This is a genomic window from Photobacterium gaetbulicola (assembly GCF_003025515.1).
GTDB classification, from domain to species: Bacteria; Pseudomonadota; Gammaproteobacteria; order Enterobacterales; family Vibrionaceae; genus Photobacterium; species Photobacterium gaetbulicola.
The window spans coordinates 1-43,064 of the sequence record NZ_PYME01000040.1 but is presented as its reverse complement, the minus strand read 5'-3'; the positions used below and the strand labels follow the sequence as shown (position 1 = coordinate 43,064).

The 43,064-nt window shown below is 45.4% G+C and carries 40 protein-coding genes, 2 tRNA genes and 2 pseudogenes; 23 read left to right on the top strand and 21 right to left on the bottom strand.

Annotated features, from left to right (window positions below):
* The first annotated feature begins 510 nt into the window (after positions 1–510).
* The 7 genes and pseudogenes from C9J03_RS24290 (at position 511) to C9J03_RS24260 (ending at position 6,405) form a co-directional block, all read left to right on the top strand.
* Entirely contained in the window at positions 511–945 is a 435-nt protein-coding gene (locus tag C9J03_RS24290; protein ID WP_044623254.1) for a GNAT family N-acetyltransferase, read from the top strand.
* Between the two features lie 55 nt (positions 946–1,000).
* The gene (locus C9J03_RS24285; protein ID WP_044623255.1) at positions 1,001–1,477 is read left to right on the top strand and encodes a pyridoxamine 5'-phosphate oxidase family protein; all 477 of its coding nucleotides are present in this window, start codon (positions 1,001–1,003) and stop codon (positions 1,475–1,477) included.
* 241 nt (positions 1,478–1,718) lie between these two features.
* Positions 1,719–2,186, top strand: coding sequence for a GNAT family N-acetyltransferase (locus C9J03_RS24280; RefSeq protein WP_044623256.1), 468 nt, complete (start codon positions 1,719–1,721; stop codon positions 2,184–2,186).
* A gap of 90 nt (positions 2,187–2,276) precedes the next feature.
* A complete protein-coding gene (locus C9J03_RS24275) occupies positions 2,277–3,086 on the top strand; it encodes a phosphotransferase enzyme family protein (protein ID WP_044623257.1) in 810 nt (269 codons plus the stop codon).
* A 135-nt stretch (positions 3,087–3,221) separates the two neighbouring features.
* Positions 3,222–3,389, top strand: a pseudogene (locus C9J03_RS24270) (PhnA domain-containing protein); the annotation flags it as partial.
* Positions 3,390–3,501: 112 nt separating this feature from the next.
* Positions 3,502–4,542, top strand: coding sequence for an alpha/beta hydrolase fold domain-containing protein (locus C9J03_RS24265; RefSeq protein WP_052829762.1), 1,041 nt, complete (start codon positions 3,502–3,504; stop codon positions 4,540–4,542).
* Between the two features lie 66 nt (positions 4,543–4,608).
* Entirely contained in the window at positions 4,609–6,405 is a 1,797-nt protein-coding gene (locus C9J03_RS24260; RefSeq protein ID WP_082060609.1) for a mechanosensitive ion channel family protein, read from the top strand.
* An 84-nt stretch (positions 6,406–6,489) separates the two neighbouring features.
* Here C9J03_RS24260 and C9J03_RS24255 read toward each other — a convergent pair whose 3' ends face one another.
* The 6 genes from C9J03_RS24255 to C9J03_RS24230 all read right to left on the bottom strand — a co-directional run bounded on the left by C9J03_RS24255 (position 6,490) and on the right by C9J03_RS24230 (position 12,647).
* Positions 6,490–7,434, bottom strand: coding sequence for a LysR family transcriptional regulator (locus C9J03_RS24255; RefSeq protein ID WP_044623258.1), 945 nt, complete (start codon positions 7,432–7,434; stop codon positions 6,490–6,492).
* Positions 7,435–7,698: 264 nt separating this feature from the next.
* Positions 7,699–8,349: a MarC family NAAT transporter gene (locus C9J03_RS24250; protein WP_044623259.1), complete on the bottom strand. Its 651-nt coding sequence runs from the start codon at positions 8,347–8,349 to the stop codon at positions 7,699–7,701.
* Positions 8,350–8,373: 24 nt separating this feature from the next.
* Positions 8,374–9,765, bottom strand: a complete 1,392-nt coding sequence (locus C9J03_RS24245; protein ID WP_044623260.1) for a magnesium transporter — start codon at positions 9,763–9,765, stop codon at positions 8,374–8,376.
* A 3-nt stretch (positions 9,766–9,768) separates the two neighbouring features.
* Positions 9,769–10,443 carry a DedA family protein gene (locus C9J03_RS24240; RefSeq protein ID WP_044623261.1) on the bottom strand — a complete coding sequence of 225 codons (675 nt, stop codon included), beginning with the start codon at positions 10,441–10,443 and terminating at the stop codon, positions 9,769–9,771.
* Positions 10,444–10,480: 37 nt separating this feature from the next.
* The gene (locus C9J03_RS24235) at positions 10,481–11,572 is read right to left on the bottom strand and encodes a calcium:cation antiporter (protein WP_044623262.1); all 1,092 of its coding nucleotides are present in this window, start codon (positions 11,570–11,572) and stop codon (positions 10,481–10,483) included.
* Between the two features lie 118 nt (positions 11,573–11,690).
* On the bottom strand, positions 11,691–12,647 hold the full coding sequence (locus C9J03_RS24230) for a DUF2860 family protein (RefSeq protein ID WP_044623263.1): 957 nt from the start codon (positions 12,645–12,647) through the stop codon (positions 11,691–11,693).
* A gap of 228 nt (positions 12,648–12,875) precedes the next feature.
* On the opposite strand from C9J03_RS24230, the pseudogene C9J03_RS24225 reads away from it, so the two are divergent.
* Together C9J03_RS24225 and C9J03_RS24220 are read left to right on the top strand one after the other, a co-directional pair.
* A pseudogene (locus C9J03_RS24225) lies at positions 12,876–13,289 on the top strand (GNAT family N-acetyltransferase).
* Positions 13,290–13,351: 62 nt separating this feature from the next.
* Positions 13,352–13,981, top strand: coding sequence for a LysE family translocator (locus C9J03_RS24220; protein ID WP_044623264.1), 630 nt, complete (start codon positions 13,352–13,354; stop codon positions 13,979–13,981).
* A gap of 131 nt (positions 13,982–14,112) precedes the next feature.
* On the opposite strand, the gene C9J03_RS24215 is transcribed toward C9J03_RS24220, so the two are convergent.
* The 3 genes from C9J03_RS24215 to C9J03_RS24205 all read right to left on the bottom strand — a co-directional run bounded on the left by C9J03_RS24215 (position 14,113) and on the right by C9J03_RS24205 (position 16,001).
* Entirely contained in the window at positions 14,113–15,630 is a 1,518-nt protein-coding gene (locus C9J03_RS24215) for a DUF2235 domain-containing protein (protein ID WP_044623265.1), read from the bottom strand.
* 178 nt (positions 15,631–15,808) lie between these two features.
* A tRNA-Leu gene (locus tag C9J03_RS24210) sits at positions 15,809–15,895 on the bottom strand.
* A gap of 32 nt (positions 15,896–15,927) precedes the next feature.
* Positions 15,928–16,001, bottom strand: a tRNA-Gly gene (locus C9J03_RS24205).
* Between the two features lie 340 nt (positions 16,002–16,341).
* Here C9J03_RS24205 and C9J03_RS24200 point away from each other — a divergent pair.
* From C9J03_RS24200 to C9J03_RS24185, 4 genes are all read left to right on the top strand, one after another.
* Positions 16,342–16,602, top strand: coding sequence for a hypothetical protein (locus C9J03_RS24200; RefSeq protein ID WP_052829764.1), 261 nt, complete (start codon positions 16,342–16,344; stop codon positions 16,600–16,602).
* 345 nt (positions 16,603–16,947) lie between these two features.
* Positions 16,948–18,363 carry an aminotransferase class V-fold PLP-dependent enzyme gene (locus C9J03_RS24195; protein ID WP_044623266.1) on the top strand — a complete coding sequence of 472 codons (1,416 nt, stop codon included), beginning with the start codon at positions 16,948–16,950 and terminating at the stop codon, positions 18,361–18,363.
* Between the two features lie 115 nt (positions 18,364–18,478).
* Positions 18,479–19,363: a transporter substrate-binding domain-containing protein gene (locus tag C9J03_RS24190; RefSeq protein ID WP_107291760.1), complete on the top strand. Its 885-nt coding sequence runs from the start codon at positions 18,479–18,481 to the stop codon at positions 19,361–19,363.
* Entirely contained in the window at positions 19,360–21,663 is a 2,304-nt protein-coding gene (locus C9J03_RS24185) for a putative bifunctional diguanylate cyclase/phosphodiesterase (RefSeq protein WP_044623268.1), read from the top strand. Before C9J03_RS24190 ends, C9J03_RS24185 begins: the two co-directional genes overlap by 4 nt.
* 85 nt (positions 21,664–21,748) lie before the next feature.
* Here the strand turns inward: C9J03_RS24185 and pdxY are convergent, their stop codons facing one another.
* A complete protein-coding gene (pdxY, locus tag C9J03_RS24180; RefSeq protein WP_044623269.1) occupies positions 21,749–22,603 on the bottom strand; it encodes a pyridoxal kinase PdxY in 855 nt (284 codons plus the stop codon).
* A 212-nt stretch (positions 22,604–22,815) separates the two neighbouring features.
* On the opposite strand from pdxY, the gene C9J03_RS24175 reads away from it, so the two are divergent.
* The 3 genes from C9J03_RS24175 to C9J03_RS24165 all read left to right on the top strand — a co-directional run bounded on the left by C9J03_RS24175 (position 22,816) and on the right by C9J03_RS24165 (position 25,725).
* Positions 22,816–23,325 carry a GNAT family N-acetyltransferase gene (locus tag C9J03_RS24175; RefSeq protein ID WP_044623270.1) on the top strand — a complete coding sequence of 170 codons (510 nt, stop codon included), beginning with the start codon at positions 22,816–22,818 and terminating at the stop codon, positions 23,323–23,325.
* A gap of 355 nt (positions 23,326–23,680) precedes the next feature.
* A complete protein-coding gene (locus C9J03_RS24170; protein ID WP_044623271.1) occupies positions 23,681–25,189 on the top strand; it encodes a peptide MFS transporter in 1,509 nt (502 codons plus the stop codon).
* A 182-nt stretch (positions 25,190–25,371) separates the two neighbouring features.
* Positions 25,372–25,725 (top strand): hypothetical protein, encoded by a 354-nt coding sequence (locus tag C9J03_RS24165; RefSeq protein ID WP_082060610.1) that lies wholly within the window; start codon positions 25,372–25,374, stop codon positions 25,723–25,725.
* Between the two features lie 4 nt (positions 25,726–25,729).
* On the opposite strand, the gene C9J03_RS24160 is transcribed toward C9J03_RS24165, so the two are convergent.
* A complete protein-coding gene (locus tag C9J03_RS24160; RefSeq protein ID WP_044624474.1) occupies positions 25,730–26,125 on the bottom strand; it encodes a nitrous oxide-stimulated promoter family protein in 396 nt (131 codons plus the stop codon).
* A gap of 231 nt (positions 26,126–26,356) precedes the next feature.
* Between C9J03_RS24160 and C9J03_RS24155 the strand changes: the two genes are divergently transcribed.
* Together C9J03_RS24155 and C9J03_RS24150 are read left to right on the top strand one after the other, a co-directional pair.
* On the top strand, positions 26,357–26,650 hold the full coding sequence (locus C9J03_RS24155) for a hypothetical protein (protein ID WP_039461086.1): 294 nt from the start codon (positions 26,357–26,359) through the stop codon (positions 26,648–26,650).
* Between the two features lie 499 nt (positions 26,651–27,149).
* Positions 27,150–27,794, top strand: coding sequence for a thiopurine S-methyltransferase (locus tag C9J03_RS24150; protein WP_044623273.1), 645 nt, complete (start codon positions 27,150–27,152; stop codon positions 27,792–27,794).
* A gap of 73 nt (positions 27,795–27,867) precedes the next feature.
* On the opposite strand, the gene purT is transcribed toward C9J03_RS24150, so the two are convergent.
* A complete protein-coding gene (gene purT, locus C9J03_RS24145; protein ID WP_044623274.1) occupies positions 27,868–29,043 on the bottom strand; it encodes a formate-dependent phosphoribosylglycinamide formyltransferase in 1,176 nt (391 codons plus the stop codon).
* Between the two features lie 324 nt (positions 29,044–29,367).
* On the opposite strand from purT, the gene C9J03_RS24140 reads away from it, so the two are divergent.
* Complete coding sequence (locus C9J03_RS24140) at positions 29,368–29,772, top strand: hypothetical protein (protein WP_044624475.1); 405 nt, start codon at positions 29,368–29,370, stop codon at positions 29,770–29,772.
* 94 nt (positions 29,773–29,866) lie between these two features.
* Here the strand turns inward: C9J03_RS24140 and C9J03_RS24135 are convergent, their stop codons facing one another.
* From C9J03_RS24135 to sbcB, 7 genes are all read right to left on the bottom strand, one after another.
* Positions 29,867–30,841 carry a TAXI family TRAP transporter solute-binding subunit gene (locus tag C9J03_RS24135; protein WP_044623275.1) on the bottom strand — a complete coding sequence of 325 codons (975 nt, stop codon included), beginning with the start codon at positions 30,839–30,841 and terminating at the stop codon, positions 29,867–29,869.
* A gap of 162 nt (positions 30,842–31,003) precedes the next feature.
* Positions 31,004–31,894: a DMT family transporter gene (locus C9J03_RS24130; protein ID WP_044623276.1), complete on the bottom strand. Its 891-nt coding sequence runs from the start codon at positions 31,892–31,894 to the stop codon at positions 31,004–31,006.
* A gap of 133 nt (positions 31,895–32,027) precedes the next feature.
* Entirely contained in the window at positions 32,028–32,915 is an 888-nt protein-coding gene (cdd, locus tag C9J03_RS24125; RefSeq protein WP_044623277.1) for a cytidine deaminase, read from the bottom strand.
* Positions 32,916–33,104: 189 nt separating this feature from the next.
* Positions 33,105–33,785 (bottom strand): CidB/LrgB family autolysis modulator, encoded by a 681-nt coding sequence (locus C9J03_RS24120; protein WP_044623278.1) that lies wholly within the window; start codon positions 33,783–33,785, stop codon positions 33,105–33,107.
* Positions 33,782–34,123: a CidA/LrgA family protein gene (locus C9J03_RS24115; RefSeq protein ID WP_044623279.1), complete on the bottom strand. Its 342-nt coding sequence runs from the start codon at positions 34,121–34,123 to the stop codon at positions 33,782–33,784. Before C9J03_RS24115 ends, C9J03_RS24120 begins: the two co-directional genes overlap by 4 nt.
* 87 nt (positions 34,124–34,210) lie before the next feature.
* The gene (locus C9J03_RS24110) at positions 34,211–34,750 is read right to left on the bottom strand and encodes a winged helix-turn-helix domain-containing protein (RefSeq protein WP_044623280.1); all 540 of its coding nucleotides are present in this window, start codon (positions 34,748–34,750) and stop codon (positions 34,211–34,213) included.
* Positions 34,751–34,963: 213 nt separating this feature from the next.
* Entirely contained in the window at positions 34,964–36,385 is a 1,422-nt protein-coding gene (gene sbcB / locus C9J03_RS24105) for an exodeoxyribonuclease I (RefSeq protein WP_044623281.1), read from the bottom strand.
* A 214-nt stretch (positions 36,386–36,599) separates the two neighbouring features.
* Between sbcB and C9J03_RS27060 the strand changes: the two genes are divergently transcribed.
* The 4 genes from C9J03_RS27060 (at position 36,600) to C9J03_RS24090 (ending at position 41,419) form a co-directional block, all read left to right on the top strand.
* Positions 36,600–37,241 carry an Arm DNA-binding domain-containing protein gene (locus C9J03_RS27060; protein WP_231580660.1) on the top strand — a complete coding sequence of 214 codons (642 nt, stop codon included), beginning with the start codon at positions 36,600–36,602 and terminating at the stop codon, positions 37,239–37,241.
* Positions 37,242–37,246: 5 nt separating this feature from the next.
* Entirely contained in the window at positions 37,247–37,810 is a 564-nt protein-coding gene (locus C9J03_RS27055) for a site-specific integrase (protein WP_338064710.1), read from the top strand.
* A 151-nt stretch (positions 37,811–37,961) separates the two neighbouring features.
* Complete coding sequence (locus tag C9J03_RS24095) at positions 37,962–38,966, top strand: AAA family ATPase (protein ID WP_197078596.1); 1,005 nt, start codon at positions 37,962–37,964, stop codon at positions 38,964–38,966.
* Positions 38,967–38,974: 8 nt separating this feature from the next.
* Positions 38,975–41,419: a S8 family peptidase gene (locus tag C9J03_RS24090; RefSeq protein WP_044623282.1), complete on the top strand. Its 2,445-nt coding sequence runs from the start codon at positions 38,975–38,977 to the stop codon at positions 41,417–41,419.
* 71 nt (positions 41,420–41,490) lie between these two features.
* Here C9J03_RS24090 and C9J03_RS24085 read toward each other — a convergent pair whose 3' ends face one another.
* On the bottom strand, positions 41,491–41,820 hold the full coding sequence (locus C9J03_RS24085) for a helix-turn-helix transcriptional regulator (protein ID WP_044623283.1): 330 nt from the start codon (positions 41,818–41,820) through the stop codon (positions 41,491–41,493).
* Positions 41,804–42,016, bottom strand: a complete 213-nt coding sequence (locus tag C9J03_RS24080; protein ID WP_044623284.1) for a hypothetical protein — start codon at positions 42,014–42,016, stop codon at positions 41,804–41,806. The genes C9J03_RS24085 and C9J03_RS24080 overlap by 17 nt, the downstream gene beginning before the upstream one ends.
* Positions 42,017–43,064: the final 1,048 nt, after the last annotated feature.

Genomic DNA, 43,064 nt, shown 5'->3' with positions numbered 1-43,064 from the left:
CGTGTAGTATCTGAATATCACGCATCTTGTTTTCTTCTTTTTGTTTTTGTGGTGAATTCATTAGATCAGAAGGCAAGGTGCGTGTCTACTTATTGAGCAATAAGGAATTTTTGTGGGGATTCCTGAGGGTATGGCGTTAAGTGCGCTTTACTGGACCGGTGGGCTCACCTGTTGCAGATACAAGGGAAAATAATGGATGAGTTTATTTCTGGGATATTAAGGCAGCTTCTTTCGTTTGTGAGATTTATGTTGGAGCAATGGTAAATTGAAGCATCCTGTTTTCAAACAGGGCGAGTAATCATAGCTGTAGTGACTTTTGGGCATTACCCTCGTTCACCTATTAGCGAAGACACTAGGTTTAAAATCAGCTTTTTGGGGCTTGTTATCATTATTTTTATTTTGCTGGCTATAGTATTTTACAACACAAGTGCATCTTAATCATTGGTATCCTGAAAGATGGCTTCAGGAAATCGGTTTTATTAATAAGATTGGAAAAATTTGGAGAAATGAGTGGTAATAATTCGAGAAATGGACATCTCAGATTATCGAGGTGTCCTCAATCTGTGGACACAATCAGAAGGCATGACTCTCCGTGACGCTGATTCAGAGGAAAATATAACAGCGTACTTAAAACGTAATCAGGGACTGAGCTTTGTTGCTAGCGATAATGATAAAATTGTCGGGGCTGTTCTTGTCGGGACCGATGGTCGAAGAGGCTATTTACAGCACCTTACTGTTTCACCAAGTCATCAATCACAAGGCATAGGACGCCAATTAGTTGAGAGTGTTGTGTCTGCTTTGAGTCGTATCGGAATATCGAAAACCCATCTGTTTGTTCATAGTTGTAATGTAAATGCACAACAATTTTATCTGAATATGGGGTGGTTTCCCCGAGATGAAGTGCGAATGTTTTCGTTCAATTCATCTAAAAATCTAGATGTCTAGTTCGTTCTATGAAAAAGCAATAAAACAATGTGTACTATCAATTAAGGGAATAGTAATGAGTAAATATGAAGATGCAATAAAACTGATGGAAGAGCGTTGCGGTAATGGTAAAGAGGTAATTATGGCGCTCGCGACTATCTCACTAACTGGTAATGCTGTTGGCAGTCCAACGCCTGCTGTGCGAATGGTGTGCGCTTATTATGAAGACGGGGTGTTTTATGTGTCTACAGATGCGACAACAGATAAGATGAGGCAAATTGAGAAGAACAATGAGGTCTCTATAGGAGGGTTAGATTGGTATTCTTTTCAAGGTAAGGCAGAGAATTTAGGCTGGGTCAAAGACGAACACAACGCAGAAATAAGATCAAAGTTTAAGACGGTGTTTGATTGGTTCACTGAGCATGGTGATGAAGAAAACCCCAATTCAATTGTATTGCGCATCACACCGACAAGGGGGACAATTATTGACAACGAGAGAACGTATGGTGAATTGAAGTACGAGATTGATTTCGTAAATAGAGTTGTGCACTAAATTGTTTGAGCATGTCAATTACAGCCAAGCAGTTAACGCATGCTATTTGAAGTTGGATTATGTGTTGCAATAACGCTGGTTTGATTTTGGACTGAGTGTGCGTTATCTGCTGTTTTACTATTACTCTGTTGACTGATTTATAGAAAGATAAATTGTCGTATAAAAAAGCAACCTGTTGGTAAAGTAACAAAGTAATTCGTATCAAGTCATCTATCAGGACTGTTTATTCGAGGAGCAGTAAATGGAGTTATTGAATGCAGAAAAAGAGCATTATCAACAGATCGGACGTTTAGTTAACTCAGCCGAAGAGCTTTACACTATATGTCCAAGTGGTTCGTACCCTTGGGATGAGGAGCAGCTTTCAGAAATAGCAGAGACCAGGCTCAATTTAACCATATGTAGTGTAGAAGGTTGTGTGGCAGCCTTTGGCAACATTTACAATGTCGTACCGGGTGAAAGTGCGTTTATTGGCAATATTATTGTTGGTGATAACTACAAAGGACAAGGTATAGGTAAAAAGCTCATCCAATATTTGTCAGAATTGTGTGAGGAGTCATACGACGCTATACCTCATATATCTGTTTTCGGCTTCAATACCCATGCTCTTTTGCTCTATACCAGATTGGGGTTTGTGCCCTATGCAATTGAAGAGAGGACATCTCTCAACGGTGAAACCGTAGCTTTGATTCACATGCATTTGGACTCCTGAACTGGACAAGCAAATAAAGGTGACGATTTACACACGTCAGCTGCATCGTGAAGGGATCAGAGGACAGTGTCAAAAATGAGAACGTAATAAATGACCGAACAAGGGAATAAAGGCGATGCGTTGCACTCGATGGTACATCGGCTAGAGGATAAGGTCTATCGGCCAAGCGGATTCTGGTCTTATTCTGTTCACCAGCTACTTATTCATTTAAAAAAAGAGAAGTTCGACTCGGCTCCCAGGGCATTGGGGTTTGATACTGAAGGCAATGAGATCCTGTCCTATGTTACGGGTGATGTGTATAACTATCCTTTGGTCGGTGCTATTGCCACCACGGAAGCGCTTTGCACCGCCGCAGAACTGTTACGTGATTATCACGATGCGACAGCATCATTTGTACAAAGTGATCAATTCGGAACTTTGAGATGGCTGTTACCGAACCGTGAGCCCCGTGAAGTTGTCTGCCATGGTGATTATGCACCTTATAATGTGGCACTGAATGGTAGTAAGGTGGTGGGGGTCTTTGATTTCGACACTGCACACCCCGCTCCAAGAGTTTGGGATGTTGCATACGCTGTATACTGCTGGGCACCTTTCAAAACACATTCCGGAGATTCGTTGGGTGACTTAACGGAGCAAACAATGCGCGCAAGATTATTTTGCGATGCTTATGGTTTATCACATGAAGATCGAGTTTGTTTGGTTGAGACCATGATATCTAGGATACAAACATTGGTTGATTTCATGCACGAGCAAGCGGCTGCAGGTCATGAAGGGTTTATTGCCAATCTCAAGGATGGTCATGATGTGACGTACATTGCGGATATTAAGTACTTGAGGTGTCATAAAAAACCAATAACGGATTATTTAATCTTGTCCGCAGACCATTCCACACACAGGTAAACCGCCAGATTAAGGGCGTTAATACCGATCTTAACGGCGAGTTAGTGGGTGGAATATACTCGCTAAGTTATAAGATACCTATGTACCATACACAGCAAACCAATTGAAATAAGTAGTGTTGTATGTCTCTTCCTCCTTGCCCTCAATGTGGATCTGAAGGTGAAAGGTAGTTCTCTGGTACTTAAAATCGGAACAAAAGCCGTTATCCGACGAATAGTCGAAGGAAAAGAACATCAACTGGACTGCAAAGTCGATGGTGCCGGTGAGATGATAGTGACCGCGAAGTTTGTGAAGAAAGCTTAAATACCGTTCACAATTGAATTTCTCTAATTCGTAGATGACTTTAGCAATGTACTAAATAATGACTTCAAAGCGCCAAGGATGGCTTTTATTGCATATAAACTTTGGAGTCTTTATGAAAGCAAAAGCTGTAGGAACATTTATTACTGCATTGGCCCTGAGTATTTCAGCATCTATTGCATCAGCCAATACAGCCCTTCCGGAGCGCTTAATACCGAACCCGGTAGGCGTGTCTGAAGAGTTTGCGAAGTTTGTTGAAAGCAAACAGCCCGCCAAATCGGTTTCATCGCCTCAAACGACGGAGGAGTGGATTGCACTGCAGACGCAATTTGATGCCGCGATGAGCGAGGTTACTCGATTGGGTATGAAGAAACACGGGGTAACGTTTGAAAAGAAAAGCATCGGCGGGGTAGACACTTTTCTTGTAATGCCTAAGAACGTTTCACCCGAGTTTGAAGGAGTGCGCTTTGTTCATATCCATGGTGGAGCCTTTGTTTTCGGTGGTGGCGAAGCTGGTCTAGGCGAAGCTGCATGGATTGCAAATGGTCTTGGTGTTGAAGTGATTTCAATCGATTACCGCCAGCCACCCTTGCATCCGTACCCTGCTGCACTGGAAGATACCGTAGCAGTATGGAAAGAGCTGATCAAAACGCAATCCCCTAATGCAACGGCTCTTTTTGGCTCTTCTGCGGGTGGTAACTTAACGCTTACCACTACGCTGAAACTACAGCAACAAGGTTTGCCAACACCTGGTGTATTGTTTGCCGGCACACCGGCAACGGATCTAAAATATACCTCTGATACTTGGCATACGTTACAAGGGCTTGATCCACTCGGTGCTCGAGAAGGGGTAATTGATGGAACATTTGCTCTCTATTCAAATGGCGCTGATTTGGCACACCCACTGTTGTCGCCAGTTTATGCTGAAATTAAGGATTTTCCGCCAACGATTTTTATTTCAGGCACTCGTGACTTATTGCTCAGTGATACCGTTCGCATGCACAGGGTATTGAGAACCGCTAATATTGAAACCGATCTTCATATATATGATGGGCAGTCGCACGGTGATTACGTGCGGGGCTTAAATTATGATTTTCCAGAATCTGATGATGCTTTGAGGGAAATCCGGATGTTTTTTGACAAGCATTTGAATTAATAACCCTCGCTATTAAAGCGCTCAGATGAGCGCTTTTTTAATGTTTACCTTTATACAGTATTGGATATGAAAATCAGCGCTAAATTAAAGCACCTATTTGTTTTCTATTTGATGACTTTTGGTTTGCACGTTTCCGCGTCTACCGCCTTTACCTTGGCCGATACATCAAGTCCTAAAGCAACACTCGACAGTTTTTTGCTGGCATCAGATATCGTTATTGCTCATTGGCAAGGTGAAACACTTGAGACCCCAGAAGCTCAGCATGCCATTGCTCAGGCAATAAGGACAATGGATATGTCATTGGTCACCAATCGGAATCGTACCGTCGTTGTGATGGAGCGTATTTTGCTGTTGCGCGAAATTTTGGACCGGTTCGAGCTGTCTGTTATAGAGAGTACGCCCGATAACCATCAGATCGGTGACCGTCTATTTTGGCGTTTTGGCCAGTCGGACATAGCCATCACACGGGTAGAAAATGGTGACAAGCAGGGGCAATTTGTATTTGCCGCCACCTCGGTACAGCAACTGCATCGTTGGTATCGAAAGGTGCAGCCTATTCCCTATAGAGATGAGGCTCGAAAAGACTATTACTATGATTTTCTGATAGGTCCTGGCCCATTGTTTTCTAAGAGCCTGGTTTATTCCGGCCCGCCTGAGCTGACCAAGCTTTATGGCTCTCTACCTCTTTGGCAATGGATTGCTCTGCTATTAGTTTTTTTGGTGTGCAAGATACTTATCAAGCTGAGCTTTATTACGGGGCGGTGCTGGAACAACCGCTGGGAGGGGCGGGGGCAGCGTTGGCAGGTTGGTACGCTGCTATCGTTAGTTGTGGCTGGTTTAATTGTCTTGGTTACCCGACGAGTTATTGATGATGGTATTTGGATAACCGGAGGGGTTTATCAATTCCTCTCGACTGCATTCCTTATCTGGCAGTTCATCTTTGTTGCCTGGTTCATCATGGCGCTGTTTAATTATTTTGCTACGGTATACGCTAGCAATAAACATGATGGGAAGCATGTTGACTCATCGTTAATCAGAGTGCTTGCGCGGATTTTTGGCGGCCTTACGATAGCAACATTGGCAATATATGTTGTTGAGTTTATGGGGTTCTCAATTTCTCCTATTTTGGCTGGTCTCGGTGTGGGTGGTTTGGCCGTAGCCCTGGCGATACGGCCTGTATTGGAGAATGTGATTAATGGGTTAACGCTCTACGCTGACGGAGGAATAAAAATTGGCGAGCTGTGCCGTTACGGTGATAAGCTCGGTACGATAGAGAGTATCGGCTTGCGCTCGACCCGGATCAGAACACTGGAGCGCTCATTGATTACTATCCCTAATTCAGAATTTGCGAATATGGAAATTGACAATCTCGAGCGTCGTGATAAGCGTCGAATGGAGCACACTTTTCGGGTAAGAGCCGAGCTAACCGGAGAGCAGTTGAAACTGCTGGTGGTCAATATCCGGAGGGTGTTACTACAACATCCCCAGCTAGAGGAGGAGCCACTTCGAGCTCGGTTCATGGGGGTGGGAGAGTATGCTATTTTGGTTAATGTGCTTGCCTATATTAAGTGTCGTGATCATGACGAATTCATGGCTATCCAAGAAGACGTGCTGTTTATGGTGATGCAGCAGATAGAGAAAGTCGGCGTACAGTTGGCCTTTTCCACCCAGTATCAATTTGCCGGAAAACTGAGCACAGTTGATGACGAGCTTAAAAAGAAAGCGGCCCAAACAGTTCAGAAATGGCATGACACAAATAATTATCCGTTTCCTGATTTTGGCTCTGAATATAAATATGAGATAAAAGATTCGATTATGTATCCCGCAAAAACATCGGCCACACGACTGAATTTTGTGAGTTAACTATGCCGATTACCCGTACGGTAGAGGCGTTAACAATAAACGCAGTTGGAGGAAAGGTCCCTAGCACGTTAGGGACCCATAAAGTTACTTCGTATCAAAGGTGATCTCTGGTTGAGCAACACTGTCGAAAAAGCTTTGCATGGTTTGGTGCAGGAGCTGATAGAGCGGATAACCACGTTTGGTCTGCAAATAACCGCCGTTGATACTTACCGAACGCATTTCTTTGGGGATAGGAGGGAGTGGGTAAGTGCCAATATCGGGATTAAGGGTGGTCATAAGGTTGCTACCGAACATGATTGTGTCGGAGTGCTGAATCTGGCTCAGCAGAACCCTGACGCTGTGGGTGACTAAGGTGCAGTTTGCCTGATACCCCTTGGAGATATAGAGGTCTTCAACTGGAGATCGCTTTGAATTCACCCCATCGATAACCAAACGGGTAATGGGTAAGTGGTGGATTGCCTCCCAATCGCTGGTCTTTGTTAATACCGGGTGATCTTTGCGCGCCACCAAGCATAGTGTGAATTCTTGTAATTTATGCAGATACACTTCTTGCGGTAGCGGAAACGCCCCAAAATGGATCATATAATCGACATTACCGCTGAGCATTTCGGCCAAAGTGTCATCCTGCCAATAAATAAGCTTGAAGTTTGCCTTGGGCAGTACCGTTTTGAGTGCCTGATAAATTCCATCCCCGAGAAGTTCAAGGAAGAAGATATTCATGGCGATGCTGATATTGCCATCAAACTTTTCCGGATCGAAATCTTGATATGACTCCACTACTTTAACCAAGGGGGTGAACATCTCATCGATGGCTTCATCAAGTTTTTCTGCCAACTCCGAAGGTTCAACCCCATGGGCCTTTCTGATAAAAAGCTGCTCGCCGAAAGCCTCTTTTAGTTTTGCCATCCCACGGCTCACACTGGTTTGCGAAATACCAAGCATATCCGCAGCTGCGTGAGTATTGCGCGTTTTCACAACCGCTTGCAGTAGCTTGAGCAAGTTTAAATCTAAGTCACGAAACTCTTTCACTGCACACTCCTGTCTCTGATTGGCATGAGAACGTCCTTCTACTCTTAACTATAAGAATATTTGAAAAAAACGGAGATTCCAATGTTGGCAGAAGGGATGGCTGTAGCGGGAAGAATGGGATGGAGATGAATTTGCCTACCTCGAGGTGCTAGAGACGACTTACCTGTCGCCCCTGCAGTCATGTTGGGGCGACAGGTGTGGATTGATTTTGCAGAAACTATGCTCTACATCGAGAGGTTGCAATTATTGCTAGGTAAGGTAGGCCTATAACAGTTGATGAATTACTTGAACGGTTTCTTCAATGCCAAGAGTAAAGAACTGGACGCCCATACATATCAGCAGGAAGCCCATAATTCGCGTAAAAGCATTGATGCCATTTTGCCCGAGCGCTTTCAGAAGAGGGTATGCCATGCTTAGTGTAAAAGCCGCAATGAGCGAAACAATCATAAAGCCTATCACCACCCCGCTGTAGACGCTCGTCATACTGACATGATTTTCATAGGTGGCGATCTGTGCTGCCAAGCTAATGATCAGTGCCATAGTACCTGGGCCACATAATGACGGAATGGTTAATGGCACCAGTGCGATAGATTCCTGGCCCGGATCATTATTGCTAACTTCAGGGCGGGGGAAGAGCATATTGAAGCCAATTGCAACGATGATGATACCGCCGCCTAAGCGCAGGCTGGGAATTGAGATGTTGAAGAGTTCTAAAACGGATGAACCGATAAAGAAGGTAACACACAGGGCAACGAACAGGTTAATACCGACTGATTTTGCCTGTGTGACGATATATTTCTTGTCTTTGCCTTTGCTTAATCCCAGCAAGACGGTTGCGGCAGCGGGTGGGTTCATCATTGGAAGCAGGCCGATAACGGTCAGAGTCAAATAGGTTAAAAGAGTTTCAAAATGCATGGTTGTCATCCTCAAACGATTAATTTAAAGCAAGAATGTTTGCGCTAGATACAGCACGCTAAAAAAAGAGATGGCATCGGTTAAGGTGGTTAAAACCGGGCTTGAGAGCATTGCAGGGTCGAGATTAATGCGTTTCAGCAGTAATGGTAATGCTCCGCCAATCATAACGGCCAGCATTGATGAAACTGTGTAGGCCGCGCCGATAAGCAAAGGCAGGCCGATGTATTCACTACCGTGATTGAACAAGGTCAGCAATGTGATCACTCCGCCTATAACCAGGCCATTGAGGGCGCCAATAGGGAGCTCTTTTGCAATGACATACAAGCTGTCCTTCGATGAAATGTGGCCGACGGTGAGTTCGCGAATAGATACGGCAACGGCCTGGTTACCTGCGGCTCCGGATAGGTTGGCAACCAAAGGCAAGACAGCCGCCAGCACGGCGATTTGCTCAATGATTGGTTCAAAAGCGGCAATAATCGAAACTGCGGCGTAGCTCAATACTACCGAGGGGAGCAGGAAGGCCAGCCGGCGCAGATTGCGTGAGAGAATTGACATATTGCGAAATTCCTCTCCACCGAATACGCCAGACTGCTCTAGCAGTTGCTGATTGGAGTAATCATATAGCGCCTTGTTTAATTGAGTGGTCCCGATGACCCCGATTTGAAACCCTTGTTCGCTAACAACCGGGATAACGGGGTGCAAGGTGGTATCGAGGATACTTTTCAATGAATGAATATCTTGCTCTGGCAATGCAGCCGGAATAGTTCGGTCAAGATGATTGATGAGTTTTTCATCATAAGTAAGAAGCAGTACATCTCTAATTTTCACGGCGCCAAGGTAGCAGCCCAGGGCATCATGCAAATAGACATAGCGCCACTCCAATAGCTCAGAATCCTGCTCTTCTGTATGGAGCATATTGGCCAAGTCAGCAACACTAGCGTCCTCGCCGAGCTTTAATATTTCGCTTTTACAGATCCCGCCAACAGTGTCGGGTGAATAAAATAATGCGGCATTTTCTTCATTGCGCCAGCTGTCCGGCAAAGCCTGCTTTAATTGAAGCTTTATCTCCGACGGAAGTTCATTGATGAGCCGGCGTCTGTCTGATGAGCGCAAATATCGAAACATGCACACAATGACGTGGGTGGGAAGAAGGCTGACAAGAAGGCGCTGTTCATCTTCCGTAAAAAGATCGAGCAAATTAGCTGCAACTTGGGAGGCGCCTTGGTTAAGTAGAACCCACGTTACGACGCGTTCCTTGTCCGTCAGTTTCCTGAACACAGACGGCAGGACAGTAGGATCCGTGTTTTGAATGCTATCAAGCAGTCTGTCAGTGTCATTTGTCGCAATACAATGAAGAAATTGATCGTATAGCTTCTCGGCCGCCGCTGAATGCAGTGGCGTTGAAATAAGTGCCATAATTTATCCCTTGTGATTAACAGAGTTTGGTGTTCTTCGAGAGTCGTTGAGCGTTATCCTGCGTAACAACAGGGTAATCAATGCCGTAACCAGCAGGAGAAAACTGCTGATTAAGAACCACCGGGTGATTGACTCTTGATAGACAACCAGGTGAGGCTTTTGCATAAACCAACCGCCAATTTTGAGCAGGGTCATGGACCATATTATTGAGCTGGTAACGCTAATTAATACCGTGCGAGTAAAACTCAATTGGGTCGCGCCCATTAACAGCGGGGTTATTACCCGCATGTACGGCATAAAGAGGGAGACGAAAAGAAGGAGAGATCCATATTTATCCAGGAACATTTTTACTCTAGATAGGGAATTCGCTGGCAGGGGCTTTGGGGCCCGGCTTATAAGCTTGCTGTTAAGCAGCCAATATCCTTGAAGATAAGCGAATAAGGTACCTAGAGAGCTGGCAGTTGTTAAAAGGGCCACCGCACTGTAAAAGTCAACCGCTCCTGTGCTAACCAGACCACCAACGAAGAGTCCCAAGCCTACTCCTGGGAGCGGTAAAAGCACAAAACTGGACTCTATAAATAACACCATTCCAAGTAGTAATAACAAGATGTTTATTGGGTTGACTACCTGCAGAGAATCAAAATCTTGTAGCCAGATAGCTGTGATTATTTGTTGCATAATAGAGTCCTGAGCTCGCGCTGGTGAACGAGGTCGCTCAATCAAACATCAAGATGAGATAAGCGAAGAAGAGGATGAGGTGAGTTGCGCCGTTGAGTGAGTTAGTTCTTCCGCTGCTGAAACTGACACTGGTCATCAATAGGGTGGCTACCAGCAGAACCATCTCAGCCGGCTCCAACCCTAGACGTATCGGCTCATTGATTATGGTTGAAATCAATAGTACTGCCGGGACGGTCAGGGCAATGCTTGCCAACACCGAGCCAAAGAATAGGTTCATGGCACGTTGGAGGTGGTTGCTAACTGCGGCCTTAATTGCCCCTACAGCTTCTGGAGCCAAGATGATCAAGGCAACGACCAAGCCGCCCAGTGCAGCTGGCGCACCAAGCTCGGTTATTCCGTCATTAATCGGAATGGCTAAGCTTTTAGCCAGCAAAATAACGACAACCAGGTAGCCTACCAGCATGATGGTATGGTAGGTACCGCTTTGCGGTGGGTACTGGCTATCACGATTATCATTGCGATCGGCATCGATGAAAAAGTGGGTATGGCTTCGCGTTTGAATAAATAGGAATAATGCGTATAAGGCAATTGAGGCAAGAACCAGAGTCCAGGTTAGAATTGCCGACATGTTGCCAAATGCGTCCATGCTGGTGAAATTTGGCAGGACCAAGCTCAGCATTGCCAGTGGAATTATCGCTACCAGGTAAGCTTTTAACCCCTCGAGATTGTATGTTTGGGTATGGTACTTCATCCCACCAATCAGAAGCGTAATACCGACAAAGCCATTTAGAACGGCCATGACAACAGCAAACATGGTATCTCTAGCCAGTACCGGGTTTGATTCGCCAGTAAGCATGACCGAGGAGATCATAATCACTTCAAGCAAGATGACTGACAAGGTTAGTATCAGGGTGCCAAAGGGGTCCCCGAGCTTAATTGCAAGCACATCTGAGTGGCGGACAACGGCAAAGATCGTTGTCATGGCCACATAAAATAAAATACCTGTTGTGAGCATATATGGCGCTGGGGATAACCCATTACTTAGCAGCTCATCACCGATGAGCTGGAAAAAAATAATGGCAAGAATACCAACAGGCATGGTGTATTCCTGCTTGAGAAGCTTGAACATATTGAGACGTTTGAATTATTCCTAATGGCTCGTTATGGTCCTTTAACGAGGATTTGGTCACTGAAATTCTACCTGTTCCTTTGTGGTAGTACTGATGGCAGTGAGCAACTGCTTTTAATTAAAATTGGTAATTGAGGCCCACAGTCATTAGAAAATTATTGTTTTTATAAAAGTCGATATTCGAGCTTGTTACCGTGCTGCCAGCGAGTGAGGTAACGCTCCAGTTGTCCCAGCCTGGAATGTCTTTGTACTCGTAAGCCAAAAACAAACGCATCACATCATCATTACGCAGTGTGTCAAAAAGAGGGTTTACTGCATCAAATTGACGGTAAGCATAACTTCCCGTTAGCGCTAAAGAGTAAGCGGACGAATGAAGGAAGTAAGTCATCTCAACCTTATACTTGTTGTATGAAGCGGCTTTACCCTCTGCGTTATGATCGGTGTAGCTGAACGCTGTGATTAATCCTGAACGCTGATCGAGCATGGAAAGGTGCTGGCCTTTTAGATAGAAAGTTGCACTGTCACGGAATAAGGTGCTTTCCGTAATTTGCTCATCATCAATTGTTGCAGTGGCGTATGCCATATCAAGCGATACGCCGGTATTAAGCAGGTTCGATAACTTCAAACGGAATGCATTGCCGTCGATATCCGTAGTTTGCCTTTCTTCACTGGTTAAGTACGGGTTAGCCCATACCTCGTCTGGCAGTACGGTTGGAAGGTAAGCAATATCTAGCTGTGTGCCGTTGGTGAAGTTATATTGATAGCCAAGCTCGAATGCCAGGGTGCCGACGGCGAGGTCATCGCGAGATGTACCAAGATAAACAGCATGAGTATGGTTGCTATCTAAGGCATAACGAATATTCCCCAGTGGTGCTGCGAAATAGTTATTGGTATGAGATACCCGATCATCTAGGCTGCTTAGCGTTTTATCGCCGTTTGGATTCAAGTTTGAGTTTGAGGTCGCATAACCCGTATTGATTGAGATGTCGCCGTTGATGCGTGAGTTGTCAAGCGCGTAGGCAGATGTCGTAAAGCCAGCAAACAATGCAATGACAAAGATATTTCGGTTTCTCATTTAAATTCCGCTCAGTATATTTACCCAACTGACTTGGAGTCACGTGGGTATAAAGGGCTTCTTTCCTGAATCAGTCGTCCTTTTGATGTCGGTAGAATAGGTTTATGTATGTGCCAAAACCATGGGTTAGAGAAATTCATATTTGTCGCTAGGTTATTTTATGTTAATAGTGGTGGACGTTTTGCGAGAAGCATAAATTGGCTGTGATGGTTAAATAGGCGGTATGGGATGCGAGATAATATTGAAACGGAAAGGTTGATATTAAGACCGTTTCGGATTGGAGACTACAAGCGAGTAGCCGCCCTCGCAGGAAATAAACTGATTGCTGAAATGACCGCCAATATTCCTCATCCTTACGAGTTAGAAATGGCCGTTAGCTGGATTCAGTCTCATGAAACACAATTTATTGAAAAAAAAGGATTGTTTATGCAATCACGGAAAAGGGCAATGACGATATCATTGGCGCTGTCAGTTTTCCTAATTTTGAAGATAGCGTAGGGCCGTTAGGGTACTGGTTAGATGTCGAAGTCTGTGATTATGAAATTGGGCCTGAGCTATATTGAAAATAGGACCATTCATATACAGGGCCGGGAACGAGAAGTCTGTTTTTACGAATCACTATTATGTCAAGAGAACCGGTAGCAACGGGAATTACCCTAAGCCGTCATAGCGGGTAATTGCGACACGGGAAAAGGAGTTTCCATATGGTAGGTGAAGTCTGGGTATATTATGTGCTGGCCGTGTTGGTGCTTACTGCCTCACCAGGACCGAGTTCGTTATTATGCATGACGAGAGGAGTCACAAGTGGCTGGATGGTCGGTGCTTATACCGCGCTAGGCAGCCTTACGGCGATAACTTTAATATTGACCCTGTCGTTTACTGGGTTAGGTGTGATTATCGCGTCTTCAGAAGTTATCTTTAGTCTCATCAAATGGGTAGGCGCGGGCTACTTAGTTTATCTCGGTATAAAGGCGCTAGTATCCAAGCAAGACAGTTACTCAGAGCTGGAGGCGGGCACCGTCTCAAGTTGCAGATTCCCTCATCACTTTGCTAGTGGCTTTATTGTCGGTGCCAGTAATCCCAAAGCGATTTTATTCTTTACCGCTCTTTTTCCTCAGTTCATCAATCCATCAGAAGATCTGTTTTTGCAATATGCCGTCTTTGCTTCGACATTTGTTGTTTTGGAGTTTTCTTGGCTTCTGTTCTATGCCTATTTGGGGGCGAAATCATCTAGTTGGATATTTGCCTCTGGTAGGGCTAGGTTATTTAACCGGTTAACTGGCGGTGTCTTTATCGGGGCCGGTGCCTGGCTATCGACGGCAAGCCGTGCCTAGAAGTTGTAATGTGGCAGATGTGGGGTGAAAGGGCGCAGTTTGCGCCCTCTATAAAAAACAAGCAAACTTAAGATTAAGCGCTGTATATGTTACTTGGTTTTCTGAGAATTATGCCTTTTCCAGTTTAATGATTAATACTCTTCCACTTTCAGTGTTACGTATCCGCGGTTGTTACCGTAGAATCCCCATGCGTCATTTGGGTAGCAATATAGGTAGCCTGACTTTTTCACAGTGATAGTGGTACCTTCCCCTATCGAAAACTCTCTGAGTGGGCTATGTGTACCATCGGTATTTGGGTTACCACCATTGGCAATTGCTCCCATCAAACAGAAGTAGGGGGCATCTTCATTTCGTTTGGTTAACATGAAGTTTGCATCAGGTTTGTCCAGTAACCTTTTGTAGGCTTTTTCTAGTACGCCTAATGCTTCGCTGGCTAGATGGGCCAGTTCGCCAAAGTAAAACTTCCCGTCATTGGTTCCGGCTGGACCGCAAGAGATATTTTTATCCACCCACTGTCCCCGGGCAGTAAAGCGATAGGATTTGCCCTCCTCAAGGTAGATGCCTGTCCATGACCACGGATGTTTGGCGTAGATATCCAGTGTTACCGGGCTGCCGGGCGAAATCGGGCGGGTGGTGCGGTAAGATCCCTGCTTGCGCGGAGGGTTTTCACGCCTTGATAGTGCTGATTCATGGAAGCTGGCTGCTTGTTGATCAAAACACGGAATGTTTCTAGGCGCTGTGACCAGGACCTTCATCATGCCGACATGGGAATTGTGTAGTTCATCGGCGGGATTAGGTATCACTTGCGCGATCATATTGCTGTGCCATTGCAGATCGGTTGCGACTTTTTGCAGCTCATCGATCATCCATATCAGAGCGATATTAGATAGCCCGTCTTCTTTATACCCACCACCAATATCGCTGTGTACGCCAGGGAACCATAGCTGGCTCATGGAAGGGTGAGGATCAGCTACATCATCTTTCCATAACGTTGGGGTGAAGCTACCACGTTGCTCATCGATCGCAACAGCATGGCGGGCGTGTGCAACATTGTGGCTGAGTTTGACATCATGGAATTGATATTTTTTGGGGTTATCAAAAAGATTTGCAATTGCTTTGTCGTCCGGGATCCCCAGTGCGCCAACGGTATCCCAAACGCCCAGGAAGAAGACCTTATCTGAGTGGGGCAGAAATTCAATGTCGTGATGAGCTCTTAAAAAAATCGCGGACTCTTTGTTTCTGTATCCCTCCTTGTATATGGTTTTAATGATTTCATCCCAATCGGACTCGCTGTGGCGGTGCAGGGCTACGATGCCGAGCTGGCAGATTATCCCCGCAAGACTTCGAGCGGTATATGCACCTCGGCTAAACCCGGTTAATACGATTTTATCTCCGGGCTTATATTTGTCAGCAATCCATTGGTAACAGTCACGAATGTCTTCGGAAATACCAAAACCGAAGATTCCGCCGGTAATTTTATCGAGGCCGCCATCGGTGCCCACACCTGCTTGGTAGCGCGTATATTGGGTATCGGGTATCTCCGGGATAAAGTCGAAAAATTGCTTTACGTTAGTTGGAGACAACACGTCACCGTCCCTGTTGTCTGGATCGTTCCAGGTTCCATCACAGCAGACAATTAAATAAGCCATCACACCCTCCTTGTATAGGTTGTTGAGTGTACAAAAAGCTTAGTGGTCAGGATGTGCAACCTGTGTGATATTGCTCCAAGATATTTCCAGCAAGGATTGATAAAAATCAAAAGGCAGCAAAGTAGAGGGTGATGTTAAAGCTGAGAGCAAAAAAGAGGGATTTACCGATAAGTAAGATTGGTGCGGAGGGAGGGACTTGAACCCTCACGTCCTTGCGGACACTAGCACCTGAAGCTAGCGCGTCTACCAATTCCGCCACCACCGCATGTCATCTTACTTCACAGTGTCAAATTGATTTGGAGCGAACAACGGGAATCGAACCCGTGTCATCAGCTTGGGAAGCTGAGGTAATACCATTATACGATGCTCGCCTAGCATTTTACATAGTTACTATAAAAGTCTAGTCAACTAAGTCACTGATTACAAAGCAACGATAAGCCCGCGCAGCTTTTCTCGCAATGCTAAATGAACATTTTTGCTGGCTTTGTCACATTTTAAGTCAGGATGCAGGATTAATTGCTTGTTTAATAAGCAAATATTACGTTCTTCACCGTCTGATTTGTACGGCCTAACTTGTCGGGATTCCTCTCGGTATATACTTATAGCCAAGTTACCTCAAGGTCTAGGATTCAGAGGGCTGACACCCTCCCGAAGGTCTCTGTATCTTGAACTTGCTTGGGGATAATCATAATGATCTCTTGGAGCTTGTGTATGACGTATCGTTTTTTAACTCGTTCGCGAGTGGGGGTAGTGTTGTTGTTTGGCAGTGTCCTATTTGTTGGCTGCAATGATTCTTCCGAGTCGGTTGTGGGGGCTGATGAGGATGAGCATGGTTGTAAGAGCTCTGCAGGATATGTCTGGTGTGCAAAAACCGCTCAGTGCGAAAGACCGTGGGAATTGGCTGAACGCGAAGGGATAGACAGCACAGAAGAGGCCTTTGAAGCTTATTGCGATACTGATGATAAAAACTAGTACTTTACCCTGCTATATAGTTTACATCCTTTAGAAACGCCCAAAAGAATGGGCGTTTTATGTGCAGGGTGCTGACCAGAAAGGCCCGGTACATAGCTCTATACTACATAAATTATGTCTTTCAGGTTTTTATAGTCTAATTATTTATACAGCTGTGCAGAAAATTGAACACAGCCATCATGGTATGGCTTTTTAGTAAAATGACGGATTGTATTTGCACAGGGATAGTTTGATATTGCTCGGTATTTCAGAAAAGAATAATTACAATTGGTAATGTTTTGTGATTTTATTGACAGGATTGTAAATTGTTCTCGACAAAATTGTGCGTGGCACAGGGAGATATTAATGAGTCATTCAGATACTGATCTGACAAATTACAAGCGCAGACAATTTTTGAAAACCACCACCGGGCTTGCCGTTGCAGGGGTTGGCAGTACGCTTTTTAGCGGACAGGCAAGCGCTACTGAAGAAACCACTGACTGGTCTTCGTTTCACTCTGGTGGTAACGAGGCTGATTTTTGGCGGGAAGTGAGGCGTCAGTTCATCCTTGACGATAACTCGACCTACATGAATATAGGGACAACGGGGTCGATGCCTAAGCCGGTGCTGCAGGCCTATGATAAGAATAACAGGACTGTGGCTAAACACCCCTGGGATATGGACGGTAAGTTTGGTGGTTGGCCGTATGTTTCAGAAATGGTGGAAAGTATCGCCGCAGGTTTCGGTGCTGATCCGCACGAGATAATCTTAAGTCGTAACACCACAGACGGCATGTGCTCGATTATCAACGGCCTTCATTTTGAGCCGGGTGATGTGATTCTGACAACCCATCATGAACACGTTGCAGCCACGTCTCCGTTGAATGTTGTCAAGCAGCGTTATGGCGTAGAGGTGGTTGAGGTTGAGTTGCCGGCATACACAGGCACTGAAACCGTTTCAGATCAGGATTATGTTAGGGCGTTCAGAAAAGCACTTAATGCGTACAGCAATGTAAGGCTGATTGTTTTCTCTCACATCACTTACAAGACCGGTACACGCCTTCCGGCCAAGAAAATTTGCAAGCTGGCGAAAAAATATGCGGTGCCGACGCTGGTGGATGGTGCACATACCATTGGGATGCTGGATCTCGACTTCCATGATATTGATTGTGACTTTTATGCGGGCTCAGGCCATAAGTGGCAGTGTGGTCCCGGAGCAACGGGAATTTTGTATGTGAGGGATAATGCGACAAGGCTGGATGAATATTGGCCAAACCGTGACAATCCACTTTGGTATGTTAATTCCTCGCTTTCCCATGCCGGCTACCTCGGTACTCAATTGCAGATGCAGTATATCGGTAATGATAATTATCCGGCCAAACAAGCGTTGGCGGACAGCTGCAAAATGTGGGACGAAATTGGTCGTCGTCGTATTGAGTCTCGCGTGTTGTACTTAAGTAAGATATGCAAAAGCCAACTCTCCGATGCTTTACCCCAGGCTCTCATTTTCTCTCCGGATGTCGAAGGGCTAGACAGTGGCTTAACGACTTTTAATCCGTTTCCGTTAGATGTGAATAACGGTGATCGCTTGACTTTGTTCAGGGACAGGCTGCGCGAAGAGTATGGTTACATTATCAGGACGACCAACTTCAAGCTGTATCTAGATGATGATGAGGCGACCCAGGCGTTGCGGATTTCGACCCACTTATTCCATGACGAGAAAGACGTAAAGGGGCTGGTCAAGGCGATTAAGCACTTATACAAAGATATGATTCAGGCTTAAGCTCAAACGCCCAGTTCGCTGGGCGTTTTTTTGTACTTCACGGGTGAAAGGATGGGGTTTCATGACAAAGGCGAAGCACTATTTACGCTGCTTGCTTGTAGCAACAGCTACAACGATGGGAGCGATGCTGAGCTCATTGGCTTTGGCCGGTGATCTGGCTGAAATCAAAGAGCGGGGCGTAATACGACACATTGGCGTTCCGTATGCAAACTTCGTTTCTTATATTAAAACGGATGATTTTGAATCACTTAGCGGCTTAGATGTCGAGATCGTAAAAGGGTTTGCTGACTTCCTTGGGGTCAAATATGAGTATGTGCCCGCACAATGGAATGATGTGGTCGGAAAGTTGACCGGCCAAGATGCCCTTTATTTGAATAACAGGATAGAGCTTGGCGAAAAGGGATCCATTCAAGGCGATATTATTGCTAACGGGGCGACAGTATTAGACTGGCGCGAAGAGTTGGTGGATTTTTCTGTTGATTACTTTCCTTCAGCGGTTTGGCTGGTGGCTAGGGCGGATTCGTCATTAACGCCCATCAAGCCAACTGGCGATATAAACAAAGATATTAATATCGTTAAGGACTTGATTGACGATAAAGATGTGCTGGCGATGGAACATTCTTGTTTAGACCCGAATTTATATAATTTATACGAGACAGGGGCAAATATCATTCTTCCTGAACCTGGTCGAAAGTTAAATGAAATGGTTCCGGCCATTTTAAATAATGATGCCGAAACGACACTATTGGATGTCGCTGATACTTTAATTGCGCTTGAAAAGTGGCCTGGGGATATCAAAGTTATTGGACCAATATCACAAGATCAAAGAATGGCTGCAGCATTTAGGAAAAATAGTCCTGAATTACGCCATGCATTTAATGAATATTTAACTAAGATTAGAAATGATGGTACTTATCATAAACTTATAGAAAGGCACTATCCATCGGTGTTTTATTATTATGGCGACTACTTTAGAAAAAGCAATGAAGCTGATTTATGAATAAACGGATACAAAAACTGTCAAGTAGTAATCTGATCATTATCGCTGCAGTCTTGCTAGCGGCATATTTGATGTTGATTTTGGCGGTTACCAACCTCGGTCAAACAAGACTCAATGAGTCTCAGCACCGTGAATTGACGCTCAAAGTACAAAGCTATGCCAGCATGCTTGAGTATTTTTTCAGCGTTACCAGCGAGGAAGTGTCTGATTTAACGACAGACCGAGCCATGACGACCTTCTTTGCTAACTTGGCGTCGGGAATGTCGATGGAGTATGGGCTTGGCGCAAGTTTGATGAAACTTGATTATGAATTAAATAAATTGGTCAAAACCAAGTTGGTCAATAAGATACCAGTATATGAGCGCTTTATATTGGCTGGCTACGATGGGGACGTGATTGTCGATACGGCTGAAAATATTCAATTGCAGGTTGATGTTGACAGGCTGCAAAACTCAGCAGAAGGAACGCATGTAATACATAGTCGCAAGGAACAAAATAACCCCCGCATTGAAATATACCAACCTGTGTACTATTCAGGCAGGCCTGTTGCCTACCTGATTGCCGATATTAATATTTTAGTTATTATTGAGCAACTTACTGCGCAAGAATATGAAGGAAGCCAAAGCCGTATGCTTCTTTCTTCTGCGTCTGATGATATTTTGGTGTGGAACTCAATTAGCGAAGAAAATATTGAGCAGTCGAATATTATTTTTTTCGAGTTACCTATCGAAAACACGCCTTACCAACTAAAAGGGTGGTTTTCCCCGGTCAATGATAAAGATATTTTTACGTCTGGATGGTTTGTTGCAGGCATTTCTTTCCTTGCTGTACCTGTTATCGTGGGGTTGTTTTACACGTTTAATATAAATAACGCGAATGTGATTTTAAGAACAAAGTTTGAAGAATCTCATAAACAGCAGCGGGTGCTTGCTGTGAAGAACGAGAGATTAGTAGAAGAAATTGACCTGAGAAAGGCGTCCGAACAGAAATTAGCTTACCAAGCGACTCATGATGCTCTCACGGGGCTTCCCAACCGCAAGTATGGCAATGAGCAATTAGAGCGGATTGTTGCGGATGCAATCGAGAATGACAGCAAGGTGCTCGTCATGTTCATTGACCTCGATAATTTCAAACAAATCAATGATACATTGGGGCACTTGGCCGGTGACTCTATTTTGATAGAGAGCAGCCAGCGTCTGCTGTCGGCGATTGAAGATTCAAGTGTCTTGGCCCGTTTGGGAGGAGATGAGTTCCTACTGATTATTCCTAATCTTAGCGACGAGAACTATGCTCAAGCATTATCATCGATAATTCTGTCGTTGTTTGATCATCCTTTCACCTGGAAGAATCAAGAGTTCTTCATCACCGCCAGTATCGGCATGTCAATTTACCCGCAAGACGGTACCAATACCCACCAATTGCTGGCCGCTGCCGATACGGCAATGTATTGGGTGAAGCAGGATGGCCGTAATGCCTATCGGTTTTACGAAACCAGTATGATGACAGATGCCCTACGGACGTTGGATCTGGACGGACGGCTTCGCCAGGCTATCAATAATGACGATATCGTCATGTATTATCAGCCCATCTTTGATTTGGCAACGAATCGGATCGTTGGGGCGGAAGCCCTCATGCGCTGGCATGACGACAAACTTGGCTTTATCTCACCGGAAGAATTCATTCCATTGGCAGAAAAGAATGGTCTGATCCACCGGCTGGGTGAGATTGCGATCTCCCAGGCTTGTCAACAAGCGGCTCGCTGGCAGAGTATTATGCCAATGAAGATCTCGATTAACTTTTCTAGCGTACAGTTCAGGTACTGCGACAAGCTGTTTTCTCAACTCAAACAAGGGCTAATAGCCTCGGGATTGCCTGCCAATCGATTGGATATTGAAGTGACGGAGAGTCTGCTGTTCAGCCATACCCAAGAGGTTGTCACCTTGCTTAATGCATTACGGGACGAAGGGGTCGAGCTAACGATTGATGACTTTGGTACAGGGTACTCTGCATTAAGCTACTTGCAAAAGTTTCCATTCGACAAGCTCAAGATAGATCGATCTTTTTTGATCGACATTGATCAGAACGAGCCGAACCGCGAACTGGTAAGTGCCATCATTGCAATGGCCAAAGCGTTAAATATTCAAGTGGTTGCGGAAGGGGTTGAAACAAAGTGGCATACCGACTTTTTAATTCAGAACGGGTGTGACTACGGTCAGGGCTATTACTACAGCAAGCCTTTGCCTGCAGACGTATTCGAACGTCTTCTTTATAAGTCTAGGGTTCCGCAGTCAGTGGCCTGAGGCGGGCGCCAAACTGTCGGTTCTAATCACAATCAACGCAGGTCAACTGAGGTTATAACTGCGTTGATTGTTGTTGGATAGGCCGTTATAGCGCTTCTAGAGGGAAGTGCTCACAAGGGGCGACAATCTCGTTCTGAGCGGCAATCGTCTGCAGTTCCCATTCCCCGCGTTGCGAGGTTTCTTTTAGCACGGCATAGCAGGCGTCATTGCAATGGCTGAATGCCGCCTCAGCATTACCTTTTGCCAGGTATTGGCCAGTAAATAGGGCGGAAATAAGATCGCCGACACCAACAGGTTGCTTGTCAAACTCAAGGTGAGGACGTTGGGCAAGCCAGCAGCCTTCCTGGGTGGCTAGCATCATCGAGAAACTCTCACTTGAAATGCTATGCAGGTGTTTGACCAAAACCATCTTAGGGCCTTTTTCAAGTGCTACTTGGCAAGCTTTAATCGCGTCTTCAAGAGAGTTTATCTCCATTTCCGTAAATTGGCTCAGTTCGAACTGGTTAGGCACGATAATGTCAGCCATAGGCATCAAGGTATTGATCAGGTGCTCGGCAATCCCCGGGGCCACGATACAGCCTTTGTCTGGTGCACCCATGACAGGGTCACAAACATACAGTGCTTTAGGGTTGGCCGCTTTAACTTTTTTGACGGTATCAACGATGGCAAGGCACTGTTCTGCACTGCCTTGATAGCCACTGAGCACAGCCTCGCAGTTTTCTAGCTGTCCAATGGCAGCCATGCCAGATACTAGGCTGGTGATATCTTCTGCAGCAAATGCTCGTCCAGTCCAGCCTTCTTTATACTGGGTGTGGTTTGAAAATTGGACGGTATGAATTGGCCAAACTTCAAATCCCATACGTTGAAGGGGAAATACGGCGGAGCTGTTTCCTGCGTGCCCATAAACGACATGTGACTGAACAGAAAGAATACCTTTCATTATTTTTATCCTGTTGGGGTATGTGTACGATGCCGATGATAATGTGACAGACCACGTATCACAATGAATTAATAAGCCGTTGTTATACTCCCTTTGCCGATAAAGCTACAGTGGGAAGTAAGGATTGTGCTTGTCAGTAACGCGATGTCATGTCAGATTGGTTATTATCCATTCTATTGGACAGCTAGTGGATAGCATTGGGAGAAGGTTGCATGGATGTTCAGGAGATATATACAACCACGGAGGTTGAACAGGGGCTCATCGAATTATTAATTGAGTGTGTAAATGATGGTGCCTCAATCGGATTTCTACCCCCATTAAAAAAAGTGGAAGCTATTTCTTATTGGCATAGTGTCGAAGAGGAGATAGCAAAAGGCGAGCGACGCCTATTTATTGCCAAACAGGGCGAGAAAGTTGTTGGTGTGGTCCAACTGGCACTGTGTCAGAAAGCTAATGGCAGCCATCGAGCAGAAATAGAAAAGTTGATGGTTTTACCTCAGCAAAGAGGCAACGGGGTAGGAAGGGCCCTGATGGACTGTGTGGAAAAGATGGCGGTTAAACTTGGCCGAAGTCTATTGGTATTAGATACACGCAAGGGCGATGTCGCCGCGAAGTTGTATACCGCGCTGGGCTTCCAACTCGCTGGCGAAATACCAGCCTTTGCGATGAGTTCGGCAGGTCAATTGGACGCGACGCTTTTGTTTTATAAACAGTTGCCATAGTCTTTTGGGCGCCGAATTAAAATAGCTAGCATATTGCTAGCTTTTTTTCTTTGTAGCCACTCCGCCACATGAAAATACTGTCCTGAGTGCGTTTTGGTCAATAAATGCGCTGTTAGTTAGCTGAAAGTAATATTCATCATACAAAAAGCACTTAGATAGAGAACGAAAAACATACCAATGGTTTATTTATTTCTTTCTTAATCAACATGTTAGTGACCATTCTTATATCAATGTCACAGATATGCAAAAAAGTGCGCACACCATAGGTGATATGTTGAATAAGTTGCTTTTGATCATGAAATTAATAGTTGCAAATTGCTAGTTTGTGCAGTGCATAATATTGAAGGAGTATAATATGCAAGACGCAAATTCTAGATTCCCTTTTATTGCCAGAGTACTTATCTTAAGGCAGTTCCTTTGGGGCGCTGCTTTCTATGGCACCTACGTTCTACTTACCAAGTTCTTCCTTGATGAGCTCAATTACAGTGAGGCGGAAACCATCATGATGATGGGTGCCTTCGGTGCCGTTGGGCCTGTTTTCTCAGCCGTAGGTGGTTTTGTCGCTGACCGGTATATTGGCTCATTCCGCGCGGTATATATTGGTTATACCGTCTATACCATCGGTTTCTTTACACTTGGTACCGGTGCAAGTACTTTGAATGTCCCTTTGAGTATTTTTGCTATCGCGCTTATTGGTTATGCAAGGGGCCTTTCCGCAACCAGCCCAACGGTCTTGTTGGGGAATTCCTATGCTGCAGATAACCGTGACTCATTCCAGCAAGGCCTGACAGTTAATTACTCGATCAATAACTTAGGTTCGTTCGCGTCAAAATACCTTTTCCCCTTCATGGTGGCTTTCCTGGCCTACCAAGGGAACTTTTATATTGCCTCTGGGTTGATGTCGATCACTCTTGTACTTTTCGTGCTATTCCGTCACCGCTTTGTGGCTGTCGGTAATGATATTGACCGTCGTTCCGTATCAATCAAGGTATGGGGTGCTTTTGTACTTGGGTCGGCAGTGATGTTGGGCTTGGTATTCTGGGTATTCTCGAACCTCGATGAAGGTAAATACCTATTGTACGCATTAGGTATTGGTGCCATTGGCTATTTCATTTTCGAAATTACCCGAGCCTCAACAGCCTTCAAATACAAAATGTGTGGAGTGTTGATCCTTATTTTCATCATGATCGTGTTCTATTTCTACTATGGTCAGATGTTAACGTCGATGAACATTTATGCCATCAACTTGATGGGTGATCATCTATTTGGTTTGATCCCAATTCGCCCTGAATCAAATGCAGCATTCAACCCGCTATGGTGTTTTGTATTGGGCGGTCCGGTAATTTTTATTTATGGTTGGCTAGAGAAAAAAGGTATCTCACCATCAATTCCAACTAAGTTCTCTGCGGCATTCATCTTCAGTGCCATTGCTTTCTCGCTGTTAGGGCTATCAACGAATTTTGTAGGTGACAATGGCAAGATTTCGGCTGATTGGATCTTGTGGGTGCACTTCTTCCAGTCATTGGCAGAATTGATTGTCGGTGCGCTGGGTGCTGGCTTTATCTTTGAGATGGTTCCACGTTACCTGTCTGCATTCTCTATCGGCCTGCGCTCTGTTGCGTTGTCACTCAGTGGTATTTTGGCAGCGGTTATCTCTACCCGCATAGCCTTGCCAAAGGATGTGGAGCTCACCCAGGAACTGATTGAGAATGTTTATGCCAGCTACTTCTTTAACCTTGCGGTACTGGCGGTTGTGATGGCGTTTGTCACTTTGGCCCTGTCGAAAGTGATTGCCAAACTGATCAACAAAGGTGAAGAGTTGGAGAAGGAAGAAGAGGCGAAGTCTCTAACACCGCAGCACTAATTCTCTGAACCATCCAAGCTATAGACAGGATAAAAGGCGTCAGTTTTAACTGGCGCTTTTTTTATTGGTGGATAACGGCTTGCGGCTATAAGTTTTGGCAAGTCACGGCTTGCACTTTGGCAATTATTGATGTGATATTCATGGTGTGAAAGGTAAAAGTTAACGGAGGGTGTGTGAAACGAATGATGTTGGCCGCAATGGTTGGTGCGGCAATGCTGGCAGGGTGTGGTGAAGAACTGCTGATCACGGCGCAGCCGATAAAGAACGTAGAAAATGTGCACTACCAAGACGGAAGCTTGGATGTGTATTGCCTGACCGGTATTTGTCAGTTCGAGTTGTCAGCCAACCAAGACGTGGACTTGATCGTTGTCATGCATTACAGCGAGTCACGAACCTTCGATAAGATTGAGGGGGTGAGTGTAACAGGACGTGGTGGTTCATCTGTAGAGATGCATGGCGGGAACAGTTTTCAACTGTCTCTGGCAGCTAATGAACCACCTAGTACTATTCAGGTGGTTGATTACTACCGTAACTAGCAGGCTAGCGGTTTAGTGACTTTCGCTTGTGGCGGTTAGAAGCGTTAGGCGCTGGCTTGGCGGGTACCGGCTTTTTGCCAGCGATAAGATGCCGGATAGCCAGGATAGGGTGGCGGAGTAACATCTTGGGGCCGCTATAGCGCATAATGATGCGGGAGCGTTCCTTGTACTCTGCTTTGTAGCAGTGAATTGGGCATAGCTTGCAGGTGGGTTTTTCCTCGCCATAAGGGCAGCGATCGAGCTTTGTCAGCGCATAGTGCAAAAAGTCGGCGCACTCGTCGCACAGTGCTCTGGTGCCATGATGATCCTTGCAGTAGATCTTCACCATCGCCTCAAGGGTTTTATACTCTGCCCTCAGGCTGCCGATTAAGATCGAGGTGTCTATTTCGTGGTCACTCATGGTCATTTCTCTTGCTTGAAATCAAGGCGCTACAAATAAAGTTATATTTTAAATGTAACTTATTGGCAAGGTGAAAAATATGACATAAATCGTCATTTTCCTTATAAATGGCCTGGATCATGTTAAGAGAACGAAAAAATTACAAATTTCTGCCAAGAATAGGCCCCGGGTGGGTTGATTTCGGCGAGTATGAGCAGTAGTATCCGCACCTCTTTTTTTGTGGTGGTGTATATGAGCAGATTTGAGTGCCTAGAAAGAATCGTCGAAGAATATCGCAAGAAGGTTCGCGACGCGGAGTTTAATAAACAGAATGACAGTGAAGTCGCTAAAGTGTTGGTTCTGCTTGTTGGAAACTCTATGTTCAGCTTGGCAGATGAATTTGCAGATTGGGTAAATCGTGGTGGTGATCGTAGCTACGGCGGTAAGTTTTTCGTTTCAAAGCAACTGATGACGCTGCTTGAGCCGGTAACTTTCCGTGGTGTGACTGTTCGCCGTGACTCGATTAAGCTGTTCCGAATTTCTTAATTCGGTAGCATTTATCGTTTATTCAATGACTCTCATAAAAGAAAATTGAAGAACAGATTTTATACCACGCTACATAACTCGTTGTTCGGTATTACTGTTTAAAATGGTTGCTCGCTAGGCGATGACAAACATTTTTCCTGCGTAGTACAGAAGAACAAGGATTTATACCAGATTGGTATTAGCTGGATTTGCCTTTGAAATCTAGCTAACGAAAAAAGATGCTTCGGCATCTTTTTTTGTATCCGTGCCCTTGTGACCCTAGGGGTGATAATCCAAGTGGACTGGATGTGTGTTTTTTATCCTCTGTGATTGTTTTCTGTGCGTCGTTTTGCCGCGTTAAATCATCAAGCAATACCTTCGCTTGATTGTGACAGGGAACACCTTCCTGAATGCCTTACAGCGCCTTCTACGAGCATGCGTTTAATACGGCTTGATTAGCTATATCATGGCAAGTTTGATATAAAGCCAAGCAGTCGGTCTAAAAAAGAGAAAATGATTAATGGATGCAGAATTTTGGCATAGCCGTTGGGCCGAAAACCGAATCGGTTTTCATCTTGATGATACCAACCCAATGCTGGAAAAATACTGGTCGGAGGTGAAGCCTACCCGTGAGGATGCGGTGCTGGTGCCGATGTGCGGTAAATCCGTCGACCTGACCTGGCTTGCGACTAAGCACAACAAAGTGGTTGGTATCGAGCTGAGTGAAATTGCCGTTCGCGCATACTTTGCCGAGCACTTCTACACGCCGCTTGTTATCCCGATGGGCAATGGCCAGTCTATTTACGAGTTTGATGAAATCACCATCCACTGTGGTGACTTCTTTATGGCTAAAGTCGAGCCGGTCGATATTGTCTACGATCGCGCTGCGCTGATCGCGATGCCGCAGGAAATGCGCCAGAGCTATACCCAGAAGCTGTTGTCCATGGTCAAGCCGGGTGGGCGTATTCTGTTAATTACTCTTGATTACCCGCAGCATGAAATGGACGGTCCTCCATTCTCGGTGGTCAAGGAGGAAATTGAGGCCCTGTTTGCCGGGTGCGATATCCGCCACTTGGCGCGTGACGAAGCTGATGAGTCTCACCCTCGCCGTAAGCGTGGTTTAACCCGTTTTGCCGAAGAGGCATGGGTGATCACTGTGGCATAAAGCCCTGGTGAGCATAGACGACAAAAAGGAGCCGTAGGCTCCTTTTTTGATCGGTCTGCGCTAGCGCAAGATATCAGTAAACGACTTTGATATCAGCGGCAGTGGCGATGGCATCTTCAACGGCACTCTCAATGCTATTACGGCGGGTCAGGGCGACCCCGAGGCGACGGCGGCCATTGATTTCTGGCTTACCAAACAGGCGAGCTTGCGTGTTCGGGCGAGCAAGCGCAGTAGCAAGGTTATCGAAGCGGATGTTGTTGGATACGCCTTCTCCCAGCACGACCGCGGAAGCCGACGGACCGTACTGTTGAATGGTGTTGATTGGCATACCAAGGAAAGCTCTGACGTGCAGGGCAAATTCAGACAGCTCCTGAGAGATCAGCGTGACCATGCCGGTATCGTGTGGGCGAGGGGAGACTTCATTGAAGATCACTTGGTCGCCTTTGACGAACAACTCCACCCCGAAGATACCGTAGCCGCCCAGAGCGTTTACCACTTTCCCGGCGGCGTACTCAGCTGCCTTGATAGCTTCTGCTGACATGACCTGCGGCTGCCATGATTCGCGATAGTCACCATCTTCCTGGCGGTGGCCGATTGGCGCACAGAAGTGGGTTCCGTCGACAGCGCGTACCGTCAGTAGGGTAATTTCATAATCAAAGTCGATAAAACCCTCGACAATAACGCGTCCGGCACCGGTGCGACCACCTTCCTGGGCATAGCTCCAGGCTTTCTCTACGTCTTGCTGCGACTTGATAACACTTTGGCCTTTGCCAGACGAACTCATTACAGGTTTCACGACACAAGGAATACCGACGTGCTCTACCGCGGCTTTGAAATCGTCATAGTTGTCGGCAAAACGGTAAGGGGAAGTCGTCAGGCCAAGCTCTTCTGCGGCCAGGCGACGGATACCCTCACGGTTCATGGTTAGCTTGGTTGCGTTGGCGGTCGGTACGACATTCAGGCCGTCGGCTTCTAGCTCAACCAGGGTATCAGTGGCAATCGCTTCGATTTCAGGAACAACGTAATCGGGTTTCTCATCGGCAATCAACTGCTTCAGGGCCTCACCATCTAACATGTCAATAACATGGCTGCGATGGGCAACTTGCATTGCCGGTGCATCGGCATAACGGTCAACGGCAATAACTTCCAGACCAAGGCGTTGGCATTCAATGGCGACTTCTTTGCCAAGCTCGCCAGAGCCAAGAAGAAGTACACGCGTTGCGTTTAAGCGGGTGGCAGATCCTAACATTGGAATTCCTTTACTGGAGGTGACGTGAAACTAGTGCGGATCATACAGCAATCACCCATCAACGCAAACGTTTGCGCGTGGTTTTTTAGCGATAGCATAAAATCGTTTTCTATTGGCTAACTCGTTATCAAGCATAGTGTTTGTTGTTGATGCGAACTGGTGGCTTTTTGCTCGCCTTGGCCGGGCGGGAGGAGACAACGAAATCTCAGCAATATTCTGTCATGATTGTCAAAGTTATGTCATTAGTCTGCTTTAGGCTCGAATTTGCCCCGTTTTACCGTTAGATTAGCCGCAGTTTTGTTTGGCAACGACATTGATTACATCATGAAAAAATATCTGCTAGCTCTCGGACTGATGATGGCGGTTCCATTTTCAGCTCAGGCGTCACAAGCTGTCGGCATCTTCTTTGGTAGCCCTATGTCTGGTATCCAGTATAAGCACCATGATTTGCGCTTCTCGCTAGGTATCGACGATTTTGGTCTGGCTTTCGATAAAACCTTTAACCTAGGTTCGCTAACCAAAGATCCAGGTATGAATAACCTTTACACCTTTGTTGGTGCTCAGTACGTAGATAATAAATACAACAAGCTTGGTGTACGCGGCGGGATTGGTTTCCAAGTGCCGGTTGACAGCTTTGAGTTCTATGGCGAGGTCGGCCCAACACTTTACGTGGTTGAAGATGTCGATCTTGAGTTGGAAGGCCAGCTAGGCTTCCGTATTCGCTTCTAAGCGAAATCCCAAGATGCAATTAGCGAGGAGCCATATCGGCTCCTCGTTTTGTTTGGTGTTCTGTTGGGAGTTTGGTTGATTACTGGTTGCAGGGTTATTCTTTTTCGATTAAATCGGCCTCTAGGTAATACTTCCTCGCCCCATCATGGAGTGGAGCGGTGAGCCCATCCGACACCATCTCCTCTTTCTCTAGGAGGGAAAAAGCGGGATGGAGCTTTTTGAAGGTATCGAAATTTTCGAAAACCGACTTCACCATCTCGTAGACAATCCTCTCGTCCACTGTCGCTGATGACACAAGGGTGGCACCGACCCCGAAGGTTTGCACGTCGTGGTTGTTACCGCGATACATTCTCCCCGGTATGGTTGTCTTGCGATAGAAACTGTTCTCCTCAACCAATCGGTCCACCACAGGGCCAGAGACATCGACAATCACACTCTCGCAGGCTGTCGTCGCTTCCTTGATTGCACCGCTAGGGTGGCCAACGGTATAAACGATGGCATCGATTTTGTTATCGCACAGGGCGTGTGACTGGTAAGACGCCTTTAATTCGCTAACCTGGGCAAAGTCTTTTTTCGTCCAGCCATAGGCTTTCATCAGCATTTCCATCGTATTGCGTTGACCCGAGCCCGGGTTGCCGATGTTCACCCGTTTGCCCTTGAGATCTTCAAAGCGTTTGATGCCCGATTCGGCACGGGCAACCACGGTAAAGGGTTCGGGATGGATGGAAAATACCGAGCGCAGTGACTTGAACGGGCCTCTGTTTTTAAACTTGCTGGTACCGTTGTAGGCGTGATACTGCCAGTCTGACTGGGCGATGCCCAGATCGAGTTCACCGGTGCGGATGCTGTTAATGTTAAAAATCGATCCTCCGGTAGATTCGACCGAACATCTTATACCGTGTTGACTCCTGCCTTTGTTGACCAATCGGCAAATGGCGCCTCCTGTCGGGTAGTAAACGCCGGTTACACCGCCAGTACCGATCGTGACAAAGGATTGGGCATGAGACATCAAGGAGAGCGATAGCAGAACGCCGCAGAGAAATGAGAAAGTTAAAGCACGCCAAGACATTCCGTAAACCTCATATATGGTTGGTTATATACCCCAGCAACTTCAAAAGGCTTGGTTTAGGGAGAGTGTAGACGGTGGCGATGTGAGACTTGTCGTGGGAATAAGACACCCCAAGCGCATAATGATGTTATGCAGGCTTGGGGGCTTGAGTGCAGAGCAGGGTTAGCTTTCTGCGGGGGCGGCTTTTTTATTTTCCCATTGGGTGATAAAGGCAACGGAGGTAATGATAATCGCAGCGCCAAGCCACAGCCTTCCTGGCGGAACCCAGCCAAATACCAGCCAACCGCCAAGCACGTTCAGGGGTAGCTTCGCGTGATCGAACGGTTGGACAAACGAGGCATCGGCGACAGCATAAGCTTTCGCGATAGCCCATTGGGCCAGTGCCGTTAGCAAGCCAGCTGCGCCAAGCAGCAGCCAGGTGAACCCGGTTTGTGGCAGGGTGAATTCCGGAACGGCCAGGAACAGGTTATACGGAGTAATGAGGATCAGCAGGTATACCACGATGGTGGTTGGTGATTCGCTGGCCGACATTTTCTTTACCATCAATGAGTAGCACGCCCAGAAAAAGGCGGCGGCTACGGGCAGTAATGTCGCCCAGCTGAACCCATCTGACCATGGCTCAAGAATTATCATGGCACCGCTGAAGCCCGCAAGGGTTGCGATCCAGCGTGCAGTGCCGACCTTCTCTTTTAAGAACATGCCTGCGCCAATCGTAGCAAAGAGCGGAGAGGTCATAAGCAGCGCGATCCCTTGCCAGATAGGTACTGGGTAGGCCAGGGCCCAGAGCCAAAGCTGAATACCGACAACCGCTAGCAAGACGCGAAAACAGTGCTGGCCGAAATATTGGGTGCGAAGTGCGTTACGGAGACCGAGGGTTCTTAGCCAGGGAAAAATGGCCACCAAGGCAATGAAATACTGGAATAGGGCAACAGTGGTCGATGGAATGTGGAGAACCATGCTGAGATACTGTGCCAGGCTGTTGACTATCGCAAAAGCCAAGCCGGCAGTAATCATCCAGCTTGCCCCTTGAATCGGGTTGTGTTGATGAGACATGAATTAATGTTTTATTGAGTTTATAACTTGAAAATCATACACCTACCCATAGAAAGAAAAAACTGCTTTCTGCCCGCCAAGGGCTCACAAATACAAAAAAACCACCCGTAGGCGGTTTTTTAATACGATGCGCTTATGCTGCCACATAAGACAACGGAATATCCGGATTCAGCGCTTCTAGTGTCGTCTGCGTATCAGACAGGTGGCTGATAGTACTGTCAGCTTTTTCCACCAGTGCCGCTTCTTCAATGTCAGCCAGTGAATAGCCCGCCATGTTCATGTTAACCAGTGCAACCTGAAGAGGAGGAAGGCTAGGGTTGAATGCTGCGTTTTCAGCATACATACCAATGAACGTTTTACCGTCTTTGGCTTTTAGTGCCACACCACTGAAGTTCTTGGTGTAAGGCGCATGAGCACGGTTTGCAGCCTGGCAAGCTAGTTGAACAAGGGCTTCTGTAGCTTCGGTTGTAACGCCATTATCAACTTTGGCCAGCAGTGCATCGGTAATATTCAGATCGGCCGGGCCGAAAGATTCAGGCAAGTATTCCTGTAGCGACTTAGCAGCGCGCTCAGGCAACTGAACGACGAGCTCTTTGGCCGTAGTCAGTTCGTTCATGAACTGGCGGCAGTGGCCACATGGGCTGTAGTTGATGGTGATATCTGAAATGCCGGTTTCGCCTTTCACCCAAGCATGGCTGATGGCGGATTGTTCTGCGTGAATCGTTTGGGAAAGGCAAGCACCAACAAATTCCATGTTAGCACCGAAATAAAGCGTACCAGATTGACCACGAACAATCGCGCCAACATAGAAATTAGAGATAGGTGCAACAGAATAAGCGGCCGCAAGCGGAAGTAATGCTACACGCAATTCACTGTCAGTCATGTTGGTTTTCGACATTAACTGAGCAAACACCTCAGGGCTTAAGGTGGCATCGAAATTCTCGGCTTCTAGCACAGGTTTGATTGCAGAAGCTAGATCAGTGGGTAGAGCGCCTAAAGCATCCATTACTTTAGTGTGCATGAGTTTTCACTCCGTCTTGTGTATGGAGAAACATTGTAGGCTTGCTAATCCTATAATTGAGTGATCCTGATCACACTTAACAATGAATCGTTTCATTGTTTGCATTAATGCGAGTCGGGTCACACAGGTTATAAAAAAATTATAGATTATTATCAGTCATTTAGTTTTGTATTCGATTACCAGCACAGCTTAGCTAAACACAGCTATGATGAGCGGAAACAATATTGGCGCCAAAATAGAGGTGATCACACCACAGATCACCAGGGCCAACGAACTAAATGCCCCTTCCTGATAATTCTCCTCCGCTGCTTTTGCCGTACCCAAAGCATGGGATACCGTACCCATGGTAAGCCCCTTGGCAATTGGCGCTTTGACGCCGATAAGACGAAATAGGGGGTAACCCAGTACCGCGCCAAATAAGCCAGCGATAATTACCATAATAGCGGCAACCGAAGGGAGTCCGCCAACTTGTTCGGCCACCGCCATCGCAATAGGCGTTGTCACCGATTTAGGTAGGATAGATGCCGTCAGCTGCGCATCTGCGCCGAGCGCAAGGGCAATACCGGCGCCGGTGATCATCGACAGTACGCTGCCGATTAAACAGGTAGAGAAAATCACCTTCCACTTTTGGCGGATCTGGCTAAGTTGCTCATACAGAGGGAACGCCAAAGCAACGACTGCGGGCTCGAGTAGGGCATTGATCCATTTGTTCTGTTCAAAATAGGTTTCATAAGGTACCTCCAGCCACATGAGTAGCGGGATGATCACAACCAGGCAGATCAGAAGCGGGTTAACAATCGGATGCTGGATATGTTTTGAAATATAGCGTGCCGTGTAGAACACGACCAAGGTAGTCAGCAGCCAGATCATTGGTTTTCCTTATAGTGTGTTGCCAAGCCAATAACCACGAATACCACCACGCTACTGCCGATAGTGCTGAGAAGAATGGTAAGGGTGTTGTTGGTGAGAAGATCGAGGTAGTTCATTAGGCCGATGCCAACAGGAACGAACAGCAGTGCCATATGGCGAATAAGCAAATGGCAGCCTTGCATTGCCCAGTGGGCGGGGATAATGCCCATTGAGAGAGCGGTGAACAAAATCAGCATGCCGATAATGCTACCGGGAATGGCTAAACCTGTAAGGTGTTGGATGCCTTTGCCTATCATCAGGCAGATAAATATGATGAAAAAAGATCGTAGATAAGCCATGAGCCCTTCAGGTGTGGTAGAAGAAACTCATTTATCATACAAAATAAATGTGATCTAAGCCACACTTAGTTGCCGGTTTTAAGAGGTTTATAAATAGCCGGTAAATGAAGCGACAATGACGGCAAAAGCCATCAATGCCAACACAGCAACAGAGATTTTGTGCACCACACTGGTTTTGACTATTTCTTCTGTGGCAGATCTGAACTCGTGATTGTCGTGCTCTGGTGAAGGCAGGGCTTCTTTCTTTTCGGCTTTATCAGGTTCATGGACGAGTCGACACATTTTCTCGGGCAGCGGCACCCTGAAGCCGTATTGTGGGACAACCTCAATGGGAATGGCCATTTTACCCTGGCGCTCGAGTTTTGCGGCCAACGGCTTGAGAATGGTGTTGAGATCGTAATGCTGATTGGTGCCATCCTCATAGGGATCAAGCTGGCTGAACGTTTTGTTATGCAACTGCTCATGGCTGATCACTTCGCCGGCACAATAGCACAGTGCCTCGAGTAATCGAGACTCATGCAAAGTGAGCGGTGTTTCCGTTTTGTCGCGCCATACCAGCAGGTGTACATCTGGCTCGAAGTCGACCGCGGGAAAGCGGAAGCAGCGTGTTAAAGATTGTGTTGTCATATCAATCACTACAATTCATCGTTCGAATCCATGAATGACAATTTCAAATCCATCACTATTTAGTGTTGGTGTTCATGCGGTGTTGCGCAATCTCACAACGAAGAATCATTGGCGATAAAAAGCCCCTTGGCGGCGTGCGCGCAAGGGGCTAATTTTTTCTACATTTATTTCAGTCAGCTAGTGACAGAATCAAACAACAGCAAAGTGCCTAATTTACACCAGTGTTTGTACGTAATCGTAGACAGCTTTTAGGATCTTCATATTCTTCTCGCTCGATTGGTGCTCCATGGCAACGGCTTCGAGGTTTTGAATATACCCTGGAAGGTTCTCTTCGAAGAAATCCTGGCAATGGTGCTTCCAGCGCTGCTGCTCTTGGTAATCCAGTGTCATCGGGAAGTTACGGGCGCGGTAGCGGAACAGCAGCGGCTTGATGCGCTTGTCGCTGACGTTTAGTTCCAGTTTGCCCAGTTCATCCTCTGGGGTTTTCTGGATGATATCGATGGTTGAGCGATCGGCGTTGGAGAAAAAGCCGTCGTAAAGCATGGCATCGACGTTGTCATGCTTTTCAAACTCTCGCTCGACACTGTATATCGCCAACAGCTTCTCACGGATTTCCGGATGCGCTTTCAAGGTCGCCAGGTTCTTCAGGCAAGCTTCGCGGTCGATACCGATACGGGCGGCATCTTCGGCGCGTAGTGTTTTTGCCGGCGCAAGAACCGGGCATTTATTCAGGTGAACCAGTTTCAGCGGAACAGGCAGTTCATCCGGGCCGAGATCAATCCGTTTGGTGTAGAGGCGTTCGCGCAGTTCATCGGCAGGGAGCTCGATAAGCGGGGTCGGATCCATGGCCAGGTTAACCGTAATTACCGCATTCTTGTTATCAGGGTGCCATGCCATCGGTACGATCCAACTGGTGTTGCCGCACTCGACACCGAACATGCCAGAGACATGCATCAGCGGGGTCATTTCCACGATATCTACCAGCTCTTGCAGCTTACGCTTATTACGCAGCTTGAAGAAGTAGTCAAACAGCTTTGGCTGGTTCTGCTTAACGATTTTTGCCAATTCAATAGTGGCATACACATCGGCCATCGCATCGTGCGCATTGGCGTGTTCAATACCGTTGGCAACCGAGAGGTGCTCCAGCTTAAAGATCGGCAGGCCGTCCTCATTGGTAGGCCAGTTCATGCCGTCCGGACGAAGCGCATAGCACGTACGCATGATATCCAGCAAATCCCAGCGTGAATTGCCGTTTTGCCAGCTCCAGGCGTATGGGTCGTAGAAATTGCGGTAAAGGGTATAGCGGGTCACTTCATCATCGAAGCGTACGTTGTTGTAGCCGATCACACAGGTATTGGGCTTCGACAGCTCATGGTGAATACGGGCAATGAACTCAGGCTCTGACAAGCCTTTCTCATGGGCTTCCTGCGGTGTGATCCCGGTGATAAGGCAGGCTTCAGGTGAAGGCAGGTAGTCCACCGGTGGCTTGCAGTAGATCACCAGCGGCTCACCGATAATGTTCATGTCCATGTCGGTACGCACCCCGGCAAACTGGCACGGGCGATCTAGCGCCGGATTGGCACCGAAGGTTTCATAATCCAGCCAAAACAGGGTTGGCTGATTTGTATCATTCATAGTAGTTTCCAGAAGCCATCGCATTGGTATTAAGTGTTTGTTCTTACAATGGCTTTTAAATGCTATACTGTACACTTATACAGTAGTTGATTCCGGCGCATTTACGTTTGGGATTTGCATTTACGTCCAAATCTGTGTCCAAACATTTGCGCTGTGCGTCCAAAACTAGTTCTAAAACCAAGCGACCAAATCATCGATTTTACAAGGATTTAGTATGACCATTTTAGACCGGCAACTGAAACTGATCTCAAAACAAGAATCTTACGATGGCCCATCAGAAATCAATGATGGGGAAGGGCTGATAGCCCGTATCTCTCCCACCGCAAAAATTACCTTTCAGTATCGTTGTCGGTTCAATGGAAAAAGCCTCAGAATAAAGATAGGTAAGTATCCCGCAACTAGCCTTAAAGAGGCAAGGCGGAAACATAAAATCATGATGGAATTGAGGGAATCTGGCCGAAATCCTGAAATTGCTAATGGTGTTTCAGGTAGTGGTGAACAAGATTTCGTCACTTTAGATGACTGCATTGACTACTGGTTGAAGCACTATGTCCCCACATTGAAAAAGGGGACGCAAGAGCTCTACCGATCCTTTTCCAGAAACTACTACTTTGGCGCCTTCCCAGACAGAAACGTCGAAACCATACCCGCCAGAGAATGGATGCAATGGCTCGATGATATTGGAGCTGAAAAGCCCAAAACCGCCAACTCCATTTTTACCACGCTTCGTTCCTGCCTTAACTTCTGCAAAAGTAAATTCATCATTGATAGAACCGGCCTCGACAGAATCAAAAAGCAAAACGTCGGCATGCGGCCAGAGAATGTGGAAGCCGTGTTCCCACCTGGTCCGAACTAGGACAAATTTGGCTAGCCATTGAGCGTAGCCGCGCCAGCACTGCAAACAAAACCCTCCATCAACTTACCATGCTATGGGGAAATCGCCTCTCAGAGCTACGACTAGCAAGGCGATCCCACTTCGACATGAAAGCCGGCATTTGGACAGTCCCCAAAGAGCTGAGCAAAACCAATAAGCCTATCCGCCGCCCAATCCCCACCAAAGCTCGAGCCATACTAGAGCGCGTCATGGAAACCTACGATGACGTGTTATTCCCAGGACAAAACCTCAACACCCCAATTACTATTTCAGCCGCAAACCGCTATATACGCCGTATACGCGCTAGCTTGCCATTAGAAGAGTGGCGTACTCATGATTTCAGACGCTCGTTGTCTACTGGTGCTTCAGAGCTTGGTGTGATGCCACATGTGGTTGAGAAGATGCTAGGCCATGAGTTAGGAGGGGTACTGGCCGTGTACAACAAGCATGATTGGCTTGAAGAGCAGAGGGAAGGGTATGAGCTGTACGGAAATAGGTTGCATGCTGAAATTGGTGATTTTGTAAGCGTTAAAGACATTTTTGACATTTAGTATTGCTAGCTTTAACTATAATTCAATGAATCTTACCTAAGAACTGATAAATCAGGGTTTTAGGTAATGACTACGAATTGTGCGCTCATGTCAAAAAAAATAAAAGTTTTTAACTATGTCTCACAAAAAGCACATATAATGAAGGTGTTAGATGTTGAGAGAAATGAAAATGGCTAGTGCAAATCAAATCAAAATGCTGGTAAAGCATTTCATGAAAAAGGATGATGCAAGGTTTTTATCTGTCGTTCTTCAGATTGCTGCACACGAAGCAAAAATTGGACATACGAAATTTGCTGATGAATTGAGGTTCTTAGTTGAGAAAGCTAAACACTCAATGAATAGCGAGAGTGGAACGCCAAAGGTTCTTTCGGCAAGTTCAGCTCAAATGACTCAACCATCATCAGATTTGTTTTCTGTTACTCATCCTACGATTAACTTTAACAATATAGTTTTATCTGATGATATAAAGTTGAAGTTAAATCGATTTTTGGATGAGAATAGAAATTCAAAAAAAATAAGACAATTTGGTTTGGTTCCGAAAAGACATTTAATGTTATATGGTCCACCTGGAACCGGTAAAACGATGTCAGCAAGTGTTATTGCTTGTGAGCTTCATTTACCTCTTTTTATAGTAAGAATGGATTCTCTCATGACAAAATTTATGGGGGAGACTTCCGCTAAATTAAGAAGTATTTTTGAATATATATCACAACATCGTGGTGTATATCTTTTTGATGAGTTTGATACGATTGGTTCAAAAAGAAGTATATCCAATGATGTTGGTGAAGTGAGACGAGTTCTTAATACTTTCCTTCAACTATTAGATGAACATCATTCAGATAGCTTAATAATTGCTGCTACTAACCATAAAGAAATATTAGATAGTGCATTGTATAGAAGATTTGATGATGTGATAGAGTATAAAAATCCAAGTGATAATGATGTTTATGAGTTAATAGACTCAAAGTTTTTATCATTTGATTTAAGAATCACGGACAAAGAAAATCTTGTAAATGTTGCAAAAGGTCTCAGTTATGCTGAGATAAGTAAAAGTTGTGATGATGCAATGAAAATTGCAATTATAAATGATAATAATAATATTGAACAAGAGCTTTTAGAATCAATTTTCAATGAGAGAAAATCGTATCATAAATAAGGTTGGCAATGAAAAAACACTTAAAAATTAAACCTAAGAATAACATATATAAGTTTACCCCTGTTAATTCTCCAATTGATAAAAAGCCTTTTTTTATTGATCAGAATGCACATTATAATGTTGTTAAAGATTCATTTGAAAAGGCTTTTTCTAATTCAACATTGAAACTTGCTAATGTTCAACATGAACTTGGTGTCAGTTCTGCCCCAGAAAAAACAGTATTGACTTTTGTTAAGAATTCTTTTAATCCTGATCCGTTGAAGATTGATAGCTTGGACTCACATGGAATGGAGTTGCTATCGGTTAATAAGGTAAATGATTCTGTTATAGCAAATGTTGCAATACCAACCTCAAAAATTTATAAGTTAAATAATTTGATTTTTCAATATGGTAATGAAAAAACAAAAGCAGGCAATCCAAAGCAGAAGTCTTTAATAGAGTCTATTTCATCTATTAACCAATCAAAGCTTAAGGACTTATGGTTTAGTTCTGATGAATTTCCTACTGACAAGAGTAAAATTTATAATTTTGAGTTGTGGATAAATACTAGTGAAAGTAATGAAGACTTTATTAAAAGTACAATAAGTCAAGTTTCAAATAATTGTGATATTACAGTTTTAAACCGAACTTTAAAATTTAAAGACCGTCTGGTTAAGATTGTATCTTCATCATTAGAAAGTCTTGAACGTTTTCAAGTGCTCACTGGCTTAATCGCTGAGATTAGACCTGTTGGGATAATATCAACTGATTTTACGGAAATGGATGCGTGTGAACAGCATGAGTGGGTTAATTCAATTAATTATAACCACTCGCCGTCAAGAGTCCCTATTTGTATACTAGATACAGGTGTCAATACGGAGCACCCGCTTCTAGTTCCAGCTTGTGACCCACATGCACAGATAACATATAACCCAAGTTGGTCTATCAATGATCTTAAAGGTCATGGGACAAGAATGGCTGGGTTAGCAATGCTAGGTGATTTGAAGTATACGTTAACTAATTCACAAGTCGATATAACGTCATCAATAGAATCGGCAAAAATTCTACCAGATTCTGGTTACAACAAACCTGAACTATATGGAGTTTTAACTGAGTCTCTTGTTTATGATATTGATGCAATAAGGCCATCAAAAAACAGAATTTATACTTTGGCAGTAACATCTGAATATACTTTGCAAGGCGCTCCTTCAAGCTGGTCTGCTACAATCGATATGTTAGCTGCAGAAACCCCAGATGACGATACAAGGCGTCTCTTTATTATATCTGCTGGTAATATTGAACCCAATTTGGCATCTAATTTCCCTTATTCTTGTGAAGTGTCTTCAATTCAAGATCCAGCAAATGCATACAATGCTTTAACGGTTGGGTATTGGGCAAGTGAAGATAATATTCAGACACCTGGTTATACGTTATTATCAGATCTAACCGATATTGGACCGACAACTACCTCAAGTTTAACTTGGAAATCTGAATCACCTCTAAAGCCAGACATCGTGTTTGAAGGTGGTAATTATGGTTATGATAATAGCTGTAATTTTGCTGCAGATTTAGAAGAACTCGGCCTTATTTCAACGCACCATGATTTCATTCATGGTAATTACTTGTCCCCATTTAGAGAAACTAGTGCTGCAACAGCATTAGCTTCAAATTTTGCATCAAAAGTTTGGTGTCAATATCCTGATTATTGGCCTGAAACCATAAGGGCATTAATGGTCCATAGTGCTGAGTGGCCGCAGAAGTTGCTTGAAAGGTACTCCCCTTATACAACAAAAAAACGAGTTGAGAATTTATTAAGGATCGCTGGTTATGGCTATCCTAATTTAAGAAAAGCAATTTCTAGCGGTGATAAGTCAGTTAATATGGTTATTGAGGACAATATTCAACCTTATACACCAGATGGTAAATTGAATACAATGATTTTGTATACATTACCGTGGCCTGAAAATGAACTTCAAAAGTTAGCAGAAGAGGAGGTTAATTTAAGAGTAACCTTATCTTATTTTGTTGAACCAAATCCTGGTGAGCGTGGCTGGAAAAACAAATATAACTATAGTTCATTTGGTTTGCGATTTGATTTAAATAGTTCATCAGAAAATAGTGATGAATTTGTTTATCGAATTAATAAAAAATTCAGAGATGATAATCCTGAAATTGATAAAGGTGAAAGTGATTCATCACAGTGGTTACTCGGTCAAAAGTTGAGAAGCAGAGGCTCAATCCACAGTGATGTATGGACTGGTACAGCGCAAGAACTTGCAGAGAAAAAGTATATTGCGGTCTATCCAGTTGGTGGCTGGTGGAAAGAGCTTAAGAAAGAGAATAGGCAATCCAGCTTAGGTAAATTTAGCTTGATTGTTTCAATTGAAACAAAAGAGAACAATTTACAAGTGCATACCGAGATTGAAAATGTAATTCATATTGAGAACTTGGTTGCGACTACTGTTAGTATTTAATAAATATTAGTTATACACATCATTGATGTTATCATGAGCATGCGGTCAATAGCATTTGACCGCATGTGATTTCACCGCCCACATCCTCCAATATTCTCCTTCCACTCTTCAACTGCCGACCTTAACCAACGCAATGGCATTAGTGTAACCGGATCTGGAAAGCCGCGGTTTTGGCGCCACTTGTAGATGGTGGCTTTGCTGCTGATGTGGAACATGGCCAACACTTCCTTGTGGCTGATCAGTTGTGGTGATGACTGCTCATCTAAGGTTGATACTGTTTTTGATTGTTTGGGTGATTGCTCATCGTTTTTATCAGATTTTAACGGTGACGGTGTCACGTTGTTGTCTGATTTAACACGATAAGAGACATCAACAGTGGGGTAGTCAGTGTAATTGTACATTTTTAGGCTCCTTATCTGCTTCGAACCAAGTGATACCACCGTCGGTTTCTAGTTCGCCGGTTGCGCCGCAGTCTAAACAGGTTAATTTGTCACCATCGTAGATCCATTCATCGTTACCTTGTTCGGTAGTAACTTCGATTTTGTTGCTATCGCACTTGGCGCAGTTAAGCCAAGAAAGTCGCATCGTTTTACTCATCACTTATTACTCTTGCTGGTGGCCAGTAGGTAACCGATGTAAAACACAACACATCCGGTGGAGTATATGAGTGGGGCTAAATATTCCATCATGAAACCTCCGGTGATTTTGGTAGTGGTAGCGGATCGAAAATCCTGACTCGGTTTGTGGTGTGCCAACAACGGGCATCACCTTTGAACAGTCCACCTTGTTTTAAGTTGGCGCAGCCTTCGGGTAATGACTCTCCGCAATATTTGCAGGTTAGAGATTTTGGTTTGTCGGCATTAGAGTTTGTTGAAGTAACCCACTAAACCCATTGTGTGAATAGTGCCGGTAAAACTTTTGCTGAATCGTATATCATGTCTTCGTTGATGGATCAGTTATGGTTTCTTCATAAAGTTAATCATTACCCAGACTTGATGAGCAGTTGGCGATAGTGGGCATTACTTGGAAGGAGTCACCCATCGGTTTTCACGTGCTGTTTGTAGAGCTGCTGTCAGACAGGGATTCAGCCAGAGAGCTATACTAGCAAACCTGGCTAGAAGCTGCCAAAGCGATGCAAACATGGCGTGGCGTTTACCCCAAACAAGAACCGAGATAGCTGAAGCGACTCAACAAATCGGTCAGCTATGCCCTGAGTTCAATGGCGCGGGTAGGGTAAGCAACAAGCATCGCGTCACCCGCAAGTGCCCATGCTGTTAAAGAAGGTCGTATTGAGTGGACGACAGAATTCCGCTTCGCGGTGTTTTGCCAAAGCTTGCCGATCACCTATACACGCTTCAAGCGGTACTCAACGGTGTTGAATAAGTTGGTGGCGTGGTTGGCAGGTCAGAGAACCGCAGCGGTGTTGGCTGTGCAGAATATGGTGGAGCGAGAGAAGGAAGAGGAGAGGGAAGTGGCATAGGAGAAAGAATAAAAGCCGACAGGAGTCGGCTTTTACTTGTATGGTGCGCCGAGCATGGCGTTGTTCTAGGAGGTGAAAGTCCTCTACGGGCTCAGTCGAGCGAGAACCGTTAGCCTATGCAAGGGTGTCCACCGTGAGGTGGGATCTGAAGGAAGCAAACGGCAA

Bases quoted from the DNA above. Each gene is read 5' to 3' on its own strand.
- C9J03_RS24285 (WP_044623255.1), top strand. From the start codon at position 1,001: ATGAGTAAATATGAAGATGCAATAAAACTGATGGAAGAGCGTTGCGGT.
- C9J03_RS24280 (WP_044623256.1), top strand. From the start codon at position 1,719: ATGGAGTTATTGAATGCAGAAAAAGAGCATTATCAACAGATCGGACGT.
- C9J03_RS24275 (WP_044623257.1), top strand. From the start codon at position 2,277: ATGACCGAACAAGGGAATAAAGGCGATGCGTTGCACTCGATGGTACAT.
- C9J03_RS24265 (WP_052829762.1), top strand. From the start codon at position 3,502: ATGAAAGCAAAAGCTGTAGGAACATTTATTACTGCATTGGCCCTGAGT.
- C9J03_RS24260 (WP_082060609.1), top strand. From the start codon at position 4,609: ATGAAAATCAGCGCTAAATTAAAGCACCTATTTGTTTTCTATTTGATG.
- C9J03_RS24250 (WP_044623259.1), bottom strand. From the start codon at position 8,349: ATGCATTTTGAAACTCTTTTAACCTATTTGACTCTGACCGTTATCGGC.
- C9J03_RS24245 (WP_044623260.1), bottom strand. From the start codon at position 9,765: ATGGCACTTATTTCAACGCCACTGCATTCAGCGGCGGCCGAGAAGCTA.
- C9J03_RS24240 (WP_044623261.1), bottom strand. From the start codon at position 10,443: ATGCAACAAATAATCACAGCTATCTGGCTACAAGATTTTGATTCTCTG.
- C9J03_RS24235 (WP_044623262.1), bottom strand. From the start codon at position 11,572: ATGTTCAAGCTTCTCAAGCAGGAATACACCATGCCTGTTGGTATTCTT.
- C9J03_RS24230 (WP_044623263.1), bottom strand. From the start codon at position 12,647: ATGAGAAACCGAAATATCTTTGTCATTGCATTGTTTGCTGGCTTTACG.
- C9J03_RS24220 (WP_044623264.1), top strand. From the start codon at position 13,352: ATGGTAGGTGAAGTCTGGGTATATTATGTGCTGGCCGTGTTGGTGCTT.
- C9J03_RS24215 (WP_044623265.1), bottom strand. From the start codon at position 15,630: ATGGCTTATTTAATTGTCTGCTGTGATGGAACCTGGAACGATCCAGAC.
- C9J03_RS24200 (WP_052829764.1), top strand. From the start codon at position 16,342: ATGACGTATCGTTTTTTAACTCGTTCGCGAGTGGGGGTAGTGTTGTTG.
- C9J03_RS24195 (WP_044623266.1), top strand. From the start codon at position 16,948: ATGAGTCATTCAGATACTGATCTGACAAATTACAAGCGCAGACAATTT.
- C9J03_RS24190 (WP_107291760.1), top strand. From the start codon at position 18,479: ATGGGAGCGATGCTGAGCTCATTGGCTTTGGCCGGTGATCTGGCTGAA.
- C9J03_RS24185 (WP_044623268.1), top strand. From the start codon at position 19,360: ATGAATAAACGGATACAAAAACTGTCAAGTAGTAATCTGATCATTATC.
- pdxY (WP_044623269.1), bottom strand. From the start codon at position 22,603: ATGAAAGGTATTCTTTCTGTTCAGTCACATGTCGTTTATGGGCACGCA.
- C9J03_RS24175 (WP_044623270.1), top strand. From the start codon at position 22,816: ATGGATGTTCAGGAGATATATACAACCACGGAGGTTGAACAGGGGCTC.
- C9J03_RS24170 (WP_044623271.1), top strand. From the start codon at position 23,681: ATGCAAGACGCAAATTCTAGATTCCCTTTTATTGCCAGAGTACTTATC.
- C9J03_RS24165 (WP_082060610.1), top strand. From the start codon at position 25,372: ATGATGTTGGCCGCAATGGTTGGTGCGGCAATGCTGGCAGGGTGTGGT.
- C9J03_RS24160 (WP_044624474.1), bottom strand. From the start codon at position 26,125: ATGAGTGACCACGAAATAGACACCTCGATCTTAATCGGCAGCCTGAGG.
- C9J03_RS24155 (WP_039461086.1), top strand. From the start codon at position 26,357: ATGAGCAGATTTGAGTGCCTAGAAAGAATCGTCGAAGAATATCGCAAG.
- C9J03_RS24150 (WP_044623273.1), top strand. From the start codon at position 27,150: ATGGATGCAGAATTTTGGCATAGCCGTTGGGCCGAAAACCGAATCGGT.
- purT (WP_044623274.1), bottom strand. From the start codon at position 29,043: ATGTTAGGATCTGCCACCCGCTTAAACGCAACGCGTGTACTTCTTCTT.
- C9J03_RS24140 (WP_044624475.1), top strand. From the start codon at position 29,368: ATGAAAAAATATCTGCTAGCTCTCGGACTGATGATGGCGGTTCCATTT.
- C9J03_RS24135 (WP_044623275.1), bottom strand. From the start codon at position 30,841: ATGTCTTGGCGTGCTTTAACTTTCTCATTTCTCTGCGGCGTTCTGCTA.
- C9J03_RS24130 (WP_044623276.1), bottom strand. From the start codon at position 31,894: ATGTCTCATCAACACAACCCGATTCAAGGGGCAAGCTGGATGATTACT.
- cdd (WP_044623277.1), bottom strand. From the start codon at position 32,915: ATGCACACTAAAGTAATGGATGCTTTAGGCGCTCTACCCACTGATCTA.
- C9J03_RS24120 (WP_044623278.1), bottom strand. From the start codon at position 33,785: ATGATCTGGCTGCTGACTACCTTGGTCGTGTTCTACACGGCACGCTAT.
- C9J03_RS24115 (WP_044623279.1), bottom strand. From the start codon at position 34,123: ATGGCTTATCTACGATCTTTTTTCATCATATTTATCTGCCTGATGATA.
- C9J03_RS24110 (WP_044623280.1), bottom strand. From the start codon at position 34,750: ATGACAACACAATCTTTAACACGCTGCTTCCGCTTTCCCGCGGTCGAC.
- sbcB (WP_044623281.1), bottom strand. From the start codon at position 36,385: ATGAATGATACAAATCAGCCAACCCTGTTTTGGCTGGATTATGAAACC.
- C9J03_RS27060 (WP_231580660.1), top strand. From the start codon at position 36,600: ATGACCATTTTAGACCGGCAACTGAAACTGATCTCAAAACAAGAATCT.
- C9J03_RS24095 (WP_197078596.1), top strand. From the start codon at position 37,962: ATGTTGAGAGAAATGAAAATGGCTAGTGCAAATCAAATCAAAATGCTG.
- C9J03_RS24090 (WP_044623282.1), top strand. From the start codon at position 38,975: ATGAAAAAACACTTAAAAATTAAACCTAAGAATAACATATATAAGTTT.
- C9J03_RS24085 (WP_044623283.1), bottom strand. From the start codon at position 41,820: ATGTACAATTACACTGACTACCCCACTGTTGATGTCTCTTATCGTGTT.
- C9J03_RS24080 (WP_044623284.1), bottom strand. From the start codon at position 42,016: ATGAGTAAAACGATGCGACTTTCTTGGCTTAACTGCGCCAAGTGCGAT.